Origin of the sequence: Sphingomonas sp. PP-CC-1A-547 (assembly GCF_003610375.1) — a bacterium.
GTDB lineage: Bacteria > Pseudomonadota > Alphaproteobacteria > Sphingomonadales > Sphingomonadaceae > Sphingomonas.
Window position 1 is genome coordinate 439,018 of the sequence record NZ_RAPZ01000010.1, and the last position, 56,335, is coordinate 495,352.

The 56,335-nt window shown below is 64.6% G+C and carries 55 protein-coding genes and 2 tRNA genes (2 of these 57 running past the window's edge); 36 read left to right on the top strand and 21 right to left on the bottom strand.

Translation table 11 applies throughout. The features are described from left to right. The 3 genes from C8J39_RS02775 to C8J39_RS02785 all read right to left on the bottom strand — a co-directional run. Positions 1–1,348 carry the 5' portion of a M3 family metallopeptidase gene (locus C8J39_RS02775; protein WP_120299201.1) on the bottom strand. It extends 785 nt beyond the left edge of the window, so only the first 1,348 of its 2,133 coding nucleotides appear in the window; its start codon is at positions 1,346–1,348; the stop codon falls past the left edge of the window. A 103-nt stretch (positions 1,349–1,451) separates the two neighbouring features. Continuing rightward, on the bottom strand, positions 1,452–1,634 hold the full coding sequence (locus C8J39_RS02780) for a hypothetical protein (RefSeq protein ID WP_310793798.1): 183 nt from the start codon (positions 1,632–1,634) through the stop codon (positions 1,452–1,454). Positions 1,635–1,687: 53 nt separating this feature from the next. Then, positions 1,688–2,404, bottom strand: coding sequence for a Crp/Fnr family transcriptional regulator (locus C8J39_RS02785; RefSeq protein WP_120299691.1), 717 nt, complete (start codon positions 2,402–2,404; stop codon positions 1,688–1,690). Positions 2,405–2,535: 131 nt separating this feature from the next. On the opposite strand from C8J39_RS02785, the gene gntA reads away from it, so the two are divergent. After that, positions 2,536–3,222: a guanitoxin biosynthesis heme-dependent pre-guanitoxin N-hydroxylase GntA gene (gene gntA, locus C8J39_RS02790; protein ID WP_056051135.1), complete on the top strand. Its 687-nt coding sequence runs from the start codon at positions 2,536–2,538 to the stop codon at positions 3,220–3,222. Then, the gene (locus C8J39_RS02795) at positions 3,215–3,802 is read left to right on the top strand and encodes a DUF1989 domain-containing protein (protein ID WP_056051138.1); all 588 of its coding nucleotides are present in this window, start codon (positions 3,215–3,217) and stop codon (positions 3,800–3,802) included. Before gntA ends, C8J39_RS02795 begins: the two co-directional genes overlap by 8 nt. Before the next feature lie 4 nt (positions 3,803–3,806). Here the strand turns inward: C8J39_RS02795 and C8J39_RS02800 are convergent, their stop codons facing one another. From C8J39_RS02800 to C8J39_RS02810, 3 genes are all read right to left on the bottom strand, one after another. Continuing rightward, the gene (locus tag C8J39_RS02800; RefSeq protein ID WP_120299202.1) at positions 3,807–4,478 is read right to left on the bottom strand and encodes a cell wall hydrolase; all 672 of its coding nucleotides are present in this window, start codon (positions 4,476–4,478) and stop codon (positions 3,807–3,809) included. An 87-nt stretch (positions 4,479–4,565) separates the two neighbouring features. Further along, positions 4,566–4,650, bottom strand: a tRNA-Leu gene (locus C8J39_RS02805). Between the two features lie 57 nt (positions 4,651–4,707). Beyond that, a complete protein-coding gene (locus C8J39_RS02810; protein WP_120299203.1) occupies positions 4,708–6,216 on the bottom strand; it encodes a YifB family Mg chelatase-like AAA ATPase in 1,509 nt (502 codons plus the stop codon). A gap of 130 nt (positions 6,217–6,346) precedes the next feature. Here C8J39_RS02810 and C8J39_RS02815 point away from each other — a divergent pair, with 130 nt between their 5' ends. The 10 genes from C8J39_RS02815 (at position 6,347) to dapE (ending at position 14,699) form a co-directional block, all read left to right on the top strand. Beyond that, positions 6,347–6,649 carry a hypothetical protein gene (locus C8J39_RS02815; protein WP_243649698.1) on the top strand — a complete coding sequence of 101 codons (303 nt, stop codon included), beginning with the start codon at positions 6,347–6,349 and terminating at the stop codon, positions 6,647–6,649. 87 nt (positions 6,650–6,736) lie between these two features. After that, positions 6,737–6,871 carry a 50S ribosomal protein L34 gene (gene rpmH, locus C8J39_RS02820; RefSeq protein WP_031393806.1) on the top strand — a complete coding sequence of 45 codons (135 nt, stop codon included), beginning with the start codon at positions 6,737–6,739 and terminating at the stop codon, positions 6,869–6,871. Between the two features lie 56 nt (positions 6,872–6,927). Continuing rightward, complete coding sequence (rnpA, locus tag C8J39_RS02825) at positions 6,928–7,284, top strand: ribonuclease P protein component (RefSeq protein ID WP_243649699.1); 357 nt, start codon at positions 6,928–6,930, stop codon at positions 7,282–7,284. 204 nt (positions 7,285–7,488) lie between these two features. Further along, positions 7,489–7,734, top strand: coding sequence for a membrane protein insertion efficiency factor YidD (gene yidD, locus C8J39_RS02830; RefSeq protein WP_056062193.1), 246 nt, complete (start codon positions 7,489–7,491; stop codon positions 7,732–7,734). Further along, positions 7,731–9,440, top strand: coding sequence for a membrane protein insertase YidC (gene yidC, locus C8J39_RS02835; protein WP_120299205.1), 1,710 nt, complete (start codon positions 7,731–7,733; stop codon positions 9,438–9,440). Before yidD ends, yidC begins: the two co-directional genes overlap by 4 nt. A 59-nt stretch (positions 9,441–9,499) precedes the next feature. Then, positions 9,500–10,117, top strand: coding sequence for a ribosome biogenesis GTP-binding protein YihA/YsxC (gene yihA / locus C8J39_RS02840; RefSeq protein WP_056487036.1), 618 nt, complete (start codon positions 9,500–9,502; stop codon positions 10,115–10,117). A gap of 188 nt (positions 10,118–10,305) precedes the next feature. Further along, the gene (locus C8J39_RS02845; RefSeq protein ID WP_120299206.1) at positions 10,306–11,736 is read left to right on the top strand and encodes a S41 family peptidase; all 1,431 of its coding nucleotides are present in this window, start codon (positions 10,306–10,308) and stop codon (positions 11,734–11,736) included. 263 nt (positions 11,737–11,999) lie between these two features. Beyond that, entirely contained in the window at positions 12,000–12,905 is a 906-nt protein-coding gene (locus C8J39_RS02850) for a phosphatase PAP2 family protein (protein WP_243649700.1), read from the top strand. A gap of 10 nt (positions 12,906–12,915) precedes the next feature. Continuing rightward, on the top strand, positions 12,916–13,587 hold the full coding sequence (locus C8J39_RS02855) for a glutathione S-transferase (RefSeq protein WP_120299208.1): 672 nt from the start codon (positions 12,916–12,918) through the stop codon (positions 13,585–13,587). Continuing rightward, on the top strand, positions 13,584–14,699 hold the full coding sequence (dapE, locus tag C8J39_RS02860; protein WP_120299209.1) for a succinyl-diaminopimelate desuccinylase: 1,116 nt from the start codon (positions 13,584–13,586) through the stop codon (positions 14,697–14,699). The genes C8J39_RS02855 and dapE overlap by 4 nt, the downstream gene beginning before the upstream one ends. Before the next feature lie 219 nt (positions 14,700–14,918). Here dapE and C8J39_RS02865 read toward each other — a convergent pair whose 3' ends face one another. Genes C8J39_RS02865 through C8J39_RS02875 form a run of 3 tightly spaced genes read right to left on the bottom strand, consistent with a single transcriptional unit; the run spans position 14,919 to position 17,537 of the window. Then, a complete protein-coding gene (locus C8J39_RS02865) occupies positions 14,919–15,545 on the bottom strand; it encodes a Smr/MutS family protein (protein ID WP_056062181.1) in 627 nt (208 codons plus the stop codon). Then, positions 15,520–16,881, bottom strand: coding sequence for a murein transglycosylase A (locus C8J39_RS02870; protein WP_243649701.1), 1,362 nt, complete (start codon positions 16,879–16,881; stop codon positions 15,520–15,522). The genes C8J39_RS02865 and C8J39_RS02870 overlap by 26 nt, the downstream gene beginning before the upstream one ends. Before the next feature lie 11 nt (positions 16,882–16,892). Continuing rightward, positions 16,893–17,537, bottom strand: a complete 645-nt coding sequence (locus C8J39_RS02875) for a Tim44/TimA family putative adaptor protein (protein ID WP_132833291.1) — start codon at positions 17,535–17,537, stop codon at positions 16,893–16,895. A gap of 168 nt (positions 17,538–17,705) precedes the next feature. Between C8J39_RS02875 and secB the strand changes: the two genes are divergently transcribed. Genes secB through trpS form a run of 3 tightly spaced genes read left to right on the top strand, consistent with a single transcriptional unit; the run spans position 17,706 to position 20,827 of the window. Next, on the top strand, positions 17,706–18,218 hold the full coding sequence (secB, locus tag C8J39_RS02880; RefSeq protein WP_056062172.1) for a protein-export chaperone SecB: 513 nt from the start codon (positions 17,706–17,708) through the stop codon (positions 18,216–18,218). 26 nt (positions 18,219–18,244) lie between these two features. Then, positions 18,245–19,810, top strand: coding sequence for a murein biosynthesis integral membrane protein MurJ (murJ, locus tag C8J39_RS02885; protein ID WP_056062171.1), 1,566 nt, complete (start codon positions 18,245–18,247; stop codon positions 19,808–19,810). 9 nt (positions 19,811–19,819) lie between these two features. Further along, positions 19,820–20,827 carry a tryptophan--tRNA ligase gene (gene trpS, locus C8J39_RS02890; protein ID WP_120299210.1) on the top strand — a complete coding sequence of 336 codons (1,008 nt, stop codon included), beginning with the start codon at positions 19,820–19,822 and terminating at the stop codon, positions 20,825–20,827. A 205-nt stretch (positions 20,828–21,032) separates the two neighbouring features. On the opposite strand, the gene dnaA is transcribed toward trpS, so the two are convergent. The 3 genes from dnaA to mutM all read right to left on the bottom strand — a co-directional run bounded on the left by dnaA (position 21,033) and on the right by mutM (position 24,158). Further along, positions 21,033–22,526: a chromosomal replication initiator protein DnaA gene (gene dnaA, locus C8J39_RS02895; protein WP_259457491.1), complete on the bottom strand. Its 1,494-nt coding sequence runs from the start codon at positions 22,524–22,526 to the stop codon at positions 21,033–21,035. 458 nt (positions 22,527–22,984) lie between these two features. Continuing rightward, a complete protein-coding gene (gene rpsT, locus C8J39_RS02900; protein WP_031394736.1) occupies positions 22,985–23,248 on the bottom strand; it encodes a 30S ribosomal protein S20 in 264 nt (87 codons plus the stop codon). Between the two features lie 94 nt (positions 23,249–23,342). After that, entirely contained in the window at positions 23,343–24,158 is an 816-nt protein-coding gene (mutM, locus tag C8J39_RS02905; RefSeq protein ID WP_120299211.1) for a bifunctional DNA-formamidopyrimidine glycosylase/DNA-(apurinic or apyrimidinic site) lyase, read from the bottom strand. A gap of 56 nt (positions 24,159–24,214) precedes the next feature. On the opposite strand from mutM, the gene C8J39_RS02910 reads away from it, so the two are divergent. The 8 genes from C8J39_RS02910 to C8J39_RS02945 all read left to right on the top strand — a co-directional run bounded on the left by C8J39_RS02910 (position 24,215) and on the right by C8J39_RS02945 (position 32,039). Then, positions 24,215–24,979, top strand: coding sequence for a class I SAM-dependent methyltransferase (locus C8J39_RS02910; RefSeq protein WP_056051226.1), 765 nt, complete (start codon positions 24,215–24,217; stop codon positions 24,977–24,979). 7 nt (positions 24,980–24,986) lie between these two features. Continuing rightward, positions 24,987–26,519: a 2-polyprenylphenol 6-hydroxylase gene (gene ubiB / locus C8J39_RS02915; RefSeq protein ID WP_120299212.1), complete on the top strand. Its 1,533-nt coding sequence runs from the start codon at positions 24,987–24,989 to the stop codon at positions 26,517–26,519. Between the two features lie 4 nt (positions 26,520–26,523). Beyond that, positions 26,524–27,666 (top strand): hypothetical protein, encoded by a 1,143-nt coding sequence (locus C8J39_RS02920; RefSeq protein WP_120299213.1) that lies wholly within the window; start codon positions 26,524–26,526, stop codon positions 27,664–27,666. A 9-nt stretch (positions 27,667–27,675) separates the two neighbouring features. Then, complete coding sequence (gene coaBC / locus C8J39_RS02925; RefSeq protein ID WP_120299214.1) at positions 27,676–28,863, top strand: bifunctional phosphopantothenoylcysteine decarboxylase/phosphopantothenate--cysteine ligase CoaBC; 1,188 nt, start codon at positions 27,676–27,678, stop codon at positions 28,861–28,863. Further along, positions 28,860–29,297, top strand: coding sequence for a dUTP diphosphatase (gene dut, locus C8J39_RS02930; protein ID WP_120299215.1), 438 nt, complete (start codon positions 28,860–28,862; stop codon positions 29,295–29,297). Before coaBC ends, dut begins: the two co-directional genes overlap by 4 nt. Continuing rightward, positions 29,294–29,719 carry a hypothetical protein gene (locus C8J39_RS02935; protein WP_120299216.1) on the top strand — a complete coding sequence of 142 codons (426 nt, stop codon included), beginning with the start codon at positions 29,294–29,296 and terminating at the stop codon, positions 29,717–29,719. Before dut ends, C8J39_RS02935 begins: the two co-directional genes overlap by 4 nt. Next, positions 29,716–30,489, top strand: coding sequence for a molybdopterin-synthase adenylyltransferase MoeB (locus C8J39_RS02940; RefSeq protein ID WP_120299217.1), 774 nt, complete (start codon positions 29,716–29,718; stop codon positions 30,487–30,489). Before C8J39_RS02935 ends, C8J39_RS02940 begins: the two co-directional genes overlap by 4 nt. A 257-nt stretch (positions 30,490–30,746) precedes the next feature. After that, complete coding sequence (locus C8J39_RS02945) at positions 30,747–32,039, top strand: exopolysaccharide biosynthesis polyprenyl glycosylphosphotransferase (RefSeq protein WP_243649702.1); 1,293 nt, start codon at positions 30,747–30,749, stop codon at positions 32,037–32,039. 24 nt (positions 32,040–32,063) lie between these two features. On the opposite strand, the gene galU is transcribed toward C8J39_RS02945, so the two are convergent. Then, positions 32,064–32,936, bottom strand: a complete 873-nt coding sequence (galU, locus tag C8J39_RS02950; protein WP_120299219.1) for a UTP--glucose-1-phosphate uridylyltransferase GalU — start codon at positions 32,934–32,936, stop codon at positions 32,064–32,066. Between the two features lie 109 nt (positions 32,937–33,045). On the opposite strand from galU, the gene wecB reads away from it, so the two are divergent. Beyond that, complete coding sequence (gene wecB / locus C8J39_RS02955; RefSeq protein WP_120299220.1) at positions 33,046–34,170, top strand: non-hydrolyzing UDP-N-acetylglucosamine 2-epimerase; 1,125 nt, start codon at positions 33,046–33,048, stop codon at positions 34,168–34,170. Continuing rightward, on the top strand, positions 34,154–35,473 hold the full coding sequence (wecC, locus tag C8J39_RS02960) for a UDP-N-acetyl-D-mannosamine dehydrogenase (protein ID WP_120299221.1): 1,320 nt from the start codon (positions 34,154–34,156) through the stop codon (positions 35,471–35,473). The genes wecB and wecC overlap by 17 nt, the downstream gene beginning before the upstream one ends. Here wecC and C8J39_RS02965 read toward each other — a convergent pair. Continuing rightward, a complete protein-coding gene (locus tag C8J39_RS02965; protein ID WP_243649703.1) occupies positions 35,430–36,449 on the bottom strand; it encodes a M48 family metallopeptidase in 1,020 nt (339 codons plus the stop codon). The two genes, wecC and C8J39_RS02965, sit on opposite strands and share 44 nt — an antisense overlap. 205 nt (positions 36,450–36,654) lie before the next feature. Between C8J39_RS02965 and C8J39_RS02970 the strand changes: the two genes are divergently transcribed. Both C8J39_RS02970 and C8J39_RS02975 read left to right on the top strand, forming a co-directional pair. Next, complete coding sequence (locus C8J39_RS02970; protein WP_120299222.1) at positions 36,655–37,449, top strand: metallophosphoesterase family protein; 795 nt, start codon at positions 36,655–36,657, stop codon at positions 37,447–37,449. A 199-nt stretch (positions 37,450–37,648) separates the two neighbouring features. Then, on the top strand, positions 37,649–37,882 hold the full coding sequence (locus C8J39_RS02975; protein WP_176501462.1) for a hypothetical protein: 234 nt from the start codon (positions 37,649–37,651) through the stop codon (positions 37,880–37,882). 607 nt (positions 37,883–38,489) lie between these two features. Here C8J39_RS02975 and C8J39_RS02980 read toward each other — a convergent pair. After that, positions 38,490–39,086, bottom strand: a complete 597-nt coding sequence (locus tag C8J39_RS02980) for an FKBP-type peptidyl-prolyl cis-trans isomerase (protein WP_056062122.1) — start codon at positions 39,084–39,086, stop codon at positions 38,490–38,492. A gap of 127 nt (positions 39,087–39,213) precedes the next feature. Then, the gene (rpsU, locus tag C8J39_RS02985; RefSeq protein ID WP_055878578.1) at positions 39,214–39,420 is read right to left on the bottom strand and encodes a 30S ribosomal protein S21; all 207 of its coding nucleotides are present in this window, start codon (positions 39,418–39,420) and stop codon (positions 39,214–39,216) included. Positions 39,421–39,597: 177 nt separating this feature from the next. Here rpsU and cysS point away from each other — a divergent pair, with 177 nt between their 5' ends. Then, positions 39,598–41,028 carry a cysteine--tRNA ligase gene (cysS, locus tag C8J39_RS02990; RefSeq protein ID WP_120299223.1) on the top strand — a complete coding sequence of 477 codons (1,431 nt, stop codon included), beginning with the start codon at positions 39,598–39,600 and terminating at the stop codon, positions 41,026–41,028. 349 nt (positions 41,029–41,377) lie between these two features. Further along, entirely contained in the window at positions 41,378–42,316 is a 939-nt protein-coding gene (locus tag C8J39_RS02995) for a D-2-hydroxyacid dehydrogenase (RefSeq protein WP_120299224.1), read from the top strand. Here the strand turns inward: C8J39_RS02995 and C8J39_RS18620 are convergent. After that, positions 42,310–42,474, bottom strand: coding sequence for a hypothetical protein (locus C8J39_RS18620; protein WP_165895094.1), 165 nt, complete (start codon positions 42,472–42,474; stop codon positions 42,310–42,312). The genes C8J39_RS02995 and C8J39_RS18620 overlap by 7 nt on opposite strands. A gap of 204 nt (positions 42,475–42,678) precedes the next feature. On the opposite strand from C8J39_RS18620, the gene C8J39_RS03000 reads away from it, so the two are divergent. From C8J39_RS03000 to C8J39_RS03010, 3 genes are all read left to right on the top strand, one after another. Continuing rightward, complete coding sequence (locus C8J39_RS03000) at positions 42,679–44,052, top strand: class II 3-deoxy-7-phosphoheptulonate synthase (protein WP_056486578.1); 1,374 nt, start codon at positions 42,679–42,681, stop codon at positions 44,050–44,052. An 84-nt stretch (positions 44,053–44,136) separates the two neighbouring features. Then, a tRNA-Glu gene (locus tag C8J39_RS03005) sits at positions 44,137–44,211 on the top strand. A 12-nt stretch (positions 44,212–44,223) separates the two neighbouring features. Further along, positions 44,224–44,481, top strand: coding sequence for a hypothetical protein (locus C8J39_RS03010; RefSeq protein ID WP_132833293.1), 258 nt, complete (start codon positions 44,224–44,226; stop codon positions 44,479–44,481). 108 nt (positions 44,482–44,589) lie between these two features. On the opposite strand, the gene yghU is transcribed toward C8J39_RS03010, so the two are convergent. Together yghU and C8J39_RS03020 are read right to left on the bottom strand one after the other, a co-directional pair. Beyond that, entirely contained in the window at positions 44,590–45,483 is an 894-nt protein-coding gene (gene yghU / locus C8J39_RS03015; protein WP_120299226.1) for a glutathione-dependent disulfide-bond oxidoreductase, read from the bottom strand. 244 nt (positions 45,484–45,727) lie between these two features. After that, the gene (locus C8J39_RS03020) at positions 45,728–49,033 is read right to left on the bottom strand and encodes a TonB-dependent receptor (RefSeq protein WP_165895108.1); all 3,306 of its coding nucleotides are present in this window, start codon (positions 49,031–49,033) and stop codon (positions 45,728–45,730) included. 228 nt (positions 49,034–49,261) lie between these two features. Here C8J39_RS03020 and C8J39_RS03025 point away from each other — a divergent pair, with 228 nt between their 5' ends. From C8J39_RS03025 to C8J39_RS03040, 4 genes are read left to right on the top strand one after another with little or no spacing between them, the layout of a single operon-like run. After that, on the top strand, positions 49,262–50,764 hold the full coding sequence (locus C8J39_RS03025; protein ID WP_120299228.1) for a tryptophan halogenase family protein: 1,503 nt from the start codon (positions 49,262–49,264) through the stop codon (positions 50,762–50,764). After that, on the top strand, positions 50,761–52,161 hold the full coding sequence (locus tag C8J39_RS03030) for a tryptophan 7-halogenase (protein ID WP_120299229.1): 1,401 nt from the start codon (positions 50,761–50,763) through the stop codon (positions 52,159–52,161). Before C8J39_RS03025 ends, C8J39_RS03030 begins: the two co-directional genes overlap by 4 nt. Further along, positions 52,158–53,675 carry a tryptophan halogenase family protein gene (locus C8J39_RS03035; RefSeq protein ID WP_120299230.1) on the top strand — a complete coding sequence of 506 codons (1,518 nt, stop codon included), beginning with the start codon at positions 52,158–52,160 and terminating at the stop codon, positions 53,673–53,675. The genes C8J39_RS03030 and C8J39_RS03035 overlap by 4 nt, the downstream gene beginning before the upstream one ends. Then, entirely contained in the window at positions 53,672–55,159 is a 1,488-nt protein-coding gene (locus C8J39_RS03040) for a tryptophan halogenase family protein (protein ID WP_120299231.1), read from the top strand. Before C8J39_RS03035 ends, C8J39_RS03040 begins: the two co-directional genes overlap by 4 nt. A gap of 10 nt (positions 55,160–55,169) precedes the next feature. On the opposite strand, the gene C8J39_RS18625 is transcribed toward C8J39_RS03040, so the two are convergent. After that, positions 55,170–55,340 carry a hypothetical protein gene (locus tag C8J39_RS18625; RefSeq protein WP_165895109.1) on the bottom strand — a complete coding sequence of 57 codons (171 nt, stop codon included), beginning with the start codon at positions 55,338–55,340 and terminating at the stop codon, positions 55,170–55,172. Positions 55,341–55,353: 13 nt separating this feature from the next. Next, positions 55,354–56,335 carry the 3' portion of a cupin-like domain-containing protein gene (locus C8J39_RS03045; protein WP_120299232.1) on the bottom strand. The gene runs 59 nt beyond the window's last position, so 982 of the gene's 1,041 nt are visible here — the last part of the coding sequence; the start codon falls outside the window, past its right edge; it ends in the stop codon at positions 55,354–55,356.

A 56,335-nucleotide genomic window follows, 5' to 3' on the forward strand; every position in this document is an offset into this window, starting at 1 on the left:
ACGCACCCGATCGCTTGCCGGTCCGCGCGAAATCGTCGCGGTAGAACAGCCCGACGTCCTTGCCGTTCTTATCGGTCACGCTCCACACGCGCATGTTCGGCTCGAACACGGGAACGGTGCCGGTGATCTCCTTGAAGTTCAGCCCGTACAGCCGGTTGGCGGCGTACAGTGAACCCTGGATGATGTTGCCGAGCTCGAAATACGGCTTCAACTGCGCCTGATCGAGATCGTACCGCGCCTTGCGGACCTTCTCCTGGTAGAAGCGGTAATCCCACGGCTCGATCGTCAGCGACGTGCCGGGGACCTTCTGCATGTCCGCGACTTCCTCGGCCACGCGTGCCTTGGCAGCGGGCCAGACGCGCATCATCAGGTCCATCGCCGCGGCGGGAGTCTTCGCCATCGTGTCCTGCATCCGCCAGTCGGCATGCGTCGCGAACCCGAGCAGATGCGCGCGGTCGGCGCGGAGCTTGACGATCTGCGCGATGGTCGCGTTCGTGTCGTTCGCATCGCCGTTGTCGCCGCGGTTGACGAACGCGCGCCACACCTTTTCGCGCAGCGCTCGGTCGGTGGCGTAGGTCAGCACGGGATCGACCGCCGACCGCGTGTTGACGATCGCGAAGCCCGGCAGCTTCCGCTCGGTCGCCGCGGCCTTGGCCACCGCCTTCACGCTATCGGGCAAGCCGGCGAGTTGCGCCTCGTCGGTAACCGAGATCGCCTTGCTCTCATCCGCGAGCAGCTTCTCGCCGAACGTCGAGAACGCGGTCGCGAGTTGCTGATTATACTGCGAAAGCTGCGTCTTCTGCGCGTCGGTCAGCTTCGCGCCCTGCCGCACATAGCTGTCGTAGATCCGCGTCACGAGCCGGATCTGCTGCGCATTCAAGCCGCTCGAATTGCGGCCTGCGTAGATCGCCTGGATGCGCGCGAACAGCGGCTTGTCGAACGTGATCGCATCCGACGCCGCAGAGAATTTCGGCGACCATTCGCGGTCGAGCTTCTGATACGCCGGCGTGTTCATGTTGCCGGTCATCACGCCGAACAGCGTCATCACCTGACCATAGCGCTTGCCGGCCAACTGCATCGGCACGATCGTGTTGGCGAAAGTCGGCTTGGCAGGATTGTCGGCGATCGTGCGGTAGTCCGCGGCGCGCTCGGCCAGCGTCGTCTCGAACGCCTGCGGGAAAAGCTCGGGGCGAACCTTGTCCCACGGCGGCACTCCGCCCAGCGGACCGGTCCAGTCGGCTAGCAAGGGGTTCGCGGCGGGTGTCGTGGACGTCGCACCCGTCTGCGCGACGATCGACGTAGACGCCATCAACGCAACGGCGCTGGCGGCGAGGTATAGAAACTGCACATGGATCTCCCGGTCAATGTACCGGGTAGCATAGTGATAAAGTTACGTAGCGGAAGGCGTACGCATTGATCAGCGCGTAGCGCCGGTCTTATGCGCCGTAAGATCAGTCGCCGGATCGCTCATCGCGAGGCTGGCTCGCAGCGACTTCCGCGGCCGCAATAAGCCTGCGCCCCGTCTCAGCGGCGGCCTGCGGTGTGAAGGTGATCGCCAAGCCATCGAGGCCGTCCAGCGTCACCAGCCCATTCTCGGCGGCGGCGATGCCTGCAATAGTTTCCGGCGTCATCATAGTCTCACTCCCCCGACCGTTGATCCTGCCAGGGGTTACGCGCCGGCTACCCGTCACTCACCCCTGGAACCGTAGAGATATTGTGGTTCAAATTCAGCAACGGCTGCAAGTGCCTTAGGATCCACGATATTTACCTCGCCTGCCTTGAACGTCAGCAGGTTTTTCTCGCGAAGCGCTCTCAACACGCGGTTCACATGAACGCCGGTCAACCCGGTCGCCTCTGCCAGATCTGGCTGCGTCATCGGCAGCATATAGCGTCCCTCCGCCGCCATCCCGATCATCTCCAGCCGTGCGTTCAGTTCGCAGAACAGATGCGCGATCCGCCCTTCCGCGCCGAGCCGTCCCAGTCGAAAGATCCACTCGCGGTGCATCGCCGCATCGAGCAGCGTGCTGAACCACAGTTTCTGCGTCAGGTGCGGATACCGCTCGGTGATCGACTGCAACGTACGGTGTTCGAAGCAGGCGATCTTCACGGGCCCCAGCGTCGCGATGTCGTGATCGAGCCGCTTCATCGGAAACGCGTGGAGGTCGACGAAATCACCGGGCACGTGCACCGCGACCAGCTGCCGCTGCCCCTCGCGGTCGTCCATGTAGCGACACACGAACCCCTCGATCAGCAGCGTGCTCGTCTCGATGAGGTCGCCCGCCCGGACGATCTGCTTGCGCCCGGGCACCTGCCGCACGGATTCGATGCCGTCCTCCAGCACCTGCTTTTCTTCGTTGCTCAACTCATGGCGACCACGGCCCATGAGGAATTTTTCCGAGATCATCGACACCCCTTCATCAACCGGCCTCGTACCGCCCTTGGCGATAGAAGAACAGATCGGGATTCGTACTGATCAATATCAAAGGTTATGTCGGGCGCGAAACATTGCCGCGGTTCGCGGGTTCCTCCCCGACCATGTACCAGCCAATTTTTCAGAACGACCACCCGCTCGCGCGCAAGTTCATCGAGACTGTGCAGGCGCCGCAATTCCCCTGCGTCGGCGCAAAATCGGCGCTCGCCAAGGGGCAGATGGACATTCTCGTCGCCCGCGACGTGCGATCCGCTTGGGATGACATGAGAATTTCTCCGGCGCTTGGCGAGACCGTCCGCAAATACCGCGAGGATCGCGCGATCTTCCGGACGCTTATCATATTGTTCGAAGCGCCTGCTTTGCTGTCTGAAGAAGAGTTCGAAGCCCATCTTTGGGCCCGGGCTCAGTCACTTAGCGACAAGGACGAGTGGCTCGGCTACCGTCCCGACCCGTCGGTTAGCAGTGATCCGGACGATCCGCATTTCTCGCTGAGCTTTGCTGGCGAGGCGTTTTTCGTCGTTGGCCTGCATCCGAACGCCAGCCGTCCGGCACGCAAGTTCGAATCGCCGGCAATGGTGTTCAACCTGCACGACCAGTTCGAGGTGCTGCGCGACCAGCAGCGCTACGACAAGTTGCGCTCGTCGATCCTCGCGCGCGACCTCGAATATGCCGGCTCGATGAACCCGATGCTGGCGCGCCACGGCGAATCGAGCGAAGCGCGACAATATAGCGGACGCGTCGTCGACGAATCCTGGAAATGTCCTTTCAAACGAGGCGAAGCACGTGGCTGACATCAAGACGATCCCGCCGCGTTCGGGGGCCGGGTTCACGCTCGACAAGGGGCAGACGCTCACCGTGATCGATCCGGAGGGCCGCCAGGTATCGGATCTGCTCGCCTACAATCGCGCCGACGTGCGTGAGGCGATCTCGTCGGGGCGGACGCTCGATTATGCGAGCCGGCTGTACCTGACGACCGGCGACCTGCTCTATTCGAACCGCAGCAACGTGATGCTGGAGATCGTTTCGGACGATGTCGGCCGGCATGATTTCCTGCTGACGCCGTGTTCGAAGGAAACCTTCGCGATCATCTACGGCGATACCGATCCGCATCGCGGCTGCTTCGGCAATCTTGCTGAGGCGCTCGCGCCTTGGGACATCGAGCCGGACCAGATCCCGGTCGCGTTCAACTGCTTCATGAACGTGCCGATCAATGGCGAGACGGGCACGTTCACGGTCGAACCGCCGCTGAGCAAGGCGGGCGACACGATCGTCTTCCGCGCTGCGATGGACCTCGTGATCGGCATGACTGCGTGTTCGGCGCTGCAATCCAACGGCGGCAGCTTCAAGCCGATCCAGTACAGGATCGACTAAGCGCTCAACGGCGCTGATAGAAGATGTGCGACTCGACGGTCGCCACCTTGACGAGCGAACTGCGCCAGTACGGCACTAGCCAGTCGGTATGGTAATGCGTCGCGCGGCCGACAGGTGCGTAGACGTAGCCGTTCATCGCCCGCCGTGCCGCGTGTCGCGCCTGTTCCCAGCCGTCATGCTCGGGCCGCCGTGTCTGCGAGCCGTCGCAGGTGAACGAGAACTGGCATCCCGTCTTGCGATTCGCGCCTTGGTAGACGACCCCACAGACCGTCTTGGGGAAGCCACGCGCGCCGACCCGGTTGAGCACGACCTGGATGACCGCGCGCTGGGCGTCGCGATCGGTACCGGCTTCATAGAGCGCGACCGTGGCGAGGCATTCGGTCGCCTGGAGGTGCGCCGCAGGACCGCCGCGAAACCGGAACGGCTCCGCGCGCTTGCGTTTGTCGGCAACGATCGGGACCAGCGCATTGGACGCCCGCGCCTGGGCCATCGTCAGCCGGGGCTTGCGGTGATCCGTGGTGGTTTCGGTCGGCCAAGGCAGATCGGTCAGCGACCCGAATATCGCCGCGAACGCGACCACGGCGCCGAGCAGGAGAAGCCAATGCTCGGACGATGGCCTCAGCCCGGATCGATTGCGCCGCCGCGATGAGACATATCGGGCCGGTCGCTTCGCCATCCCGCGTCCTTACCGGCGAAATTTTCGCAAGGAAACGATCACTATGTTGCTCTCCCCGAAGGTCGACGCGCGATCGGTGAGAAGAGATGGTGCCCCTGGCCGGAATCGAACCAGCATGCCTTGCGGCAACCGATTTTGAGTCGGTCGCGTCTACCAATTTCGCCACAGGGGCAGCGGCGGGTTGGCTAGACGAAGCTTTCGTCCGCCGCAAGCAGGTTTAGTTGTGCCTTTAATTGCGGGGCGGCTGGCGGCGGTAGCTTAGCGCTTCGGCAATGTGGATACGGCCGACCGTCTCGCTGCCCGCCAGATCGGCGATGGTGCGAGCGACGCGGAGGATGCGGGTGTAGCCGCGCGCGGTCAAACGCATCGCTTCGGCGGCCTGAGCGAGGAGTTTGCGACCGGCTTCGTCGGGCGTGGCGACGGCGTCGAGCAACGCGCCATCCGCCTCCGCGTTCGTGCGTACCGGGTGGTCGCGGTATCGCTCGGTCTGGATCGCCCGGGCGGCGGAAACGCGGGCGGAAACCTCTGCCGAGCCTTCGGTCGGCGGCGGCAGAATCAGGTCGGCGGCGCTGACCGCCTGGACGTCGAGGTGCAGGTCGATTCGGTCGAGTAGCGGACCCGACACCTTCGCCTGATAGTCTGCCGCGCATTTCGGGGCTCTCGCGCAGGCGAGGCTTGCGTCGCCGAGGTGGCCGCACCGACACGGGTTCATCGCGGCGATCAACTGTACGCGCGCAGGAAAGGTGACGTGCGCGTTGGCACGGGCGACGCTGACCGTGCCCGTCTCAAGCGGTTGGCGCAGCGAATCGAGGACGGCGCGCTGGAACTCCGGGAGTTCGTCGAGGAAGAGTACGCCGAGATGTGCGAGGCTGACCTCCCCCGGCTTCACCTTCAGCCCGCCCCCGGTGAGTGCCGCCATAGACGCAGAATGGTGTGGAGCACGAAACGGACGCGTGCGGGTCATGCGCCCACCGGAGAGCGTGCCGGCCACCGATTGGACCATCGACACCTCGAGCGCTTCGGCGGGGTCGAGCGGTGGCAGGATACCGGGGAGGCAGGAGGCCATCAGCGACTTGCCGGAACCCGGCGGGCCTACCATCAGCAAGTTATGCGATCCGGCAGCGGCGATCTCCAGCGCGCGCTTGGCGGTCTCCTGCCCCTTAACCTGCCGCAGGTCCGGACCGTGGTCGGCGTGTTCGGCTATGCCGGGCTTGGGTGGGCTGAGCAGGCCGTGGCCCTTGAAGTGGTTGAGCAGCGACAAAAGATCAGGCGCGGCGATGACTTCGATCTCGCCAGCCCATGCTGCTTCCGAGCCTTGCGCCGCCGGGCAGACGAGCCCCTTCCCCACTTCCGACGCATGCAGCGCCGCCAGCAGCACGCCCGGCGAGGCGGTGATCCGCGCGTCGAGCCCGAGCTCGCCAACGATCACGTAATCGGCCAGCGCTTCGGCATCGACCACGCCCATCGCTGCCAGCAACGCCAGCGCGATAGGAAGATCGAAATGCGATCCTTCTTTCGGCAGATCGGCGGGCGACAGGTTCACCGCGATGCGCTTCGGCGGCAGCGACAGCCCCATCCCGGCGATCGCTCCACGCACGCGTTCGCGACTTTCGCCGACCGCCTTGTCCGCGAGGCCCACGACGTTGAACGCGGGAAGTCCTGGAATCAGTTGGACTTGCACCTCGACCGCTCGCGCTTCGAGTCCCAGATACGCCACCGTCGCTACGATCGCCGCCATGTCCGCTCCCCCGCGACACGACGTCACGCCTTATTCATACCCGATTTGCCATGTCTGCAAGGATGGGCGGCACGGAACTCTCCGATCACGCCGTCTTGCGAACCTAATACACCGGACCCACATGCCTTCCGTGAAAGCAGTCCGCTCCCCCGTCCTTCGCTTCGGCCAGTTGGTGCTCGGGATAGTGTTGATCCTGAGTGCGCCCTTGCTCGCGCCACTGCCGGGGCCTGCGGGGATATTCCTGTTCGCGGGCGGGATGGTCCTCATCCTGCGCAACTCGCGCTGGGCGCGGCTCAAATGGGCGCGGCTGAAGCGCCGGTGGCCACGAACCGGGCATTTCGTCGATCGGATGATGCGACGCCAGAGCGCGATGCGGCGGCACGAGCGCGCCAAGGCTGCCAAAAACACGACCGTTACGACGGGTGCGAATTGACTTACCGCCGCCCTTTCCTTAAGCGCCCAGCCATCAAGGCCGTCCCCGTGGCGGCCGTTTTCTATTTGATGACCTAGGGAATGACCAATGAAGCGGACCTTTCAGCCGAGCAACCTGGTACGCGCACGCCGTCATGGCTTCCGCGCACGGATGGCGACGGTCGGCGGCCGGGCAGTGATCCACGCACGCCGCGCTCGCGGTCGCAAGAAGCTGTCGGCCTAACTATCCTCGACAAACGCCGCGATTTTCTCGCGGCGAATGCGGGGAAGCGCGCACCGATGCCAGGATTCGTCCTGCTCATGCGCCCCCGCGATGATGGTGACGAGACGATGCGAATCGGCTTCACCGTCACCAAGAAGATCGGCAACGCCGTCGTCCGGAACCGCATGAAACGGCGGTTGCGGGCGTTGGCGCGTGAGCTGTTGGCGGAGCGCGGCGTTGCTGGGGCCGATCATGTGTTGATCGGGCGTAACGGCGGCGTCGAGCGGGATTACGCTTTGTTGCGGACCGAGCTCGGCAAGGCGTTGCGCAAGGTTACGCCTCAATTGCCTGCTACCTCGGTAGCGAACACCACCAGTGCTGCGAACCCCTCCACCCCGGCGAAGGCCGGGGCCCAGGTGGGAAAGCGGCCGTGATGCAGCACCGCCCTTCGTCAGCTACGTTCCCCAACTGGGCCCCGGCCTTCGCCGGGGTGGTAGCAAGCGTGGGACAACGCGGTTGCGAGTTCCAACTTACCGTTATCCCCCGCTCCTTGTTCTCCCGCGAATGCGAGAGCCCAGTCTGGGTCCCCGCCTTCGCGGGGAAACAATCTTGCGGCGTGAGCGAGCGTCGGTTTTGACATGCTAGCCCGCCTCCTCATCCTCCTCGCCCGCGGTTGGCAACTCGGGCCCTCGCTCGTCTTGCCGTCGAGTTGCCGCTACGATCCTTCGTGTTCCGCCTATGCAATCGAGGCCGTTGGGCGCTATGGCGCGCTCAAGGGGGGCTGGTTGGCGGCGAAGCGTATCGCGCGGTGCCATCCGTGGGGCGGGTACGGCCCCGATCCGGTCCCAGATATCGACAAGAAACTGAAAGACGCCGCCCTGTGAAAGACGACAAGCAGAATTTCGTGCTGTTCGCGGTGATCGCGGCGCTGATCCTGTTCGGATGGCCGCTGATCCAGGGCAAGTTCTTCCCGACCGCGAATCCGCCGGTCACGCGGATCGAGGGCGGCAAGACCAAGGCCGTCGCGAACCCAGCGGCCGATCCGGCCGCGGACGGTGCCGCCGCGATCGGCGATCGCAACGCCGTGATCGCCAGCACCCCGCGCATCCGTATCGAGACGCCACGCGTGTCCGGCTCGATCAACCTGAAGGGCGCGCGGATCGATGATCTCGTGCTCAAGGGCTATGACGAGACGGTCGCGAAGAACTCGCCGCCGATCCGCCTGCTCTCGCCCGCCGGCGCACCCGACGCGTATTTCGCAAGCTTCGGCTGGCGTGCACAGGGCCTCGCCCCGCCTGCCGCCGACGCGGTATGGACGCCCTCGGGCGCGACCACGCTGACGCCGACCACGCCGGTCACGCTCGACGCGACCAACGCCACCGGGCAACGGTTTCGCATCCAGATCGCCGTCGACCAGGATTACATGTTCACGGTCCGCCAGACCGTCCTCAACGCCGGCACCGCGCCCGTCCCCGTCGCCACTTATGGTCTCGTCAACCGGGTCGGCATCTCGAAGGATCCGTCGTCGATGACGATCCATGTCGGGCCGATGTCGGTCGACAATGGCGGCGCGCATTACCGTCCGAACTACAAGGACATCGACGAGGCCGCGCAGAAGTTCACGACGACCGGCGGCTGGCTCGGCTTCACCGATAAATACTGGCTGACCGCGATCATCCCGGACCAGGGTCAGGCGTTCGACGGCCAGTTCCGCGCCGGCGCCAACAAGGCGTACCAGGCCGACTACGCGCTCCAGCCCAAGCAGGTCGCACCGGGCCAGTCGATCACGCAAGTCTCGCGCTTCTTCGCTGGCGCGAAGGAAGTCCGCCTGCTCGATCGCTACACCGACCAGGCCGGCGGCGTCGCCAAGCTCGATTATGCGATCGACTGGGGCTGGTTCCGGATCGTCGAGAAGCCGATCTTCTATTATCTCGACTGGCTGTTCCGCATGGTTGGCAACTTCGGCGTCGCGATCATCCTGCTGACCGTGACGATCCGCGGCCTGCTGTTCCCGATTGCTCAGCGCCAGTTCAAGTCGATGGCCGCGATGCGCGCGGTCCAGCCGAAGATGAAGCTGCTGCAGGAGAAGTATAAGGACGACAAGGTCCGCATGCAGCAGGAAGTGATGGCGCTCTACAAGGCGGAGAAGGTCAATCCGCTCGCGGGCTGCGCGCCGACCTTGCTCCAGATCCCGATTATGTACGCGCTATACAAGGTGTTGATGCTGACGATCGAGATGCGTCACCAGCCGTTCGTCGCGTGGATCAAGGATCTGTCCGCGCCCGATCCGCTGACGCCGCTCAACCTGTTCGGCCTGCTGTCGTTCACGCCGCCGCACATGATCGCGATCGGCGTCGTGCCGATCATCCTGGGCATCAGCATGTACTTCCAGTTCAAGCTGAACCCGACGCCGATGGACGACACGCAGAAGCAGGTCTTCAAGCTGCTGCCATGGGTGCTGATGTTCGTGATGGCGCCGTTCGCGGTCGGCCTTCAGGTGTACTGGATCACGTCGAACTGCCTGACGATCATCCAGCAGAAGCTGTTGTACGCCCGCCATCCGGGCCTGAAAGTGCCGGTGACCAAGTGAACGACGTTCCCAACTTAGGCCCCGACCTCGAGCAGACGGACGCGCCGTTCACGCCGGAGATGCTGGAGCATGCGCGAAAGCTTTTCGCGGGGCATGTCGGCTTCCTGAAGTCGGCGCCCACGCTCGAATTCCTGCCCGACGCGTCGGTGCCGGAAGTGGCGTTCGCCGGTCGCTCGAACGTCGGCAAGTCGTCGCTGTTGAACGCACTCACGGGGCGCAACTCGATGGCGCGCACGTCGAACACGCCGGGCCGTACGCAGGAGCTGAACTTCTTCGACGTCGGCGCCCCGCTCGCGTTTCGCCTCGTCGACATGCCCGGCTACGGGTTCGCCAAGGCGCCCAAGGACGTCGTCAAGAAATGGCGCTTCCTGATCAACGACTTCCTGCGCGGGCGTGACGTTCTCAAGCGCGCGCTCGTGCTGATCGACTCGCGCCACGGCATCAAGGACGTCGACCGCGAGATCCTCGAGATGCTCGACAAGGCCGCGGTCAGCTACCGCATGGTCCTGACCAAGGCGGACAAGATCAAGGCGTCCGAACTCGTCGAGGTCACCGAACGCACGGCCGCGGAGGCCCGCAAGCGGCCGGCTGCACATCCCGACATCCTCGTCACGTCGAGCGAATACGGCATGGGCATTCCCGAACTCCGCGCGGCGGTGGTCGAAGCGGTCAGCTAGCGGTCTGAGCCTGCAAACTCGCGCCTTTCCTACCCCGTCATAATGACGCTGGCAGGTATACTGTCAGCCGCCCCGCCAAAATCCGCCGACATCGGATCAATCTTCGATTTCCCGCTGGCATCGCCCGACTAATTCCGTAACCTTCAAGAAACGGGGGAGATGACGCGGTGCGGGCACGGTTCGGGACAATGCTGGCGATAGCTGCGATGCTGTCGGGCTGCGGAGGTAGCGACGGCAACACGAACTCGGCCGGTGGTGGTGCCGGGGGCACCATTGGCGTTACGCCGACACCCACGCCGACCGCAACCGCGGGCTGCTCGTTGCGCGAGCGCCAGGATTGGGCTGCCGCGCAGCTTCGCGAATGGTATCTGTTCCCCGATACGCTGCCTGCGACCTTGAGCCCTGCGGGGTACACGACAGTCGGCGACTATATCAACGCGCTGACCGCGACCGCTCGAGCGCAGCGCAAGGATCGGTTCTTCACCTACCTGACGTCGATCAACGAAGAGAACGCCTATTACGCCTCGGGATCGAGCGCTGGTTTCGGCATTCGGTTCGCGCTCGACCAGACCGGCCAGCGCCTGTTCGCAGCCGAGTCGTTCGAAGGCGCGCCCGCTCTCGCCGCGGGGATCGACCGCGGTGCCGAGATCCTCGCGATCGGTACGACATCGAGCAACCTGCGGACCGTCAGCGCCATCATCAGTGCCGAGGGCACGGCCGGGCTGACTACCGCATTCGGTCCCGACGCGACCGGTACGGCGCGCGTTTTTCGTGTCTCGGACGCTGCCGGTACGCGGGACGTGACCGTCGCCAAGGCCGACTTCTCGCTGCTGCCGGTCTCGTCGCGGTACGGCGCGAAGATCATCGACGATGGCGGCCAGCGCGTCGGTTACATCAACCTGCGCACGTTCATCTCCACCGCCGAACCCGCGCTAAAAACAGCGTTCGCGAATTTCCGTGCGCAGGGCGTTACGAAGGTCATCATCGACCTGCGCTACAATGGCGGTGGCCTCGTCGTGACGTCGGAGTATCTCGGCGACCTCCTTGGTGGGGGGCGATCAACGTCCGAGGTGTTCGACTATACGACGTTCCGCACGGAGAAGGCCTCGAACAACGAGACTCGCTTCTTCGCACCGCAACCCGAGTCTATCGCGCCGACGCGGATCGCATTCATCGGCAGCGGCGGTACCGCATCGGCGAGCGAACTTTTGATCAATGCGTTCACGCCGTATCTGCACGGCAATTCCGCGCTGATCGGGACGAACACCTACGGCAAGCCCGTCGGCCAGATCGCCCTCGACAAGCCCGCCTGCGACGATCGTCTGCGTGTCATCGCGTTCGCGACGCAGAATGCGGCGCGCAACGGCAATTACTTCGATGGTTTGGCGTCGACCGTCGAGGCGACCTGTCGCGCGGCGGATGATATCAGCTTCCCGCTCGGCGACGCACGCGAGGCGTCCACCCGTCGCGCGCTCGACTTCCTGGCGGGCCGCAGCTGCTCGGCGATCACCAGCGATGTCAGCGCGCAGTCGGCACGGACTACGGCGAGCACCCGCCAGGACTTGCTGATTCCCGCAGCGCCGACCACTGCGCAACGGATGGTTCCTGGCTCGTTCTAAAGCCGGCGACCGAGACCGTGAAACCGCAGCTATAGCGGGCGTCGTCCTACGGCAGGGCGACACTCGTCGTTCGTTACCGTTCAGCCAAGCGAAAGCCGATCCAGCCGACGAGGGTCACTTGTTCCCCCGTATGTGATACGCGTTCGCCGACCATGAATGACGTTTCGATTGCAACTACCCCGCGGCTGCCCGCTGACATCCACCGCGGGGAGCTGCCCGCACACGATAGCGTGCCCGATTATGGATGGTGGATCGGAGGTGGGATGATCCTCAGCCTAGCGATGTTGACCGTGATGATGCACGTCGCCGGCCTATCGATCGATCCGTACGACGCCGACAACATGCCATTCTACGTAAGCGGCGTCGTCCTGCTGGCGTTGCGCTTCGGCCTTCGCGACCGCCCCTGGCGTCATGCGCGCGCGGTCGCTGACTGCGCAGAATATTACGGCGTCTTCACCATGCTGGCACTGATGGGCGCGGTGGCGAGCTATCCGGTCGCGGCGCTGACGCATGGGTTTCACGATGCAGCACTCCAACGGATCGACGCCCTGCTGCATTTCGACTGGCTCGCCTGGTATCGACTTGTCGCCGCAACGCCGATCCTGCAAACGCTTGGTCTGGCTGCGTATCGCAGCATCTACCTGACGCCCGCGATCCTGTTCGCTACCTTCGCGTTGACCGGCGACCGGGTGGCGGCGCACCGTTTCCTCGCGACATTCTGGCTTACTGCAGTCGGCACGTTGATTCTCTACGCCTTCATGCCGGCGATCGGTCCGTTCTCGTATCTGTGGCATCAACCAATCGCTTATATGCCCGAGAGCGAGCAATGGCAGCATGGGCTGATACCTGCACTCCGCGATTACAGCGTGCGGGTGGTCGACCTCGGCCATCTGCGCGGCATCGTATCGGCACCGAGCTTCCATGCCGCCGCCGCAACGCTCTACATCAATGCGGCGTGGCGCATGCCGCGGCTGCGCTGGCCGGTGCTCGCCCTTAATGCGGCAATGCTGTTGGCGACACCCGTCGAGGGCACGCATTACCTGATCGACATCCTGCTCGGCACGATCGTCGCGTTGGCTGCGATCGCGACGCTGCACCGTCTCATGCCGCGTAGCATCGCGCGCCAGCCCGTTGCCAACCACGTTGCCGCGGCCCGCCTGCCCCGCTAGTCCAACGCTCATGAAACTGATCATCGGCAACAAGGCCTATTCGTCCTGGTCGCTTCGCGGCTGGCTCGCCTGCAAACAATCCGGGCTTCCGTTCGAGGAGGTGGTCGTGCCGATGTACGACTCGGACTGGGAAAAGCGCCGTTCGGGTGACGAGTTCGCGCCGTCGTCGGGCAAGGTGCCGATCCTGTGGGACGGCGACGCGGTGGTATGGGACAGTCTGGCGATCGTCGACTATCTCGCCGACAAGGTCGGGCGCGAACGCTTCTGGCCCAAGGATAATGCCGCACGCGCGATGGCGCGGTCGATGGCAGCCGAGATGCATTCGAGCTTTGCCGCGCTGCGTCGCAAGCACAGCATGAACGTGCGCCAAGTGTTTCCGGCAAGCACGCCGGACGACGACGTGCTTCTCGAGCTGCAGCGGGTCATGGAGATCTGGGCACAGGCTCGTGCACGATTCGGTGGCGGCGGCGATTTTCTGTTCGGCCAGTTCGGTGCGGCGGACATCATGTTTGCGCCGTTGGTGACGAGGATCGTCACGTACCAGCTGCCGATCGCGCGGTTTGCGGCCGGGTATATGCAGGCGATGTTCGAGCATCCGTTCATGCAGGACTGGATCGCGGCGGCGCAGGAAGAGGAATGGGTCCTCGAACAATTCGAGCAGCCGGTGCCCGCGACCGCATGATCGACCCGGTCGCGCTAACCCAGGCGTTGCTCCGCGCGGATAGCGTCACGCCTGCGCGGGGCGCGGTGTTCGATGTGCTGGAGACGGCGCTGGTCCCACTGGGATTTGCGGTCGATCGGTTCACGGTCGGCGAAGCGCCCGACGGCCCGGTCGAGAATCTGCTGGCCGTGCGCGGCGATGGACCGCGGCATCTGGCGTTTGCCGGCCACGTGGACGTCGTCCCCCCTGGCGGAGGTTGGACCGGGTCGCCCTGGTCCGGCGAGATTCGCGACGGACTGCTCTACGGACGCGGCGCGGTCGACATGAAGGGTGCAGTCGCAGCCTTCGTGGCCGCCGCGAGCCGGAGCGATGCCGGAACGCTCTCGCTCATCATCACTGGTGATGAAGAGGGACCCGCGACGTACGGCACCGTCGCGCTGATGGAGCGGATGGCGTCGCGGGGCGTCGTGCCCGACCTGTGTCTGGTGGGTGAACCGACCTCGACCGCGCGGCTGGGCGACATGGTGAAGATCGGGCGGCGCGGTTCGGTCAATATCTGGATCGAGGTGCCGGGGCGTCAGGGACATGTCGCCTACCCCCATCTCGCCGACAATCCGATCCCCCGGTTGATCGCCATCCTTGCGGAGATCGAAGGCGTGGTGTTGGACGAGGGCACCGACTGGTTCCAGCCGTCCAACATAGAGGTTACCGACATCACCGTCGGCAACCCGGCGCACAACGTCATTCCCGCCAAGGCTTCCGCGCGGTTGAGCATCCGGTTCAACGATCGCCACCGCGGGGCGGACCTGATCGAGCATATCCGCGCGATCGCCGAGCGTCATGCGCCCGGCGTGGTGGTGACGGGCAAGGTGTCGGGCGAAGCGTTTCTTACCGAGCCGGGTGCGTTCTCGACGCTGTTGTCGGACGCCATCGTGGGCGCGACCGGGGTCACCCCGGAACTGTCGACCACCGGGGGCACGTCTGACGCGCGCTTCCTGTCGAAGCTTTGCCCGGTGGTGGAATTCGGGTTGATCAATGCGACGATGCACAAGGTCGATGAGGCCGTCGCGGTCGAGGACTTGCGGACGCTGACGGATATCTATGCGAATGTGATCTCGCGGGCGCTCGACTAGCGCCCCTCACTGGAAGGGAGTAGTTGGGGCGGGTGGGCCCGCTTGAGCCGCACGGTACGCAATCGTGGAAGCCTACCCACCCCCTGCCCCTCCCTTTCAGGGAGGGGGGAAGTAGATGTGCTGCGATGTGCTCAAACTCACCGGCCTTGCGATCAGCCTACAATTACCAAACTGAGGTAACAATCGTTAGGGCCGGACCTCACGAATCCAAACCCAGAGCTAGTCCCGTCCGCGCCTTAGGACGATGTAGAGCGCGCCCTGCCCGCCGTGTCGCGGATGCGCGCCACGTACCGCAGCGATCGAGTCGGCATGTCGCGAGCCGGCCAGCCAGTCGGCGACTGCGGACCGGATGGCGCCTCTCGCGTGCGGGCGTTCGCTTTCGGGGCGGGGCGGCTTGCCCGTCACCAGCAGCAATACGCGGTCGCCGCGCGCGATCGCCCGGCCCAGGCCAACGTCGAGCAGCGCATGGGCAGACGCCAGCGTGTGGCCGTGCAGGTCGATCGAGCTGTCGGGACTCACCACACCCCGCGTGAGCCTCTTGTCCCAGCCGCCATCCAGCGTGTTGGCCGTGATCGGTTTGGCTACAGGCCGGGCGACCACGGGCTTGGCCCCCGCCCGCGCCGCGTACGGCGTGACCACAGTACGGACGAGCGGCTTTACCCGCCCCATCGGCGCAGGCGGTGCGGGCACGATCTTGCCGTTGGGACCGATGATCGGCTTGGGTGGAGGCGGCAGCGGCGGCGCGCGCTCCGGGATCCGCACGGCGACCGCACGCATCGGACGCACGCTCGCCATCACGCGCGCCCAGAGCTGCGCCTCATCAGGGTTGAGCGGACGGCCCGCCATATCGCGCCCCATTCGCTTGGCCGTTCAGGCGCGCCACGGTGCCGATCGGCAGAAGCAGGTACGCGGTGCCGCGTCCGGCCATGCCGCCGGCGGTCGCTTCGGCGGCCGCGCCAGCACCCCAGAACGTGTCGAAACGATTGCTGCCCTTGATCGCGCCGCCGGTATCCTGCGCAATCCACAAGCCGCTCGCGTCCTGCCGGTCGAGCGACAGGAACACCGGCGCGCCGAGCGGCACGAACTTGACGTCGGCGGCCGCACTCACCTGACCGGTGACCGGCAAGCCGAGTGCCCCCAGAGGTGCGCCCTCGAGTTCGCGGAAGAACACGAAGCTCTTGTTCTCGCGCATGATCGCCTGCCCCTCGGCCGGATGCGCGTGGAGCCATGCGACGATGCCCTGCATCGAGGTCTGGCCCGCCTGGAGCAACCCGCGCGACTTCATCAGCGCGCCGATACCGGTATAGTCGCGACCGTTCTGCGTCGCATAGCCGATCCGGAGTATCTCGCCGTCAGGCAACCGCAGCCGTCCCGAACCCTGGATCTGTAGGAAGAACAGCTCGACCGGATCGCGCGCCCAGGCGAGGATCGGCGCACGCCCGGAGATCGCGCCCTGCTCGATCGCAGTACGGTCGTAATAGGGCACAAGGTTACTGCGATCGACGCGACCGCGAATCTTCTTGCCCTTGAGACTGGTCGAGAATGTGCCGAGATCGACGTCGATAAGGTCGTTCGGACGTGCATAGATAGGCGCATAGCCGTCACGCCGCTCCAGCGAGCCAGCGATCTCGGGCTCGTAATATCCCGTCGCGAACGCCTTGCCGTCGCCGATCTGCGCGGCCTCGAACCATTGCGCGAAGAACGTCCGAGCATTGCGGCGATCGGTCGATGCCGCTGCGGTACAGGCCGGCTGCCAATCCGCGCCGCGCGTCAGCCCGGACGTGTCGTTACGACGCACCAGCGACGGACAACTCGTGACGAACGCCGCGAACGCCGCTTGCGCCTGCGCATCGTCGATCGGAAGGCTCGCAATCGGTGGACCGGCGATCACGCCCGCAGCGGCGGCATTCACAGGTTCGACCGCCGGGACGACCGGCGATGCGAGCATTGGTACCGCACCGACAATCCGGGCGGGCGACTGAATCCCGCGAATGTTAGGGGATGCACCGGTATCGCGCGACGGATGCACGCGAACGGGTTCGTTTGATCGATCATCCGACCGCTCGTCTGTCCTGTCCACCGGTGGCGGACCCGATCGTGGCGGTTCGACACCACCGACACACGCGCTCAACAGCGTCGCCATCAGCATCGGCAGTCCGAGACCGCCGAGCCTTCCCCCCATGCCCCGACCCATCAGGCTTCGTCGGTGTCCGCAAGCTTCCAGTTCGGATCGCTGCTCTTGAGCGTCCGAGCGAACGTCCAGACGTCGTGCGTCTCAACCGCGTCGGTCAACGACCCAGCGAGGACATTGCCCTCCGCATCCCGCGTGACGGCCGCGATGTCCGCGTCGAACCGGACTGTGATACGCGCCTCGCGTCCCGTAAGAGTTGCATCCGCGATCAGCGCGCGCTCGATCGACACGAGACGGTTGTCGAGCACTTCCCCAGCCTCGCGCCGCGCTTCGATCGCCTCGACGAACGCCGCGCGGACATCGTCGACGGCGAGATCGGCCAGCGCGTCCTCGTCACCCTTCCAGAAGGCTTCGAGCACCATGCGGTACGCGGCCTGCGCACCTTCTAGAAAGCGCGCGACATCGAAACCGGGCTCGCCGGCGACGATCGCCCGCAGACCAGGCTCCGCCTTGGGCTCCAAGTTGCGATTGGCGACTTCGCGCGCATCGGGAACCGCCTCGACGGTTCGCGGCACGGCGGCGAGCGCAGGACGGTCCTCGGCCGCACGCGGCAGGGGCTGCTCATGCCCCGTCCGCTTGCCGAGCACGCTGTAGAGTCGCATCGCCAAGAAGCCTGCAACCATCGCGAGAAGAACTACGTAAAACAACCGTGCCTCCGATCTTCGCTTCAACATAGGGCAAACCCGCAGCTATTCAAACCCGCGCCCGTTGAAACGCCCCTTCGGCACTGCTACTCGCACCACCTCGATCGAACAGAACGCGCAAGCGGTCCGCTTCGGTCCCAATTTTCCGCTTATTCTCTAAGGACACGACGAATGGATGATCAGGACAACGGCTTCACCATGCCCGACCAGGCTCTCGCCAACGGTGAAGACACGGTCCCCGCAGCCGGGCTGATCTCGCAATACGTCAAGGACTTGTCGTTCGAGAACCCGAACGCACCGGCCGTTTACCAGAACCAGACCCCGCCGGCGATCGACGTGCAGTTCAACATCGGCGCAGCGCAGGTCGGCGACGAAGTGCATGAGGTCGTGCTGAAGATCGACGTCCGCGCCGAGAGCGAGGGGCAAGTCGCGTTCATCGTCGATCTTTCGTACGCGGGCCTGTTCGGGCTGCGCAACATCCCCGCCGAGCATGTCCAGCCGTTCCTGCTGGGCGAAGCCCCGCGTCTGCTGTTCCCGTTCGCTCGCCGCGTGCTGTCGGATGCCGTGCGTGACGGTGGCTTCCCGCCGCTGCTGCTCGAGCCGATCGATTTCTCGCAGCTGTACCTGCAGCAGTCCGAACAGCAGGGTATCCAGCCTAACGTCGGCGATTTCGGCCAAGCCTGAACGATACGGGGGCGGAGCGCGCTTAGATGAACCTCACCAAGGCGCTGGGATCGGTCGGCGGGCTGACGCTTGCCAGCCGGGTCCTGGGGCTCGTGCGCGACTCGCTGTTCGCGCGGTTCGTCGGCGCCGGCTTCGCGTCGGACGCGTTCCTGATCGCGTTCCGCCTCCCGAACATGTTCCGCGCGCTCTTTGCAGAGGGCGCGTTCTCCGCCGCGTTCATCCCGATGTTCAATCGGAAGGTCGGCGACAAGGATGGCCGCGGCCTGCCCGACGGGATCGCGTTCGCCGAGGACGCACTGTCGGTGCTGTTGCCGACGCTGATCCTGATGACCGCGATCTTCGAACTCGCGGCGTGGCCGATGACGTGGCTGCTGACCTTCGGGTTCAACGGCGCGAGTGCGGAGCGGTTCGACTATGTCGTCCACCTCTCGCGGATCACCCTGCCCTATCTGCTGCTGATCAGCCTCGTGTCGCTGCTTGGCGGCATCCTCAATTCGCTGCACAAGTTCTGGATCAATGCCGCGGCACCGATCCTGCTGAACGCGACGCTGATCGCGGCGTTGCTGCTGTTCCACGAGCATCAGCCGCTGCTGACCGCGCGCAACCAGGCTATTGCGGTGACGGTGTCGGGGGCTCTGCAGCTTCTGTGGCTGATCTGGGCGTGTCGTGCGTCCGGAGTAAAGCTCCGTCTGAAGCGCCCGCAACTCAATCCCGACGTGAAGAAGCTCATGTCGCTGATCTGGCCCGCGGCGGCCGGGGCTGGCGCCGTGCAGATCAACCTCGTCGTCTCGACTGCACTCGCCGCCGCTTTGCTGCCGGCTGGGTCGGTCTCGTACATCTATTTCGCCGATCGCCTGAACCAGCTTCCGCTCGGGTTGATCGGGATCGGGCTTGGCACGGTGTTGCTTCCAACGATCTCGCGCCAGCTTGGCCGTGGCGAGGATGCGGAGGCGATGGCAACGCAGAACCGCGGCATGGAGCTCGCGCTGTTCCTCACCCTCCCCGCAACCGTCGCGCTGATCGTGTGCGGCGTGCCAATCGTCGGTGCACTGTTCCAGCACGGCAAGTTCGCGCTAGAGGACAGCGTGCTGACCGCGCAGGCGCTCGCCGCCTTCTCGATAGGCCTGCCCTCGTACATTCTCGTGAAGGTGCTGACGCCGGGCTATTACGCGCGCTCCGATACACGCACGCCGGTGCGCTATGCGACGATGTCGATGGTCGTGAACCTCGTCCTCAATCTCGCCTTTATCAAACCGCTGGGACACATGGGCCCGCCGCTTGCCACCGCGATCGCCAGCACGGTCAACGTCGCGATGCTGTACCGGACGCTCGTCCGCCGCGGGCATTTCACGCCGGATGCCCGGCTCCGTCGCCGGACGTGGCGGCTGCTCGTCGCGGCGCTCATCATGGGCGTTGTGATGTATTTCCTGAATAGCCTGTTCCAGCCGTTCGTGACGGGCACCAGCGTCGAGCGCTGGGGGGCGATGCTGGTGCTGGTCGCGACCGGCGGCGTCGTCTATGCGATCGCGACATTGCTCACCGGCGCGTTCCGGTTGGGCGACATCTCCACGCTTTTGCGTCGTTCCAAGTAAGGTTTTTCCATGCGCGTCGTCTCCGGCATCAAGCCCACCGGTAATCTCCATCTCGGCAATTACCTGGGGGCGGTGAAGCAGTGGGTGACGCTGCAGGGCGACGTCGCGGCGCAGGGCGGCGAGTCGATGTTCTTCATCGCCGATCTCCACGCACCGACCGAATGGATCGCGCCGTCGGAGTTGTCGTCGCACACGATCGAGGTTGCAGCGACGATGATCGCGGCGGGGATCGATCCGGCGAAGTCGATCCTGTTCAATCAGGCTCGGGTGCCGGCGCATAGCGAGATGGCGTGGCTGCTCAACACCGTCGCGCGCGTCGGCTGGCTGAACCGGATGACGCAGTTCAAGGACAAGGCGGGCAAGAACCGCGAGGGCGCGAGCGTCGGGCTGTACGATTACCCCGTGCTGATGGCGGCGGACGTGCTGCTCTACAACGCGACGCACGTGCCGGTCGGCGAGGACCAGAAGCAGCATCTCGAACTCGCGCGCGACATCGCCACCAAGTTCAACGGCGACTACGGTGTCGACCTGTTCACGCTCCCCGCCCCGCTGATCAGCAAGGCCGCGCCGCGGATCATGTCCTTGCGCGATGCGTCGGCCAAGATGTCGAAGTCGAACCCGTCCGAGCAGTCGGTGGTCAAGCTGATCGACAGCGACGACACCATCGCCGACAAGTTCCGCAAGGCGAAGACCGATCCCGACGTGCTGCCCGCGACCGTCGAGGAGTTGGGTGATCGGGCTGAGGCGCGTAACCTGCTGACGATCTACGCGGCGCTGGCGGATAGCGACGTCCCAACGGTGCTCGGCGAGTTCGGCGGGAAAGGCTTCGGCGCGTTCAAGCCTGCGCTGGCGGATCTGGCGGTGGCGAAGCTTGGCCCGATCCGTGACGAGATGGTGCGGTTGCTCGATGACCGCAGCGCGGTGACGGCAGTATTGCAGGCGGGCGCGGAGAAAGCGCGCGCGCTGGCTGCACCGGTGCTCAAGCAGACGCAGGACGCGATGGGGTTGCAGGTCTAACCCCTATTCCGTCATCCTGACGAAAGTCAGGATCCAGAGTTACGGGCGCCGCATTTTGTGGCTCTGGATCCTGACTTTCGTCAGGATGACGGGGAGTTCCGGGCGATGCGGCTACGTGTCGGAATACCGCATGCAGCGTGTTCCCCCGCGAAGGCGGGGGTCCAGACTGGGCTCCCGCCTTCGCGGGAGAACACGGAAGGAAAGACTAGCCTTCCAACTCCCGCATCAGCACGCGGACCGCGGCATCGATGTCGCGGTCGGAGTCGCGCAGTTCTTCGATCTTCCGCACCGCATGGATCACCGTCGAGTGATCGCGCCCGCCGAACTTGCGCCCGATTTCCGGCAGTGACCGCGTCGTCAGACGCTTCGCCAGATACATCGCGATCTGCCGCGGCCGCGCGACAGCCCGAGCGCGCCGCGCCGAAATCAAATCAAGCGGCTTCAGTTCGAAATGTGCGGAGACGAGCTTCTGGATCTCGTCGATCGTCACGCGCTTCTGCGCGCCACGGAGCACTTCGCCCAACGTCGCGATTGCGAAATCGAGGTCGATCGTATCGCCGGTCAGCTGCGCATACGCCACGACTCGGTTGAGCGCGCCCTCAAGCTCGCGAATGTTCGCGTGGATGCGGCTGGCGAGCAGATCGAGCACGTCGGTCGGCACGCGCATGTCGGGCAGGTCGACCAGCTTCCGATCGAGGATCGTCCGCCGCAGCACCAGGTCGGGCGCCTTGATGTCCGCCACGAGACCGACCGACATCCTGCTGACGATCCGCGCCTCGACGCCTTCCAATGCCTGCGGGCAGCGATCCGCGGAGATCACCAGCCGCTTGCCGGCCGCCATGATCTCGTTGACCGTGTGGAAGAATTCTTCCTGCGTCGCGTCCTTGCCGGCGATGAACTGGAGGTCGTCGATCAGCAGCAGGTCGGCACCGCGCAGGCGTTGCTTGAACGCATGCGTATCGCGCGCGCGCATCGACGCGACGAAATCGTACATGAACCGCTCGGCGGACATGCACAACACGATCGCGTGTGGGTTATGCTCGAGGAACGCGTGGCCGATCGCGTGCATGAGGTGGGTCTTGCCCTGCCCCGTGCCGCTGTGGAGGAACAACGGGCTGAACCGGACCGGGCCTGGCTCGGCGAGCACCTTGGCGGCGTTGAACGCCACCTTGTTGGACGGATCGACGACGAATCGCGCGAAGGTGTAGCGCGGATCGAGCGGCGGCCGTTCAGCGGGCACGCCGACCGGGGCCAACGTCACGACGGGCGCCGGCGCTGGCTTCAGCGACGGATCGACCCCGAACTTCATCGTTGCCTGCACAGGCTCGGCGACCGACTTAGAGGTCGGCTTGGTTTCGACCGGTAGCGGATCGGCAACGGGCTTCGCGGGAATGGCGTCGGCCACCGGTTCGATCGCCAGCACGACGGCTGCGCGACCCGGTGCCCGGGTCTCGATCTGGACAGTACGGACGTTGGGGAGGATCTGCTTGAATTCGAGCACTAGCCGGTCGGCGTAGTGATTGCGGACCCAGTTGGTCATGAACGCCGACGGCAGCGCGAGCCGGATCGTGTCGCGGTCCTCGCCGGGGATCAGCTCGATCGGCTTCAGCCACTGTTCGAACAGCCGCACGCCGGCCGACTCGCGCAAGGATGCACGAACGCGGGCCCAGGCCTTTTCGGCCTCGCTGGCATGCGTCACAGATCCTTGCCACTTCGTCACGCGCACACTTCTCCGACCCCGCGAAATTGCTCGCGCGGGTGATATAGTCCCGACAGAAAATGGTCCCCCTGACGACCCCAAGGGTCATCCGGCATCTTCGCCCTGTTTGTTGATGCAGCGGTGGAAGCCACCGTCGCTGTGAGCCCCGTTATGAAGCGATCGACGATCCTAGCAAGGCCCCGAGGCGTCACATTTTCGAAATAAAGCGGGTTGACTTGACCAAGCCGCGGAAATGCGTCGATATTTTTATAAGTTGCTGTGTTTACGCATTTTTTGCGAATTTGGTCTTGCCATGACGCAAACGCGCATCACTCGAATCGTGGAGAATCCTTGGGTTAGGCGGCGTCTTCGATGGTTCCGTTCGCAGACGCAAAAAACCCGCCGGGAAGGTCCCGGCGGGTGATCTACTCGACAATGCCAGTGTCCTGGACGCTCGCTTATGCGAGTCCGGTCACGGCCTTGGTCAGACGCGCGAACTTGCGGCTCGCGGTGTTCTTGTGCAGCACGCCCTTGGCGACGCCACGCTGCAGCTCAGGCTGTGCGGCCGCGAGTGCGGTGGTCGCTGCGCCCTTGTCGCCCGAAGCCAATGCAGCCTCGACCTTCTTGATGAAGGTACGGATACGGCCGACGCGGTTGCCGTTCACTTCCGCGCGACGGTCGTTGCGACGGATACGCTTTTTCGCCTGCGGCGTGTTCGCCATGAAGCCCTCTGGATGTTCGAATGAATAAAAAGGGGCGCCGGATTGCTCCTACGCCCTCTCGAAGCCGCGGCCCTACCCACTTTGTCCTAGATCGTCAACCGCGTTGGCACTTCGCACACCAGAACGTCGAGCGCCCGCCTTCGGTGCGGCGCTTGACGGTGGAGCCACATTCGCACGCTTCGCCTTCGCGCCCATAGACGCGCCATTGCTTGGAGAAATAGCCGAGTTCGCCATCGGGCCGGACGTAATCCCGGAGCGAAGACCCGCCCGCCAGGATCGCGGCGGTCAGCACCGTCCGAATCGCCTCCACGAGTCGCTCGAGTCGAAACAGCGAGATCCGCCCCGCCGCGCGTGATGGCGCGATCTTCGCCATGTGCAGTGCCTCGCACACATAGATGTTGCCGAGCCCCGCGACGATTCGCTGGTCGAGCAGCATTGCCTTGATCGACGCCCCCCGCCCTTCAAGCGTCTCCAGCAGATACGCGGCGTTTAGGTCGGGCCCGAGCGGCTCCGGCCCCATGCTGAGGAACGGCGGGTAATTGGCGATGTCCTCGGTCGCCCAAAGATCGAGAAAGCCAAATCGCCGCGGATCGTTGAGCGCAACGGTCCGCCCCGCCGCGGTGCCGATCAGCAGGTGATCGTGCGCGAGGAGTTCGCTTGGATCGACTCGCCAGCGCCCCGACATGCCGAGATGGAAGACGAGCGTATCGCCACGATCGGTATCGATCAGGCCGTATTTGGCGCGGCGGCCCAAGTGCGTAACGGTCGCTCCGGTCATCCGCTGGCGCAGGTCGACCGGGATCGCTTTGCGCAGGTCGGCACGACGCGGCTCGACCGAGGTCAGGCGCTGGCCCTTCAGCACGGGCTCCAGCCCGCGCACGGTGGTTTCGACTTCTGGTAATTCTGGCACGGTTTGCAGCTAGGTTGCGTTTGCTCGCGCCACAAGGCGCGGCTAGAGCGCAGGATATGAACGACTTGATCGCGCCCGCGCCCGCACTCACGCCCGATACCGTCTCCTTCGGCTACGAAGACATCCCCGCCACCGAGAAGACCGCCCGCGTCGGCGGCGTCTTCTCGAACGTCGCAGGCAAATACGACCTGATGAACGATGCGATGTCGGGCGGCATGCACCGGCTGTGGAAGGACCGCTTCGTCCGCCGCGTAAAGCCGCGCGAAGGCGAGCAGATCCTCGACATGGCCGGTGGCACGGGCGACATCGCGTTCCGCATGGAGCCGTCGGGCGCGTCGATCACGGTCGCCGACATCAATCCGCAGATGCTCGAAGTCGGCATGCAGCGCGCCCAGAAGCGCGGGATCGACGGCCTCGTCTGGACCGAAGCCAACGCGGAAACGCTGACCTTCCCTGACAAGTTCTTCGACGCCTACACGATCGCGTTCGGCATCCGGAACGTGACGGACATCCCCAAGGCCTTGCGTGAAGCCCACCGCGTCCTGCGCCGCGGCGGACGCTTTTACTGCCTCGAATTCTCGACCACCGTGTGGCCTGGATTCGCCGAGGTATACGACGCCTATTCGCACAAGATGGTCCCGAAGCTTGGTCAGCTTCTGGCGCAGGATGCGGACAGCTATCGCTACCTGATCGAATCGATCCGCCGCTTCCCGGACATGCCCAAGTTCAAGGGCATGATCGCGGATGCCGGCTTCGTGCAGACCAAGGTCGAGCCGTTGCTGGGCGGGCTCGTTGCGATCCACAGCGGCTGGAAGATTTGATCCAACTGTGACGGCTTCAACCACGCACGTCTGGCGCCTCCTCAAATGGGGTCGCATTCTCGCCCGTCACGGCGCGCTGCGCGGGATCGAGCGTGATCCCAACACGCCGGCACCCGTTCGTCGCCTCGCGCGGATCGCGCGGTTCGGCGCGCGAGTGCCCCCGGTGCCGCGCTATGCGGATGCGTTTCAGGCGATCGGACCCGCGGCGATCAAGCTCGGACAGACGCTCGCCACGCGGCCGGATCTCGTCGGTGAGGATGCCGCGCAAGACTTGCTGCGGCTTCAGGATCAGCTCTCCCCCGTCCCCTACGAGACGATCGAGGCGGCGATGCTTGCAAGCTTCGGCAAGCCGCTGGAGACGTTATTCTCGCGGATCGAGCCAATTCCGGTGGGTGCTGCGTCGATCGCGCAGGTCCACCGCGCGGTCACCACCGATGGCCGTCAGGTCGCGGTGAAAGTCCTTCGCCCCGGCGTCGAGGACGATTTCGCACGCGCGATCGACACGTACAGCTGGGCCGCAGCGCAACTCGAGGCGCTCAGCCCAGAGGCGATGCGCCTGCGCCCGCGCCTGACGATCGAGACGTTCAAGCGCTGGACCCTGCGTGAACTCAATTTCCGCCGTGAAGCCGCCTCCGCATCCGAACTCGCGGAAGGCATGACCGCCGAGCCCGATTTTGTCATCCCTGCGATCGACTGGGCGCGCTCGACCGCGAAGGTCATGACGATCGAGTGGATCGACGGCATCAAGCTGTCCGATCGCCCCGCGCTCGTCGCCGCCGGCTACGACCTGCCCGCGCTTGCGCAGACACTCGTGCGCGCGTTCCTGCGCCAGGCGATCGCCGATGGGTTCTTCCATGCCGACATGCATCAGGGAAACCTGTTCGCGCTGCCCGGCAACCGCATCGCCGCGATCGACTTCGGCATCATGGGCCGGATCGACCGCCGCGCGCGCGTCTGGCTTGCCGAGATCCTCTACGGCCTAATCACCGGCAATTATAAGCGCGTCGCCGAGATCCATTTCGAGGCTGGCTACGTCCCCGCGCATCACGACGTCGCCGAATTCGCTACCGCATTGCGTGCGGTCGGCGAGCCGATGCGCGGACTGCCGGTCAAGGACATGTCGATCGGCATGATGCTCGACAGCCTGTTCTCGATCACGCGCGATTTCGACATGGTGACGCAGCCGCATTTGCTGCTGCTCCAGAAGACGATGGTGATGGTCGAGGGGGTCGCGACCAGCCTCAACCCCGACATCAACCTGTGGGAAGCCGCTGAGCCGTTCGTCCGCGACTGGATCCGCGGCGAGCTCGGGCCAGAGGCAATGATCGCCGACCGCCTGATCGAGGATTTCCGCACCCTCACGCGACTCCCAGAACTGGTCCGCCGGATCGAGGCGCATTACCCCGCCCCCGGTGGCGCGCCGCCGACGATGCCGTTGCGCGAGATCGAGGTCATCCGGATCGGTGGCGGCTGGCGTTACGGTCTGGTCGCGGCGCTCGCGGCCGCCGCCGGGGTCGTGACGACGCTGTTGTTTGGTTGAGGGCATGAAGACGCGTCGCGGCGCTCCGTTATGGACGACCCGCGCGACCCGGTTCGCGGGCATGCCGTCGGCGCAGGCGCGGATCGGGCTCGTGCTGTTCCTGGTATTCCTCGCGGCCTGCCTTAGCGCGGTCGTCTCGCCTGGCCCGCGGCCTAGCGTCGAAGTGGGCGCCTCAACCTCCATCGCATCCGACGCCCCGCCACCCGGACGGACGGACCTGCTGCTGTACGATACAATCGTCGCTGGCGTGCGTGGCGGTTCGCCCTATTACGCCGTCGCCGTCGAAACGCAGCGCATGGGGCATTATCCGCTGAAGCCGTTTTTCGCGGTGCGGCTGCCGACCTTGGCGGTCGTTCAAGCAGCGTTGCCCTCGATACTGGTGAACCTGTTGCTGTTGGCGTTGTGCGTCGGAACGATCCTCGCCTGGGTCGCGCGGCTTCGTCCGGAAATGACCGGCCTGGTGCCGCTCGGTGTGGCTGGCTTGCTGGTCGTCGCCGGATTTTCGGTGAACCTCGATCCCAGCTTCGTGGTGTTTCACGAGGTCTGGGCGGGGCCGTTGATCGCGCTATCGCTGGCGTTGCGCCGTCCAGGCCACTGGCTATCTGCGGTCGCTTTCGGGCTGTCGGCAATGCTGATCCGCGAGACGGCATTGCTGTACGTCGCGATCATGGCGGTGTTTGCGTGGCTCGAGGGCGAGCGCCGCGAGATGCTGGGGTGGCTCGGGGCGATCGGGGTCTTCGCCGTGGTGCTTGGCGCCCATGCGCACGCGGTGTCGCTGGTCAGCGGTCCGCTCGACCGGGTGTCGCAGGGGTGGAGCGGGCTCGAGGGGTTCGGCTTCTACGTCAGGCTTGCGACGATCTCGTCGGGGCTCGACATCCTGCCGCAGTGGCTCGCCTCGCTCGTTCTTGGCACCGCGCTGTTCGGCTGGCTCGCATGGCGCGATGCGGTCGCGACGCGCGCGCTGGTCGTGTTCGCCGCCTATGCCGCGCTGATCTCGCTATTCGCGCGGAGCGACAATTTCTACTGGGCGCTGATGACCACGCCGGTGCTGCTGGTCGGGCTGGTGTTCGCGGTCGACGGCCTGCGCGACATGATCGCCGCCGCGCGCGATACGCGGCGCATTACGGTGACGCGCATTATTCGCTAGAGCTGCGGCATGAAACGCATCCTACTGATCGTCGGCGGCGGGATCGCCGCCTACAAGGCCGCCGAACTGATCCGCCTGTTGAAGACGCACGGGTACGCGGTGCGGTGCGTGATGACCAAGGCGGCGCATCATTTCGTCACCCCGATGACGCTCGCCGCGCTCAGCGAGGACAAGGTCTACACGACGCTCTGGGACCTCAAGGACGAGGCCGAGATGGGCCATATCCAGCTCAGCCGCGAGGCCGACCTGATCGTCGTCGCGCCGGCCACCGCCGACCTGATGGCGCGGATGACGGCAGGTCTCGCGAACGACCTCGCGACGACGCTGCTGCTGGCGACCGATAAGCCGGTTCTCGTCGCGCCTGCGATGAACGTTCGCATGTGGGGCCATGCCGCGACCGTCCGCAACGTGGCGCAGCTTCGTGCCGACGGCGTGACGGTGATGACGCCGGACGAGGGGATCATGGCGTGCGGTGAATATGGCCCCGGCCGCCTGCCCGAGCCGCCAGCGATCGTTGCCGCGATCGAAGCGATGCTTACCCCTTCCCCGCCGAAGCGTCTGGCAGGACGCCATATCCTCGTCACCGCCGGACCGACGCACGAGCCAATCGACCCGGTCCGCTACATCGCCAACCGCTCGTCGGGCAAACAGGGCTTCGCGATCGCCGCGGCACTGGCACGGCTCGGCGCGCCCGTGACGCTGGTCGCTGGCCCTGTGACGCTGCCGACTCCGCATGGCGTCGACCGGATCGATGTCGAGACGGCGCGGGAGATGGCCGACGCAGTCGACCGCGCGCTGCCGGCCGACGCCGCCGTCATGGTCGCCGCCGTCGCGGACTGGCACGTCGAACCCTCGCAGCAGAAGATCAAGAAAGGCGACACTACGCCTACGCTGATGCTTGCGGAGAACCCCGATATTCTGGCGACCCTGGCGCGCAGCCCGCATCGGCCTCGCCTGCTGATCGGGTTCGCCGCCGAGACCGAGCGGGTCATCGAGCACGCCACCGCCAAGCGCATTCGCAAGACCGCCGACTGGATCGTCGCTAACGACGTCTCGGGCGACGTGATGGGCGGCGCGGACAACAGCGTTCACCTCGTCACCGAAGCCGGCGTCGAGAGCTGGGAGCGCCTGCCCAAGGACGCGGTCGCCGCACGACTGGCGGACCGTATCGCCGATGCGCTAGAAGCCGCATCATGATCCGTATCGAACTGAAGCGCCTGCCGCACGGCGAGGGCCTGCCGTTGCCTGCGTATGCGACCGAGGGTGCCGCCGGGATGGACGTCGTTGCCGCCGAAGCGCTGACGCTCGCCCCCGGCGCACGCGCCGCCGTCGCGACCGGCTTCGCGATCGCCATTCCCGCTGGCCATGAGGTCCAGGTTCGCCCTCGCTCCGGTCTCGCGCTGAAGCACGGCGTCACCTGCCTCAACACGCCGGGCACAATCGACAGCGACTATCGCGGCGAAGTTAAGGTGATCCTTGCCAACCTCGGCCGGGAACCGTTCGCGATCGCGCGTGGTGACCGGATCGCGCAACTCGTCCCCGCAGTCGTCCTGCGCGCGTCGCTCGACGAAGTCGCGGTGCTCGACGACACCTCCCGCGGCGCAGGCGGCTTCGGATCGACCGGCCGATGATCGCCGCCCTCCTTCTACTGCTTCAGACCGCGGCAGCGCCGGTCCTGGCTCCTGCCGCACCGGCCGCCCCAATGGCCAGCGCGATGCCGCCTCAGGATTGGAGCACGCTTCCGATCCTACGCATCCGGGGGCAGGCGACGACGCTCGCCAACACTTCCGCCTATGTGCACGGCGAAGTCGTCGCCGGTCGCTGCGCGCGTGTCGTGCGCACGTCTCAGGGTTGGGCCCTAACCGTCGACCTTGCCGTGCTCGTTGCCCCCGACGGCAGGGTCCGCCGTGTGACGCCGCGCGCGATCGACTGTCCGACGGTCGAGCAATATGCCGCCGGCGTGATCCTGGGCGCGCGCGACTCGATCGACGTTGCGGGTGAGGACGCGGACACCTGGTACCGCACCAGCCTCACGTTTACCTGGGGCGCATGACTCTCTCAGACGACGAACTCGCCCGGTATGCACGACATATCGTCCTCAAGGAATTCGGCGGCACAGGACAGGCGCGGTTGAAGGCAGCGACCGTCGCGATCGTCGGCGCAGGCGGGATCGGCTCGCCCGCGATCCAGTATCTGGGTGCAGCCGGCGTCGGCCGGCTGATCCTGATCGACGACGACACCGTCGAACCGTCCAATCTTCAGCGCCAGACGATCTTCACGACCGCGGACACCGGTATCGCCAAGGTCGACGCCGCTGCGGCCGCCGTCAAACGGATCAACCCGCATGTCGCCGTCGAGACCCACCGTGCGCGCATCGACGTTTCGAACGTGGCGGACCTGCTCGGGCGCGCCGATGTCGTGCTCGACGGCTGCGACAATTTCGCGACGCGCTTCTGTGTCGCCGATGCCGCGCATGCCATGAGGATTCCGCTCGTCTCGGCCGCAGTAGGCCAGTTCGAGGGACAGCTCGCCACCTATCGCGGCTGGGAAGCGGATAAGCCGTGCTACCGTTGCTTCGTCGGCGAAGACCCTGAGCGCGCAGAGACCAGTTGCGCGGAGGACGGCGTTCTTGGCCCCGTCACCGGCGTGATCGGCAGCCTGGCTGCGCTTGAGGTACTACGGACGATCGCGCCGTTCGGCGACGATCCGGCCGGCAAATTGCTGCTGATCGACCTGCTTGCACTGCGTTTTCGCACAATCCGCCTACCCAAGGATCCAGGGTGTACGACTTGCACCAAAAAGCGGGACTTCGCGGTGAGTTAACCGCAAGCTTTTATTTCCTCGCCCGCAAAATTGGAAAAATAACAACTAAACTTTCGCGATCGACGAACAGTAGTTCTTTTGCATTGCGGCATTTCGCGGTATCGCTTTGCGCAGGGGGGACTGCGCGTGCGTCCGACAAGTTCATGAATGTAGAGAGCGGCGTTTTGAGCCGCGCTATGGCGCCGTCGCGCGGGAAAAAACCTGCGCGGACTTGGCGCCCAAGCGCGTCCTCGCTGCGCGTTCGGCTGATCCTCGGCATGCTGACGGTAGATACCACGTGCATTATTGCCAGTTACCTCGCAGCGGCCGGTTTGCGCGGCGTATTCGCGAACGACACCGCCTGGATCGTAATCCTTGCGATGCTGATCCCGGTCTTCATTATTACGACGCTGAATAACGACAGCTACGCAGCCGCAAATTTGCGCGATCCCTTTCGATCAGTAGCGCGTGGACTACAGGCCTATGCGCTCGCAATCAGCGCAGTCGTGTTCATCGCTTTCTGCCTAAAGGCGAGCGATACGTTCCCACGTCTTGTCGTTGCAATGGGTTCGGCATTTGCCATTGTTTCCTTGGCATTAGGACGGTTTCTGTTCGTCCGGCACATGCCTGCGATCATCGGCGGAAACCCCTTCAGTATCGTCCTTCTGTACGATTCCGGTCAGCCGATCCCACGCGGCGACTTCTCGGTCGTCATCGCCGCGGACTCGTATTTCGACCCCGATCATCATGATCCCGTGATGTACGACCGTCTTGCGCAATCGTTATCGGGGGCGGACCGCGTCATCGTCGCATGCAGCCCCGAGCGCCGCCTCACTTGGGCGCAGGCGCTGAAGGGCGCTAACATCCAGAGCGAGATCTTCATGCCCGAGCTGAACGCGCTCGCGCCGCTCGGCATCAGCGCGCACGGCGATACCCCAACGGTCATTATCGCCAACGGTCCGTTGGTCCTGTTCGACCGCTTCGTAAAACGCAGCTTCGACGTGATGCTGGCAAGCTGTGCGCTGGTGACACTGATGCCGATCTGGATTCTGATCGCACTGTCGGTGAAGATCGATTCACGCGGACCGATCTTCTTCAGCCAGATCCGGATCGGTCGCAGCAACCAGATGTTCCGCCTGATGAAGTTCCGCAGCATGCGCGTCGACCACAGCGACGGCGCAGGTGCACGCTCGACGTCACGCGACGACGACCGGATCACGCGCGTGGGCAAGTTCATCCGCAGCACCAGCATCGACGAACTGCCGCAGCTGCTGAACGTCCTGAAGGGCGACATGAGCATCGTCGGCCCGCGTCCGCACGCACTCGGCTCGCGCGCCGCGGACAAATTATTCTGGGAAGTCGACCAGCGATACTGGCATCGCCATGCGGCCAAGCCCGGCCTAACCGGCCTCGCGCAGGTTCGCGGCTATCGTGGCGCGACGCTGTACGAGGACGATTTGCGCAACCGGCTCCAGGCCGATCTCGAGTATCTCGAGCATTGGTCGATCTGGCGCGATATCAAGATCATCGTCCTGACCTTCCGCGTCCTGCTGCACCGGAACGCCTTCTGACGTTCCGGTGAGCGGGCTGATCGTTCAGCCTGCCAGCAGACCCTTGGCGAACTCACGAACCACCGGTCCGATGTCGTCGCGCGCCAATGCGATCGCCAGGTTGGCCTGGATGTAGCCAGCCTTGTCGCCGCAGTCATAACGCTGGCCATCGAAGGTGAAGCCGTGGAACGGCTGGTTGCCGATCAACTGCGCCATAGCATCGGTCAGCTGGATTTCGCCGCCGGCACCCTTTTCCTGCGTCTCCAGGACCCGCATCACCTCTGGCTGGAGGATGTAGCGTCCGGGGATCATCAAATTCGACGGTGCCGTGCCACGCTTGGGTTTTTCGACGAGTGCGGTCACTTCGGTCAGACGACCGTCGATCGCGCCTGGCGAGATGATGCCGTATTTGTCGGTTTCCGAATCAGGCACTTCGAGCGCGCCGATCACATTGCCGCCGACCTGGTTATAGGCTTCGACCATCTGCTTCATGAAGCCGGGCTTGCCGACCATCAGCTCATCGGGGAGCAGGACCGCGAACGGTTCGTCGCCGACGATCTCTCGCGCGCACCAGACGGCATGGCCTAGGCCGAGCGGTTCCTGCTGGCGGACATAAACCGGCGAGCCGGGCTTCATCCGAATATTGCTGATCGCGTCCAGCGACTTGCCGCGCGACCGCATCGTATCCTCGAGCTCGTACGAGATATCGAAATGATCCTCGAGCGCGCCCTTGCCGCGCCCGGTCACGAAGATGATCTGCTCGATCCCGGCCTCGAGTGCTTCCTCGACGGCGTACTGGATTAGCGGTTTGTCGACGACGGTGAGCATTTCCTTCGGCATGGCCTTGGTGGCCGGAAGGAAGCGCGTACCCAATCCGGCGACCGGAAACACGGCCTTGCGCAGCGGCTTTATGGTCATTCGATGCTCCCTTTGATCTCGCGGGATCGTCTACCGGTCGGTACGCCTGCGCGCAAATCATCGCAGTGAATTAGCGCGTCGTTAAAGACGTTGGTCTAGGGACTGCATCATGCCCAAAGTTCTCGTCATCTTCGGCACGCGACCCGAAGCGATCAAACTCTTCCCGGTGATCCGGGCTCTGACTGCGATCCCCGGCCTGACCGTCCGCACCTGCGTCACCGCACAGCACCGCGGGCTGCTCGATCAGGTGCTCGCAATCGCCGACCTCGCGCCGGATATCGATCTCGACCTGATGGAGCCGGGACAAACGCTCGATCGCCTCACTGCAAGGCTGCTGGTCGGGCTCGGCGACGTGATGGATGCGGAGCAGCCCGACCTCGTCATCGTGCAGGGCGATACCGCCACCGCGATGACGGGGGCGCTTGCCGCCTATTACCGCAAGGTCCCGGTCGCTCATGTCGAGGCAGGGCTGCGGTCGGGCGACATCTACCATCCCTGGCCCGAGGAGGTGAACCGCCGCATCGTCGCGCCGATCGCCACGCTGCATTTCGCGCCGACCGAGACCGCCGCGGAGGCGTTGCGGCGCGAGACGATCGCCGAGGACACGATCCACGTCACCGGCAACACCGTGATCGACGCTCTGCACTGGACCGCGGACCGCGTCGCGGCGGACCCGTCGCTGGCGGCCGGACTCGACGCGATCGCCACGCGCTTTGCCGGCAAGCGGATCATCCTCGTCACGACACATCGCCGCGAGAATTTCGGTGACGGCATGGCCGCGATCGCACGCGCGATCGGGCGTATTGCGGAGCGGGACGACGTCGCGGTGCTGTTCCCGGTCCACCCGAACCCGAACGTCGTATCGGTGATGGACGACATCCTCGGTACCCGCGCCAACGTCGCACGGATCGAGCCGCTCGATTATCTGCACTTCGTCCGCGCGCTCGGCATGGCGGACATCGTCCTGACCGATTCGGGCGGCGTGCAGGAGGAGGCACCTGCGCTCGGCAAGCCGGTCCTGGTAATGCGCGAGACCACCGAGCGTCCGGAGGGCGTCGCGGCCGGCACCGCCAGGCTGATCGGCACAGAAGAGGACCGCATCGTTTCCGAAATCTTCACCCTGCTCGACGACACGTCGCGCTACTCCGCGATGGCCCGCGCCCATAACCCGTTCGGGGATGGCCATGCCGCCGCCAAAATCGCAAAGGTCGTTGCGCATGCTGTCGGACTCTAACCTTAACGTCGTCGTCCTCGGGCTCGGCTATATCGGCCTTCCTACCGCAGCGATCATCGCCCGGACGGGCGCGCAGGTGCTCGGCGTCGACGTGACCGAATCGGTCGTGGAGACGGTCAATTCCGGCCGCGTGCATATCGAGGAGGTCGATCTGGACGGCCTCGTCTCGGGTGTCGTCGCGCGTGGCACGTTGCGCGCCTCGACCGCGATCGAGCCGGCCGACGTGTTCGTGATCGCAGTGCCGACCCCGTTCGACGCCGATCACGCACCCAACATCCGCTATGTCCTCGAAGCCGCGACGACCATCGCGAGCGTGCTAAAGGCCGGCGACACGATCATCCTCGAATCGACCTCGCCCGTCGGTACCACCGAGAAGGTTCGCGACCTGCTCGCGAGCCTGCGCCCCGACCTGCGCGTACCGGGCAAGACCGGCGACCAGGCGGATATCGCGATCGCCTATTGCCCGGAGCGCGTTTTGCCTGGCCGCATCCTGGTCGAGTTGATCGACAACGACCGGGTCATCGGGGGGATCACACCGCGGTGTGCGCGTAAGGCCCTCACTTTCTACCGTCGCTTCGTCCGCGGCGCCTGCGTCACAACGACCGCGCGCGCGGCGGAGATGACGAAGCTTACCGAGAACGCGTTTCGCGACGTCAACATCGCGTTCGCCAACGAGTTGTCATTGATCGCCGACACGATGGGCGTCGACGTCTGGGAGGTGATCCGCCTCGCCAACCGCCACCCGCGCGTCAACATCCTGCAGCCCGGCCCCGGCGTCGGCGGGCATTGCATCGCGGTCGACCCGTGGTTCCTGGTCCACGCGGCCCCCGACCAGACGCCGCTGATCCGCACCGCGCGCGAGGTCAACGACGGCAAGACCGACCACGTCATCGCGCAGGTCGCGGCGCTGGTTGAGGCATCACCCGACGCAATTGTCGCGTGCCTCGGCCTAGCGTTCAAGGCGAACATCGACGACTTCCGCGAGAGCCCTGCCCTCAAGGTCGCCGAAGCCGTGGCGCGCCGGTTCGGCGACCGGGTGCGGATCGTCGAGCCCTACGCGCAGACGTTGCCGGCCGTGCTGGCAGACACCGGTGCGACGCTGATCGACGTCGATACCGCGATCGAGACGTGTTCGATCATGATCGTGCTGGTCGACCACGACGTGTTCAAGTCGATCCCGCTCGAAGAGCGCATCGACAAGGCGGTGCTAGACACGCGCGGCATCTGGCCGGATCAGCCGCGTGCGGCGCTGCCTGCGGTCAGCGCAACGGCACGTTTCGAGTCGCAACGACTGGCGGGATGATCGGCCGCGTCGGGGGCGCCGCGATGTCGCGCGCGGCGGCTTCCAGCGCTTCGGCGCGCGCCTTCGACGAGGCGTGCGTGCGGCTGCGGAACAGCCCGCCGTCAATCGCGCCGCCCTTGCTCCGCCAGAATTTCGGGGCCGACATCGGGTCGTAACCGGCGTTCGCAAGCAGGTAGATGCCGAGCAGATCCGCCTGATCCTCGGTCTCGCGGATCAGGCGGCCGTTGCGACCGAGTTCCGCCAGCAGGCCCCGATTGATCTTCGCCGCATCGAGCCGCGCACGGTGACGCAGGATGTTGTGCGAGAGTTCATGCGCGACGACGACGGCGATCTCCTCGTCGGTATAGCCTTCGAAGAACCGCTCACCGAGTTGCACGATCGCCCCGTCCGCGCTCGCATCCAGGCCACTGCCCAGCAGAATCTCGAACCGCGACCGGCATCCGGTGACCGGAGTGATCGAGATCGGCAAGCGTTTGCCGTCGCGCAGCACCGTCACTCGCAACGGCTTTCCGACCGGCGCCTCGGTGATGACCGCTTCCGCGGCATCGCGTGCCGCCGCGCTTTCGGGCGCATCGGCGGACGGCAGGTCGGGTTGTGGTCGATCGTCGATCGCTATTATCGAGTCGTTGGGACGAACCCCCGCGCGGTCGGCTGGACCGCCGGCGACGACCGCCTCGACACCGATCGTGGATTCGAACCCGAAGGTGGCCGCAGCGGCCTTGCGCGCACCGGGGCCATATTGCGTCAGCGCATGGATCGGCATGCCGATCTGCGGCTGGAGGCGGTCGCACAATGCGGCGTTCGCGGTGGTCAGCCGATACGCGATCGTCGCCAGCCGGAGATCGGCAGCGCGCAACGTGTCGAAGAACGCAGCCGAGGGCGCCGTATCGGCCACGGGCATCGGTTCGGCAGGCAAAGCTGTTGGCGCCGCGGCCGTGAGCATCAGGAACGGCGCGAGGCGGGAGATCATCGACATGGCGTTCCCATAGCCGTCCTGCGCCCCTGCGTCATGCTGCACGACCGCAAGCCCCGCGCGCCCTGTCGCGGCAATGCGTCACACCCCGTCGCGGCGATGCGTTGCGACGCCTGCCAGAACATCCTATGCGATCGCATGCGCCCGCGCGATCGAGTGACGCGTTCGATCAGGTCCCGTACATCTTCCTCCCCACATCGATTGCAGCATGATTTCAAAGCTTTTCAAGTCCCGTAGCGTTGCCAAGCCGACTCAACCGCAGGTTCCTCCCGGTCGCCGCGTTTATGCCGTTGGCGACATTCACGGCCGCGCCGACCTGCTCGACGAACTGATCGGGTTGATCGAGGCGGATGAACGCGAACGCGGTGCAGCGGAAACGACCTTGATATTCCTCGGCGACATCGTCGACCGGGGCCCCGCCTCGGCGGCAGTGATCGATCGGTTGCGCGCGCTGGCGCATGCCCGCCCCGACCGCCCCGACGTCCGCTTCCTGCTCGGCAATCACGAGGAGATCTTCCTCGGTGCGCTCGACGGCGAACCCAAGGCACTCCGCTTGTTCTGCCGCATCGGCGGGCGCGAGACCGTGCTGAGCTACGGCATGGAGGCCGCGGAATATGAGCGGCTCGACTATGAAGAGTTGGTGCAACGCCTCGAAACGCTCGTCCCGGACGAACACCGCGAGTTCTTGCGCAAGTTCGAGGACATGATCGTGATCGGCGATTACGCGTTCGTTCATGCAGGCGTGCGCCCCGATACGCCGCTCGACCTTCAGCGCACTTCGGACCTGCGATGGATTCGCGACCCCTTCCTCGATCATCGCTCGACGTTGGAAAAGACGATCGTCCACGGCCACACCATGACCGACGAAATCGAACGGCGCGGGCACCGAATCGGAATCGACACCGGCGCCTACGCATCGGGCCGTCTGACTGCGCTGGGCATGGAAGGTGCAGAAACTTGGACGCTTCAGACCGGCACCGCGATCGGACCGAAGACGAACTGACGCGTCTCACCGCGAATATCATGCGGTTTGCACGCGAACGCTTTCTTCGTGGCGCGCCTCCGCTATAGAGAAACAGCGGAAGTGTGTGTTGCACCGCCGCAACAGTGCGATCCTCTTCGCGTTGTTACAAAGGGCCTTAGTTGCGTTGGGTAAGGTTATATGCCATTGCCTGCCGCGACGAGCACAAAGGGAGTTCATCATGCGTCTTGGGAAGTATCTCCTGACCGCAGCAGCAGCCACGATGGCAGTTGCTCCGGCCATGGCAGCACCGGCAAATCTGTCGGTTGCACATTCGGTCCGTTCGGGTTCGGTTTCGGCTGACAAGAACGAGCTCGCTGGCGGCGGCATCATCGTTGCGGTTCTCGCAGCAGCTGCAGTTATCGCCGGTATCGTTATCGTTGCAGACAACGACGACGATTCGGACAGCAACTAAGTCTTACGACTTTAGTTCGAGAAATAGCGGTCTTCGGGCCGCTATTTTTTTGTCTGCCGTTCTGAGGACAGGCGGGCCAGCGCGTGCCGAAGCACAATGTGCTGCCGTGTTACGCTTAGAACTCAGCTCCCGATCTGCTCCATACCGTCGATGGCCAAAGGCGTTCGGTAGGCTCCGGCTGCGCTATTCCGTGCAACGCGGACTAGAACCCACGCTTTCTCAGAATGGGTGAGCATGAGATGGCATCAGCCTCAGTGCCGAGCGCCGAAACAACACCTGCAATAGCGTATCGCCGCGCTGGTTAACCGAAGGACCGCCGAACTAACCGACCTTGCAGCACGCGATTGCCGGGCAGGTTAGCCCGATTCCCTCTGCGCCACCCTCCCCTGCGGAAGCCTCTCACCCCTAGGGCGGCCGATCCTCTACGGAATCAGGCCAGCCATCTTATCGGCAGACGGCTTGCCCGGCTGGCCGACCGAGCAAGTTTACGCATAATTAGCGAGACGCATCGACTGAACGCAAAACGCGCCTCGCAATGAAGCGAGACGCGTTGCAAATCCAATATTTTGGCGCGGTACGGGTTCAGACCCATACCCCCCACCATCACTTACTGCGATGGCGGCGTCTGCGCGCCACCGGGCATACCGCCCGGCGCACCGCCTGGCATACCACCAGGAGCGCCGCGACCCATCTGCGCCTGCGCCTGCATCTGCTGGACCACGCTCTGCGGCAGGAAGTCGAGCAGTTCGACGTCGAACACCAGCGTCGAATTCGCCGGGATCGGACCGTTAGCCTTGTCGCCATAGCCAAGCGCCGGCTTCATCCAGAAGCGGTACTTCGACCCCTTCGGCATCAGCTTTAGCGCCTCGGAGAAACCGGGGACCACGCCGGTGACGGGCATCGGCGTCGGCTGCTGCGACTTGTCGAAGGTCGTGCCGTTGAGCAGCTTGCCCTCGTAATTCACCAGCGCGACATCGGCGTCGGTCGGCTTGGCCGCACCGGGCTTGCCGGGCGCGATCACCTTATACTGCAGGCCGGATGCGGTAACGACCACGCCCCGCGCGCGCGCATTGCGGGCCAGGGGATCATCACCCTGACGCGCCAACGCAACCGCGGCGATCAGCGCAAGCGCGATACCGACCCAGAGATAGACGAGGTAGCTGCGCTTGGTTGGCTGCAGCGGCACTGCGGTGACGGTCGACATCGGTTCAGGCCCCGGTCATCTGGTCACGCCGGAGCGCCGCGCGTGCCGTTGGAAAGCAATTGGGGTGCCGATCACGACACCCCGAACTATCGACCCACCCGCTCGCCGGGTACGGCCGACAAAAATCTTAGCGTGCGCCGTCGCGCTCTGCGCGCTTGCGGTCGAGCTTGCGCGAGCGACGGATCGCTGCTGCACGCTCACGTGCGCGCTTCTCGGACGGCTTCTCGTAATGCCGGCGCAGCTTCATCTCGCGATACACGCCCTCGCGCTGCAGCTTCTTCTTAAGCGCGCGAAGGGCCTGGTCGACGTTGTTGTCGCGTACGATGATCTGCATAAACCCGATAAGCTCCGGACGAATAGATTTTTGCCGTCGCGAACAGGTCCGCGCCGCATGAACTGGTGCCCCTATCAGCGGAGCGCCGTCGTTTCAAGCCAAACCACGTATTCCGGCGGGTCTGCCCGGCATGTCAGCGCCTTTGCGGGAGGGCCCATGCAGCGCTAAGAGCAGGCCATGACCCGTATCCCCCTGACACTGTATAACAGCCTCTCGCGCCAGCTCGAGACCTTTCAGCCGATCGATCCGACCGATGTCGGGCTCTACACCTGCGGGCCGACCGTCTATAATTACCAGCATATCGGCAACATGCGCGCTTTCCTGTTCGCGGATACGCTAGGTCGCGTGCTGCGGTGGAAGGGCTGGCCGACGACCCACATCATCAACATCACCGATGTCGGCCACCTGACCTCCGACGCCGATGTCGGTGACGACAAGATGGAGAAGGCCGCCGCCGCACAAGGACGCTCGATCTGGGAGATCGCGGCCTATTATACCGACGTGTTCAAACGCGACGTCGCGCGCCTCAACATCGTGCCGCCGGCCCGCTGGGCGGTCGCGACGGATCACATCGCCGAGATGATCGCGTTCGCCGAGCAGATCGCGCCGAAGCATTGCTACACACTCGACAGCGGGCTGTATTTCGACGTGACGACCGTCCCGGACTATGGTCGCCTCGCACGGGCTGCGACCGATGATGTCGAAAGTCGGATCGAGCCGGTCGCCGGCAAGCGCAACCCACAGGACTTCGCGATCTGGCGTACGTCCACGCCCGGCGAGAACCGCCAGATGGAATGGGATTCGCCTTGGGGTCGCGGGGCGCCAGGTTGGCATCTCGAATGCTCGGTGATGAGCAAGCATTACCTCGGCGCGCATTTCGACATCCACACCGGCGGGATCGACCACCGCGAGATCCACCATCCCAACGAGATCGCGCAAAACCAGGCGCACTGCGATTGCGCGGATACCGGCGCAAGCGTCTGGATGCACAACAACTTCCTCGTCGAGCGCGCGGGCAAGATGTCGAAGTCGACCGGCCAGTTCACGACGATGCAGACGATCGTCGACCGCGGCTTCCACCCCCTCGCCTACCGGTTGATGTGCCTCCAGGCGCATTATCGGAGCGAGCTGGAATTCTCTTGGGAGAATCTGGCCGCGGCGGCGATCCGCCTGAAGCGCATGGTGCAAGCGGTCGAGACGTTGCGCGCTCGCGAGCCCGGCGGCCCATCGGGTAGCGCGCATGCCTATGCCGACCGACTGGAGGAGGCGGTCTCGGACGATCTCGCCACGCCGCGCGCGCTGCCGATTCTCGACGAACTGCTCGCGGACAAACGGGTCGCGCCTGCGGACCGTGTCGCTGCGCTGGACGATTTCGACGCGGTACTCGGGCTGGACCTGGCGACGATCAGCCGCGAGGACCTGCGGATCCGGCCGATCACGGCGACGATCGACGAGGATGCGATCACCGCACGGCTGGCGGATCGCCGCGATGCGCGCGCTGCGAAGGACTTCGGGCGATCGGATGCGATCCGCGACGAACTCGCCGCCGCGGGTGTCGAGGTGATGGATGGCGATTCGCTAGGTTGGGACTGGAAGATCGCGCTCTAACCACGTTTCTTGAAGCGCCCGCTTCACCGTGCGCCAGAGCAACTCCGCATTGCTTCTTCATCCAAAGCTTGTTCGACGGCTATTGCCCCGAAGAAAGGATGCGGCCGCGTTCGAACGACAGTCTGTCCGTTCTTGTTCTCCCGCGAAGGCGGGAGCCCAGCCTGGGTCCCCGCCTTCGCGGGGAAACACGCTACTTGGTCTCCAGAGGATAAGGGCGGACTGGTTCTGGGGCTCGCCGCTTAACAGATCGCAGGTGTTCGAGTGAGCGGCACCGTGAATGCCGGAACAGGTCCGGTATGACGAAAGCGGGTTGACTTGACATGCCTCGCGGTACGCCGATGTTCTCCGGATGAAAGCCGTTCTCCCAGCCGCCGCTCGCCCGCTCCTCGAACCGCATTTGCCTGGGGACCTAGACGTCGCCTGGTTCGCCAAGCCGGACGAAGCCAACGCGATGATCGCAGATGCGGATATCGCCTGGGTGGACATGCAGCCGACCGAACTCGTCGCCGACGCGATCCGCCATGCCGGGCCAAACCTCAAATGGGTCTCGACGATCTATGCCGGGCTCGACGCGTTCCCGCTCGACACTCTGCAGGAGAACGCCGTTACTTTGACCAATGGTGCCGGCATCAACGCCGTCGCGGTCGCTGAATATGCGGTGATGGCGGTGCTCGTCGCCGCCAAGCGCTTCGATACCGTCGTCCGCGCGCAGGACCGTCATGAGTGGTTGAAGGACGCGCCCGGCAAGATCGAACTCGCCGGAACCAAGGCACTTGTCATTGGCTATGGCACGATCGGCAAGATGATCGGCGACCGATTGACCGCGTTCGGGGTCGAGGTCACCGGCGTAACGCGTACCGGCCGCGATGGCACAGTCACGCCCGACGCTTGGCGGGATCGGCTCGATGCGTTCGACTGGGTAATCCTCGCCGCGCCCTCGACCAACGCGACGCACGCGATGATCGGTCGCGAAGAGTTACACCGGATGAGGCCGTCCGCCTGGCTGATCAACATCGCGCGCGGCGACATGATCGACGACGATGCGCTGATCGCGGCACTGACCGACGGGACGATTGCCGGGGCCGTGCTCGATCCGACCAGCCCGGAGCCCCTGCCCGCGGATCATCCGCTTTGGTCGACGCCTAACGCGATCGTCACGATGCACCTGTCGGGCCGTAGCCAGACGACGATGTTCGCTCGCGGGGCGACACTATTCCTCGACAACCTCGCGGCGTTCCTTGCCGACTGCCCGATGAAAAACGTCGCCGATCTCGACGCGGGTTACTGACCGGTCTGCGTCGTGGCTGAGCGGGAGCTACGATTGTAGCTTTTGATTCCACGGCGACGAAGTTTGTCGGCACGGCGGCGACGCGAGTACATGATCAGGATCGGTACGCCGACCAAGATGCCCCCGCCGATAATCGAAAGCGCGATGATGATACGCATTGGCATGTCCATGTGGGGACCATGCCGATTGGACAGCGAAGACGCCATATATTTTTTAATCCACGATGAATGGATTTAGCGCTCACATCCGGTCGAACCGACCTGCGCAGCATTTCGCCGCTGCCGGCCAAGCTTTACTTCGTTGCGCAAAAAGGCGTTTTCGCGCATTGCCATCGTCACAATTCACCAATCGGACGACATGATATGGCCGCGAACTGGGCCCCCGACAGCTGGACGCGTCACGAAGCACGGCAGCTCCCCACCTATCCCGACGCCGCAGCGCTGACCGCCGCGACCGATCAGCTGGCCACGTTCCCGCCGCTCGTCTTCGCCGGTGAAGCCCGTAACCTGACCGCGTCGCTCGCTGAAGTCGCCGCCGGCAAGGCGTTCCTGCTGCAGGGCGGCGACTGCGCCGAGTCCTTTGCCGAGCATAGCGCGAACAACATCCGCGACACGTTTCGCGTCATCCTGCAGATGGCGGTCGTGCTCACCTTCGCGTCGAAGCTCCCGGTCGTGAAGCTCGGTCGCATGGCGGGGCAGTTCGCCAAGCCGCGCTCGACCGATACCGAGACGATCGGCGGCGTCGAGCTGCCGTCGTACCGCGGCGACAACGTCAACGACATCGCGTTTACCGCCGAATCGCGCGCGCCCGATCCCCAGCGGATGATCCGCGCCTATTCGCAGTCGGCCGCCACGCTCAACCTGCTCCGTGCGTTCGCGCAAGGTGGTTATGCGAACCTCCATCAGGTCCATCGCTGGACGCACGACTTCATGGGCCGCAGCCCCTGGTCGAAAAAATACGCCGAGACCGCGGACCGGATCGGCGAAGCGCTCGAGTTCATGGCGGCCTGCGGAATCGATCCCGAGACCGTGCCGCAGCTTGCGCAGACGCATTTCTACACCAGTCACGAGGCACTGCTGCTCCAGTACGAGCAGGCGCTGACCCGGCAGGATTCGCTGACCGGCGACTGGTACGACACCAGCGCGCATTTCCTGTGGATCGGCGATCGCACGCGCTTCGAGGGCTCGAGCCATGTCGAGTACCTCCGCGGCATCGGTAACCCGATCGGTATCAAGTGCGGCCCGAGCCTCGAGCCCGACGCGCTGCTGCGGATGCTCGACACGCTCAACCCCGGGCGCGTACCCGGCCGGATGACGCTGATCACGCGCTATGGCTATGACAAGATCGAGGCGAACCTGCCCCGACTGGTCCGTGCCGTCACGCGTGAGGGCCACCCGGTGGTGTGGAGCTGCGACCCGATGCACGGCAACGTCGTCAAGGCCGCCAACGGCTACAAGACGCGGCCGTTCGATCGCATTCTCGCCGAAGTCCGCGGCTTCTTCGCGGTCCACCGCGCGGAAGGCACGCACGCCGGCGGTATCCACGCCGAGATGACCGGTCAGAACGTGACCGAGTGCACCGGCGGCGCGGTCGACGTGACCGAGCAGTCGCTGGCGGATCGCTATCACACCCACTGCGATCCGCGCCTCAACGCCAGCCAAAGTCTGGAGCTTGCCTTTCTACTGGCGGAGATGCTCAACGAGGAAATGGCCGAGCGCAAGAAGGTCGCCGCCTGAGAAAAATGCTGCGGGCGTTCAAGAATGTTCGGCAACTGTCTTGACGCCCGCCACCCCATTCCGTAGACGCCCGCTTCTGCTAACGGCCCCTTCGTCTAGCGGTTAGGACGACGCCCTCTCACGGCGTAAGCACGAGTTCGATTCTCGTAGGGGTCACCAGCTACTGCTTCCTTGGCGGAAGCGTACAGCCAACCTCGCAATCCGCGCGCAGCAGGGTTTTTTCCTTTGCCGTCGATTGTTGCCGACGCGTATTTCAAAACGAAACGCTTTCGTGTCGAGTGGGAAACCGATCGATCGATGGCCCGCGTCTCAACGCTGCAACAGTCCAGACCGGTCGCCTGCGCCATCATCGAACGCTTCACCGCCGCGGTGATCAAGCGCAAAGTCGGACCCGCGCGGCTCGTCATTCAAGGCATGGCAGACGGCTAAGCAACGCTGAACCGGATCGATGCCGCGGCAGGCATCGATCCGAGTCGCTCTGATTGCGTCGCGAAGGCGATGACCGGGTAACGACCGCTCAGCGCCTTGAGTGAAACGTCACCTCGCCGCGCTATCCGTCGCTGCGGCGTCAATCTTGTCCTGCGTCCGCGTATCGAAATCGCCAGCGTCGTGGCGCTCGGGGAGCTGACTAGAAGGATCACCCATCACGCGGTTGACCATCCGCCCTCGCGCCACTGCGGGCCGCGCGGCGATCAGGTCGGTCCAGCGCAGGACGTTCTTGTAGTCGTTTACCTGAAGGAACTCCGCGGCCTCGTAGACCAGTCCCTTCACCAGAGCACCGTACCAAGGCCACACCGCCATGTCGGCGATCGAATACTCGTCGCCGCCGACATACTCGCTTTCGCCCAGGCGTCGGTCGAGAACGTCGAGTTGCCGCTTCACCTCCATCGCGAAGCGGTCGATCGCATATTCAATCTTAACCGGCGCATACGCGTAGAAATGCCCGAACCCGCCGCCAAGCATCGGCCCCGCCCCCATCTGCCAGAACAGCCACGAGAGCACCTCGGCACGCTTGGCGCCATCGGTGGGCAGGAACGCACCGAACTTATCGGCGAGATAGACCAGGATCGAGCCAGACTCGAAGACCCGGATCGGGCTTTCACCACTGCGATCGACCAGCGCCGGAATCTTCGAATTCGGGTTGGCCTCGACGAAGCCGCTGCCGAACTGGTCGCCGTCCATGATCTTGATCAGCCAGGCGTCATATTCGGCACCCGTGTGACCAGCAGCGAGAAGCTCCTCGAGCATCACCGTCACCTTCACCCCGTTGGGCGTCGCCAGCGAATAGAGCTGCAGCGGATGCTTGCCCACCGGCAGATCCTTGTCATGCGTAGCGCCGGCGATCGGGCGGTTGATGCTGGCGAACCGGCCTCCGCTCTCCTTGTTCCAAGTCCAGATTTTCGGCGGCGTGTAATTGGCGGTCTCGGTCATTAGGATTCTCCGCGTGGGGTTATTCCTTGTCGGCGCCGTGAGCCGTTGCGGAATGTGACGCAAGCGCGGAGTACATTTGGTGAGCTGGTTTGCACGTGATCCGACGTGCGCCGCAGTGCCGCAGTGCCGCAGTGCCGCCACCACATCGCCATGGCGCCGCTGACGCAACAAGGGGCGCCCCGTACGACCGGGACGCCCCAAGAGATTAAATCAAGCCAACCAGACCAGCCGGCCGGTTATCGCCTTACTTGATCGCGACGCGGATCGAGAAGGTGAAGCGGCGATCGTTGATGAACCAGTTGCGTGGCCGGGTCAGCAGGTCGTCGTTGATGACGTACGACGTCCGCGTCACCGAGTTCGTCAGGTTCACGCCCTGGAAGCCCATCCGCACCGCCGGCGTGATCGCATAGAAGACCGACGCATCGAGCTGCCCGTACGACTCTGCATAGACCGGCGCGAACGGCGTGATCACATCGCGGATCGTCAACAGGTTCCGTGACCGCCAGTTATACGCGGCGCGCAGTTCCAGGCCATTGCGCTGATAGAACGGCCCGATATTGAACTGGTACTTCGACAACCCCTGCAACGGCAGCTTCCCGGTATCGACGGAGGAGATGATCCCCGCCGTTACGTTCGGATCGTTCGGGTCCAGCTGTTGCTGCGACACACCCGTCGAATGCACATAGGTGAAGTTCGCCGAGAGCCCGAGCCCGCCTAGCACCGACGGCAGGAAACCATAGGTCTGCTGGTACCCGACCTCGAACCCGCGAACCTTGCCCGTATCCGCCGAGTTCAGCGGCGTCGTGACGATGGCATCGAACGTCGAGCCATTGTTGGTGAACGACAGGCGCTGCGTCCCGACCGACTGTACGCCGTACAGGTTCTTCGCGAACGCCGAGAAGGTCAGCTGACCTACGCTCGAGAAATACCATTCCGCGGTCAGATCGTAATTGTCGGCGCGGACCGGCTTGAGGTTCGGGTTGCCGACGTCGAAGATCGCCACCGGTCCGCCGTTGAACAGGATCGTCTGGTCGCTGGTCGTCAGCCCGATATTGTAGAACGACCGGGTCTGCCCGAAATCGGGCGGTGCGACGCTTTTGTTGAACGCCGCGCGGAACTGCAGGCCACCCCCTACCGCCAGCTTCACGTTGAAGCTCGGCAGGAAGTAGTCGTAGGTCAGCTTGGTGTTGTTCGGCACAAGATTGCCGTTCTGGAACGCCACTGCCGCTGCGCGGGTCGCGTCCGGCAACGCACAGAACCGCGAGATTGCAGTGCCGTTGGCGGGTGGAACGCAACTGAACGACTGGTTCGGGAACGAGAAGAAGCCCGACGAGATACGCCGTGTCTTGGTGTAGCGCACGCCGACATTGCCGCTCAGATTCCACCCGTTCGACAAATCGTTGCCGAAGCGGACTGCGAGATAGGCGGCGTTGTTACGCTCGCTGACCGGATTGACCTCGCCCGGACGGAACGGCGTCCCAGCAATCACGCCCGAACGCTGCGCCAGCGGCACCCAGCCATCCGCGCCCGAATTGGTCGATGTGAAATTACGCCATTCGTGCGCGATCTGGCTGATCTGCTGGACCGCGGCACCATAATCCTGAAGCTGGCTGCCCGGATAGAATACACGGCCACCGTTGGACGCGTCATTGGCCTGCCCACGGAAGAAATTGTCGTAGGTGAAGGCCTGTTGCGGCCCCGGCGCGCCCGCGTCGCGGGTCGTCGGATTGCCATCGATCGGGCGGTCGAACCATACCGGTCCGCCGGTCGACCCCGGTGCGGTCATGCTGCCATCGCCGCCGCCCCAGATCTCGCTCAACACGCCCCAGTTATACGCGGTCGACCGCGCTTCGTTCTGGCGATCGGAGAAGCGATAGCCGGCGCGGATCGACGTCAGCCAGCTTTCCTCCGGGAACGAATAGTCCAGATCGATACGCGCGGCGTCTTCGTTGCCCTTGCTGTCCTCGATATGGTCCATCGCCGACCGGTAGAAGCTGTTATACGGGTCCGCGTAGCTCGGATGCGCCGCATTCTGGTAGTTGTTGGCGCCATTGGTAACGGGAATGAAGTTCACATAGGCCGGGTCGCTGCCGTTCAATCGGATGTCGGCATTCTGGTAGGTCGTCCCCCAGACGGTGAGATCGGTAACGTTTACCTTCGACCAGACGTGCTGGTAATCGACGGTCACGCCCAGACGCGTCATCGGCTGCCACTTGAAGTTGAAGCTGGCATCGTTGGTGATGTAACGTGCCGTGTTGCCGCGCGCGATGTTGTTGCTCTGCAAGCCATTGGTCGGCGTACGCATGTCGCTACCCTGATCGGCGCGATAGCCGTTCGGACCGGTGATGAGACCGCTGGTGAACGCATTGTCGTCGTCATACGCGAAGCTCGTGCCGGGGAATGGCTGGGAGTCCCCCGCGGTCAAAACGTTGTCGGTAGCGACTTCGATCGAGTTCTCGGTCCAGGCCTCGCGCGAATCCGCGCGCAAGAACTGCGCGGTCGCGGTCATCTTCTCGTCGTTGCTCCGCCACTGACCAGCCGCCGAGTACCCGTAGCGCGTACGGTTGAATTCCTGGCTGCGGATCGCCGCACCGCGCGGCACGTACACGGTCGTCCCGACGTTCGGAAGGTTGTTGGCGCCGAGCGGCTGTAGCAGGTCGCCCCCGCTCGTGAGTACCCGTTCGCCCCAGTTCGAGATCTGGACACTGTCCGCGCGTGAGCGAACCTGCGAGCGCACGAAGCTGCCGAGCAGGCCGAACTGGCCGATGCCGGTGTGCCAGCGATCGCTGGCGAGGACCGAAACGGTCGGCGACGACTTCCTGACGAAATCTCCGTAGTTGTTCTCCAGCGTGCCGCCCAGCGAAAGCCCGGTGGAATCGAACGGCAGGCGAGTCCGCAAATTGACCGTACCGGCAATGCCCCCTTCGATCATGTCGGCCGACGGGCTCTTGAACACATCGACGCCGCCCAGCAATTCCGACGGGACGTCGGCGAACGACAGGCCACGACCGTTGTTCGCACTGAACGAATCGCGGCCGTTGATCTCGGAGCGCGTGTAGGTGAGACCGCGAACGACGACACCCGACCCTTCCGTCGAGAAGTGGTCCGGATCGACGCCAGCGGAGAAGTGGCTGATCGACACGCCCGGAACGCGCTGCAATGCTTCGGTGACCGAACGGTCCGGCAATGCACCGATATCCTCAGCCGAAATCGAGTCTACGACGACTTCGGAATTCTTCTTGATCGCCTGCGCGCTTTGCAGGCTGCGACGAATGCCGGTGACCACGATGTCCTGGTTGGCCGCCTCACTCTGCGGTGTCGCGGTCGATTGCTCGGCCTGAGTCGGCCTAGCACCGCCCGAAGGAACCTGCGCGTTTGCGGAAGGCTGCGCCTGCCCCGAAACGGACGTATCCGCACTGGCCGCCGCCGCCCGATCTGAAGGTGCGGTACGGTCAAGCGCCGCCGCCGTCGGCGTGCTCTGCGCGGGAACCGGCTCAGCTTGCTGGGCCTGCAACGCTTGCGGTGCGGCGGCCAAGCAGAGCGCGATCAACGATGCCCCGCCTTTCAACGCACCAACACGACGAGACGCAACTAGGATATTCGCAGTGGTCATGACGTTTGGCATCCCCTTTACAGATAGCGCTATCATTTGTTGGCGCGCTTTATCTGCTGTGCGAGGTAGCGTCACACGAATGTAACAGCTACATAAAAGGTTAAGAACGTTCGGAAATGAGCGCGTAGTTGCTAAGATACAACACAGAGAGGATGACGATTGGCCATGAGCGCCCGCATACAAGTCGTGATCATTGGTGGCGGTACCGCTGGTTGGATGACTGCCGCAACACTGGCGATGAGTTTCGCCGGGCGACTTGCCGACGTGACCCTGGTCGAGTCGGAAGACATCGGAACGGTCGGCGTCGGCGAAGCGACGGTTCCGCACATCCGATTCTTCAATCAAAGATTGGGTATCGACGAAGCCGACTTCATTCGTCGTACAAATGCGACATTCAAGCTTGGGATCGAATTTCGCGATTGGGGCCGTATCGGCGACAGCTACATCCATCCCTTTGGGGATTTCGGGCACGACATCGATGGCTTGCCTTTCCACCAGTATTGGGCCCACGCGACGCGTGGTGGCGCTGACGGCTTACCGACGCTGGAAAACTGCTCGTTGCCGATCGTCGCCGCGCGCGACAATCGTTTTACGCCGCCGCTCGAGGATCCGCGCTCGATCGGATCGACCTATTCCTACGCCTATCAGTTCGATGCGACGCTCTACGCTGCCTATCTGCGCGACTATTCCGAAGCGCGCGGCGTCGTCCGGATCGAAGGACGCGTCGATGCGGTCGAGCAAAGCGCGGGCGGTATAGCCGCGGTTCGCCTCGCCGATGGCCGACGAATCGCGGGTGACCTGTTCATCGACTGTTCGGGCTTTCGCGCACTCCTGATCGATGGCGCACTAAAAGTCGGACATGAGGATTGGTCGCACTGGCTGCCGTGCGATGCCGCTTGGGCGGTCCCGACCGCCAATGCCGGTGCGTTGACGCCGTACACGCGGGCGACTGCGCGCGAAGCCGGATGGCAATGGCGCATTCCGCTCCAGCATCGCACGGGGAACGGTCACGTCTTCTCTACACGGTTCACCGATCCGGAAACCGCACGTTCAGTGCTGATGGATAGCCTTGAGGGTGAGGCGCTTGCCGAACCGCGCATGCTGCGCTTTCGGACGGGCCGGCGGCACCGCCAATGGGTCGGGAATTGCGTCGCGATCGGCCTGTCCGCCGGGTTTCTCGAGCCGCTGGAATCGACCAGCATCCACCTGATCCAGCTCGCGATCGGCAAGCTCATCGAACTGTTTCCATCCGGTGGCGTGTTCGACCCAGCGGATGAGGCGGAATTCAACCGCGCGATGGCGCTCGAATATGACCGGGTCCGTGATTTTCTGGTGCTGCACTACTGCGCCACGGACCGCGACGACACGCCGTTCTGGCGCTACATGCGAACCATGACCCTGCCCTCGTCGCTGACCGAGAAGATCGCCGAATTCCGCGAGCGGGGCATCGTCGCATCGTATCGGGAGGGCATGTTCCTGCCGGCCAGCTGGCTTGCCGTCTATTACGGCCAGCGCATCATGCCGGGCCGCGTGAATCCGCTGATAGCCGATATTCCAATGGCGACGTCGCGGGATCACGTCGCAAGGGTTGCCGCGGCTTGCGCAAGCGCAGCCAAGGCGATGCCCTTACACGAAGACTATATAGCACGGGTCAAGGCCGCGGCATGAGCCAGACCGTTGCAATCCTTGGCGCGAACCTGTGCGGCTGGATGACCGCCGCCGCGCTTGCCCGTCGCCTGCCTCGTGACGCCTATCGTGTCGTCGTGATCGACGATGGCACGACTGGCGACGGACTGGGGGATTTTGCACCGGTGATCGCGGTGCCGCCGGCGCTTGGCGGGTTCCACGCGGACCTCGGTATCGAACCGACGGCGCTTGTCCGCGCAACCGGCGGAGGCCATGCGCTCGGGGTCGCGTTCGGTGGCTGGCGCAAGGACGGTGCCGCGGCATTCCTGTCGTACGGCGAAACGGGCGCGCCGCTTCAGGGTATCGCGTTCCACCAGCTTGGCGGGCGGCTGCGCAAGGACGGGATCCATGTCCGTCTGGCCGACTATGCCCCATCTGCCGTTGCCGCACAGTCCGGCCGGTTCGCTCTCGAAGCCCCGATCGCGCATGCGCTACATCTGCCGGTCGAACGCTACACCGCGGTGATGCGCGCGGCCGCGATGAACTTCGGTGCGTCGTGCGCGAACGCACCGTTTGCCGACGCACAGATCGACGCGAACGGCATCGTCGAGACGCTGGAATTGACCGACAGTACCTCTATCGCACCGCTGCTCGTGCTGGACTGTTCCGGTAGCAGCGCGCGCATCGCGAGCCGGACTGCGCCGGCATTCGAGGATTGGTCGGCTTGGCTGCCGTGTAACCGAACGCATACGCAAACGCTGTCGGCAACGGGCGCCCCGCCACCCTATACGCAAGTCGATGCACAGGGTTCGGGCTGGACCGCAACCTGGCCTCTCGGTGGCGCAGACGTGCGTTTGACGTGCGCCGCCGGTGGCGAGGGAACGCCGTTCCGTGCCGGTCGCCGCGTCGAGGCCTGGCGGGGCAATTGCATCGCACTCGGCGCCGCCGCAGGGCTTATCGAGCCACTGCACCCAACCGCGCTGACGGTGCTGCTGCGGTCGCTTGCGCAGCTCATCCAGCTTTGGCCCGCTGAACGCCGCGCACCCGTCGAAGCCAAGGCGTTCAATCGATTTACGGCAAACGCCATGACGGGCGCCCGCAACTTCGTCATCGCACAGAAGGCCGCAGGCCGCGGTTCAAACGCGATCGGGGACGAGCCCGGCGGCACGATGCTTCCCGATGCGGTCGAGGCGAAACGCACCCTGTTTGCCGCACGCGGACGTCTGCCGATGTTCGACGACGAACCGTTCGAAGAGGAGGACTGGGCCGCGATGTTCGACGCGATGGGTCTTATGCCACGGCGTTACGATGCGCTCGCCGATGCACTGCCCTTGGCAACGATTCAGCAGCATTTCGCCGATCATCGCGCGCGGATCATCGCGCAGGTCCGTGCGCTTCCGCCTTACGCGCACGCCATGGCCGAACTGGCTGCCGCATGACGCTGGGTTCGCCTGTCCGTCGCATCGTCATCGTCGGCGGCGGCACCGCGGGCTGGATGGCGGCCGCCGCGCTGGCACGACTGATCCCGACGGGCGCCAGCGTGACCCTGATCGAGTCCGATACGATCGGCACCGTCGGTGTCGGCGAAGCGACGATCCCACCGATCCGGGCCTTCAACGCGATGCTCGGGATCGACGAAGCGGCGTTTCTTGCGGCGACGGCAGGCAGCTTCAAGCTCGGCATCGAGTTCGTCGACTGGGGTGCGATCGGCGAACGCTATCTCCACCCGTTTGGCGGGTTCGGCTTCGATATCGAGGGGGTACGCTTCCACCAACATTGGCGACGCCGCCGAGCCGCAGGTGTGGTCGAGGACATCGACGCCTACTCGCTGTGTGCAGTCGCCGCGCGGGCCGGGCGGTTCGCGCCCCCCTCGCCCGACCCGGCATCCATATTGTCGCAGATGGCGCATGCCTATCATTTCGACGCCGGCCTTTACGCCCAATTCCTCCGAGGTCGTGCGGAACGCGACGGCGTCATAAGGATCGAGGGCGAGATCGGCGATGTCGCGCTTGACGGCGATACCGGGCACGTCCGTCATGTCACGCTCGCCGGCGACCGCCGGATCGAAGGCGACCTGTTCCTCGACTGCTCGGGCTTCCGCGGTTTGCTGATCGAGCAGGCACTCGGTGCCGGTTACGAGGAATGGACGCAATGGTTGCCCTGCGACCGCGCCATTGCGATGCCGACCGCCAATACCGGCACCGCGATCACGCCGTACACCCGCTCCACCGCGCAAGCGAGCGGCTGGCAATGGCGCATTCCGCTGCAACACCGCACCGGCAACGGCTATGTCTACAGCAGCGCACATTGCTCGGACGACGAGGCCGCCGCGACCTTGCTCGACGGTGTCGAAGGGCCGCCGCTTGCCGACCCTCGCGTTCTGCGTTTCACAGCCGGGCGACGCCGAAAACAATGGATAGGCAACGTCGTCGCGCTTGGCCTTGCCTCCGGCTTCACCGAGCCGCTCGAATCCACCAGTATCCACATGGTGCAGACCGGCATCTCGAAGCTGCTGGCGTTGTTCCCCGACCAGGGTTTCTCGCCGGTCGAGATCGATACCTATAATCGTCTCGCCGAAACGCAATTCGACCAGGTTCGCGACTTCCTAGTACTTCACTATCATGCCACCCGGCGGAAGGACTCTCCGTTCTGGCGCGATGCCGGAGCGCGGGCGATTCCCGACAGTCTGGCCGAGAGGATTGCCCTGTGGCGACGTCGCGGACGACTGTTTCGGTGGGAGGACGATCTGTTCGCCGAAGCAAGCTGGGTCGCAGTGTTGCTGGGGCAAGGCATCGTTCCCGAGGGCTGGGACCGTCTTGCCGATGCGGTCGACGCCCGCGACGTAGACGCCCGGTTTGATCGGTTGCGCGCGATGTTCGCAGACGCCGCAGCCCGGATGCCGCGCCACGAAGACTATCTCGCCCGTACCAGCCCGACGCGTGTGCGCGCATGACCGACGCTCTACGATCTGTAACGATCGTCGGTGGCGGTACCGCGGGATGGATGGCGGCGGTCGCGTTCGGACGGCTGCTCGGCCCCGCCGGCACGCGCGTGACGCTGATCGAGTCGGACGATATCGCCACGGTCGGCGTGGGCGAAGCGACGATCCCGCCGATCCGTACCTTCCACGCGATGCTCGGGATCGACGAGGACGCCTTCCTCCGCGCGACCGGCGGCAGCTATAAGCTCGGCATCCGCTTCGAAGGCTGGACGCGTCCGGGCGAGTCCTATGTCCATCCGTTCGGCCAGATCGGTACCGACATCGCCGGCGTGCCGTTCGCCGCGCAATGGCTGCGTGCGCGCCAGGCAGGCGCGGCAGAACCACTGGGCGCCTATTCGCTCGAGGCATGCGCAGCGGAGGCCGGCCGTTTCTCGCGGCCGATCGCAAATGGAAACTCACCCCTGTCGCGGATCGGCTATGCCTATCATTTCGACGCCGGGCGCTACGCCGCGTTCTTGCGCACGCAGGCTGAGGCATACGGCGTCGTCCGCCAGGAAGGGCTGGTCGAACGCGTCGAACGCGGCCCGGCGGGTATCGCGGCCGTCCATCTCGCAGACGGTAGCCGCATCGCAGGCGACCTGTTCCTCGACTGCTCCGGCTTTCGCGCCCTCTTGATCGAAGGCGCGATGGAGGCAGGATGGACGGACTGGTCCGAATGGCTCCCTTGCGACCGTGCCGTCGCAGTACCCTCGGTTGCCGACGCCGCACCGCTGCCGCTCACCCGGGCGATAGCCGAACGCGCCGGCTGGCGCTGGCGTATCCCGCTGCAGCACCGCACCGGCAACGGCCATGTCTTTTCCAGCCGCCACATAGGCGAGGACGAGGCGACCGCGACCTTGTTGGCCGGGTTGCACGGCGAGGCGCTGGCCGAACCTCGCGTGATCCGCTTCGCAACGGGCCATCGCAACCGCTTCTGGAGCGGCAACTGCATCGCTCTTGGTCTGGCGGCGGGGTTCATGGAGCCGCTTGAATCCACCAGCATTCATCTGGTGCAAAGCGGATTGCAGCATCTGCTCAGGATGTTGCCGACGGGCGCCCCTCCCGCCCCGGCAGTGGTCGAGCGCTACAACCGCATCATGACCGCGGAATATACTCGCATCCGAGACTTCCTCGTCGCACATTACCATTTGAATGCGCGCGCAGAACCGTTCTGGCGCGACCGCGCAACTGCAGCGATCCCGGAGGGGCTCGCCGAAAAGCTTGCACTGTTTCGCGCCGGCGGCCGCATCTTTCGAGAGGCCGATGAACTGTTCAACGAAACCAGCTGGCTCGCTGTGTTGACCGGACAGAACGCCCCCGTCCTGGGTCACGATCCGATCTGTGACTGCATACCGATCGAGACTGCGGCCAATCGGTTGGCTCGGATCGAACGCGTAGTCGCTACTTCACTGACGCATATGCCATCCCATGCCCATGCTCTCGCCAGGTTGGCGTGAACCGTATCGGCTAATGCCCGTGCCGTTCATTGTCGTTGCGGCTGCTGCTAAACTCGACCGACAGGGCTTGCGTTTCGACGGTCCCGAACGGGCACGCAAGACGTGCGATCGTCCCGAGCATCGTCGATGACGGCGGCATGGCGACCAACTGGAACCCGCCGCCTGCCTGGGCCGCCTTCATTGACGGCACCCGGTCAGCGTCGCTGGAGCGCTTTCAACAGATAGTTGCGGATCCGCTCGGTGCGATCTGGCGAGGCTGGGCCGAGCACGCCCCGCGCTGCCGTGGGCAGATGATCGCCAGCCGCCGCCGCATCGTCGTCGAACACGTAATGCTCGAACCAGGCTCGCCACCCCGCCTTCTCCGCCGGCGGGCGATCGCGCACCGCCATCATCGCATGAACCATCGCGTGAAACGCCGAGACCGTCGGGTCGAACGCCCACCAGTAATTGCACAACACGTTGAGCGTCCCGAACGCCTGGACGTGATGCCACCAGATCGCCGGGATGAACAACGCATCACCCGGCCCTAAATCGGCGACCAGTGCATGACGTAGCGCCTCGGCATACCGCGGAAACTGGTGCAGGTCCGGCGCCAACGGATCGACCATGCTGGACGGGGGGCCGGCCAGCGTCCGGTCGAGTGGTCCGATATACAGATTGCCGACCTGGTCCGGCGGGAACAGCGTGAAGCGGCGTCGGCCGGCAACTACGCAGGCAAGGTTCGTCGAGCCGTCATAATGTGTCGCGGTCTGCGATCCGTTGCCGATCCACAGCCTTGGCGTCGCTCCGCCCAGCGGAAGGTTGATTGGATTGGCTGCCAACCATCCCGGCAAATGCTCAGGCGCGGTTGCCGCGTTGGCATACAGGAAAGGCCGCTTTTCCTCGGGCACGCTGGACAACCGCAACAATTCGCTCAGCAAGACCGCCAACGGGGCCTTCTCGCGGTGAAAGTTGAAGCCTTCCAGATTATCGCCGCGATAGAAGAAGCGGCCACCGAATTCGGGACCGCCGATCAGCACGTCCATCGGCTTGCCACCATCCCCGAGGCCGGCCAGATACGTTGCGGTCGCCTCATCGCCACCTTCCGCCGCCCGCACGCTGGCCCAATGCGAAACCTGCCCGCGCAACACCACCGGGGTAGCGCGTCCCGCTACTTCGGTAGCGAAGGTCTGAGCG

Coding starts and splice junctions, on each gene's coding strand:
- C8J39_RS03035 (WP_120299230.1), top strand. CDS start 52,158: ATGACGCTGGGTTCGCCTGTCCGTCGCATCGTCATCGTCGGCGGCGGC.
- rnpA (WP_243649699.1), top strand. CDS start 6,928: ATGCCAGGATTCGTCCTGCTCATGCGCCCCCGCGATGATGGTGACGAG.
- C8J39_RS02810 (WP_120299203.1), bottom strand. CDS start 6,216: ATGGCGGCGATCGTAGCGACGGTGGCGTATCTGGGACTCGAAGCGCGA.
- C8J39_RS02870 (WP_243649701.1), bottom strand. CDS start 16,881: ATGGGGGGAAGGCTCGGCGGTCTCGGACTGCCGATGCTGATGGCGACG.
- cysS (WP_120299223.1), top strand. CDS start 39,598: ATGACCCGTATCCCCCTGACACTGTATAACAGCCTCTCGCGCCAGCTC.
- yidD (WP_056062193.1), top strand. CDS start 7,489: ATGCTAGCCCGCCTCCTCATCCTCCTCGCCCGCGGTTGGCAACTCGGG.
- wecC (WP_120299221.1), top strand. CDS start 34,154: ATGCTGTCGGACTCTAACCTTAACGTCGTCGTCCTCGGGCTCGGCTAT.
- C8J39_RS02975 (WP_176501462.1), top strand. CDS start 37,649: ATGCGTCTTGGGAAGTATCTCCTGACCGCAGCAGCAGCCACGATGGCA.
- C8J39_RS02800 (WP_120299202.1), bottom strand. CDS start 4,478: ATGGCGAAGCGACCGGCCCGATATGTCTCATCGCGGCGGCGCAATCGA.
- C8J39_RS02780 (WP_310793798.1), bottom strand. CDS start 1,634: ATGATGACGCCGGAAACTATTGCAGGCATCGCCGCCGCCGAGAATGGG.
- C8J39_RS02855 (WP_120299208.1), top strand. CDS start 12,916: ATGAAACTGATCATCGGCAACAAGGCCTATTCGTCCTGGTCGCTTCGC.
- C8J39_RS02920 (WP_120299213.1), top strand. CDS start 26,524: ATGAAGACGCGTCGCGGCGCTCCGTTATGGACGACCCGCGCGACCCGG.
- dapE (WP_120299209.1), top strand. CDS start 13,584: ATGATCGACCCGGTCGCGCTAACCCAGGCGTTGCTCCGCGCGGATAGC.
- trpS (WP_120299210.1), top strand. CDS start 19,820: ATGCGCGTCGTCTCCGGCATCAAGCCCACCGGTAATCTCCATCTCGGC.
- C8J39_RS02785 (WP_120299691.1), bottom strand. CDS start 2,404: ATGATCTCGGAAAAATTCCTCATGGGCCGTGGTCGCCATGAGTTGAGC.
- wecB (WP_120299220.1), top strand. CDS start 33,046: ATGCCCAAAGTTCTCGTCATCTTCGGCACGCGACCCGAAGCGATCAAA.
- rpsU (WP_055878578.1), bottom strand. CDS start 39,420: ATGCAGATCATCGTACGCGACAACAACGTCGACCAGGCCCTTCGCGCG.
- C8J39_RS03025 (WP_120299228.1), top strand. CDS start 49,262: ATGAGCGCCCGCATACAAGTCGTGATCATTGGTGGCGGTACCGCTGGT.
- C8J39_RS03030 (WP_120299229.1), top strand. CDS start 50,761: ATGAGCCAGACCGTTGCAATCCTTGGCGCGAACCTGTGCGGCTGGATG.
- C8J39_RS02865 (WP_056062181.1), bottom strand. CDS start 15,545: ATGGCGGGCCGTCCGCTCAACCCTGATGAGGCGCAGCTCTGGGCGCGC.
- C8J39_RS18625 (WP_165895109.1), bottom strand. CDS start 55,340: ATGAAGGCGGCCCAGGCAGGCGGCGGGTTCCAGTTGGTCGCCATGCCG.
- rpsT (WP_031394736.1), bottom strand. CDS start 23,248: ATGGCGAACACGCCGCAGGCGAAAAAGCGTATCCGTCGCAACGACCGT.
- gntA (WP_056051135.1), top strand. CDS start 2,536: ATGTACCAGCCAATTTTTCAGAACGACCACCCGCTCGCGCGCAAGTTC.
- coaBC (WP_120299214.1), top strand. CDS start 27,676: ATGAAACGCATCCTACTGATCGTCGGCGGCGGGATCGCCGCCTACAAG.
- C8J39_RS03040 (WP_120299231.1), top strand. CDS start 53,672: ATGACCGACGCTCTACGATCTGTAACGATCGTCGGTGGCGGTACCGCG.
- dut (WP_120299215.1), top strand. CDS start 28,860: ATGATCCGTATCGAACTGAAGCGCCTGCCGCACGGCGAGGGCCTGCCG.
- C8J39_RS02965 (WP_243649703.1), bottom strand. CDS start 36,449: ATGTCGATGATCTCCCGCCTCGCGCCGTTCCTGATGCTCACGGCCGCG.
- C8J39_RS02910 (WP_056051226.1), top strand. CDS start 24,215: ATGAACGACTTGATCGCGCCCGCGCCCGCACTCACGCCCGATACCGTC.
- C8J39_RS02935 (WP_120299216.1), top strand. CDS start 29,294: ATGATCGCCGCCCTCCTTCTACTGCTTCAGACCGCGGCAGCGCCGGTC.
- C8J39_RS03000 (WP_056486578.1), top strand. CDS start 42,679: ATGGCCGCGAACTGGGCCCCCGACAGCTGGACGCGTCACGAAGCACGG.
- C8J39_RS02940 (WP_120299217.1), top strand. CDS start 29,716: ATGACTCTCTCAGACGACGAACTCGCCCGGTATGCACGACATATCGTC.
- C8J39_RS02995 (WP_120299224.1), top strand. CDS start 41,378: ATGAAAGCCGTTCTCCCAGCCGCCGCTCGCCCGCTCCTCGAACCGCAT.
- C8J39_RS02845 (WP_120299206.1), top strand. CDS start 10,306: ATGCTGGCGATAGCTGCGATGCTGTCGGGCTGCGGAGGTAGCGACGGC.
- C8J39_RS18620 (WP_165895094.1), bottom strand. CDS start 42,474: ATGCGTATCATCATCGCGCTTTCGATTATCGGCGGGGGCATCTTGGTC.
- rpmH (WP_031393806.1), top strand. CDS start 6,737: ATGAAGCGGACCTTTCAGCCGAGCAACCTGGTACGCGCACGCCGTCAT.
- C8J39_RS02850 (WP_243649700.1), top strand. CDS start 12,000: ATGATCCTCAGCCTAGCGATGTTGACCGTGATGATGCACGTCGCCGGC.
- galU (WP_120299219.1), bottom strand. CDS start 32,936: ATGACCATAAAGCCGCTGCGCAAGGCCGTGTTTCCGGTCGCCGGATTG.
- C8J39_RS02945 (WP_243649702.1), top strand. CDS start 30,747: ATGCTGACGGTAGATACCACGTGCATTATTGCCAGTTACCTCGCAGCG.
- murJ (WP_056062171.1), top strand. CDS start 18,245: ATGAACCTCACCAAGGCGCTGGGATCGGTCGGCGGGCTGACGCTTGCC.
- yihA (WP_056487036.1), top strand. CDS start 9,500: ATGCTGGAGCATGCGCGAAAGCTTTTCGCGGGGCATGTCGGCTTCCTG.
- secB (WP_056062172.1), top strand. CDS start 17,706: ATGGATGATCAGGACAACGGCTTCACCATGCCCGACCAGGCTCTCGCC.
- yghU (WP_120299226.1), bottom strand. CDS start 45,483: ATGACCGAGACCGCCAATTACACGCCGCCGAAAATCTGGACTTGGAAC.
- C8J39_RS02980 (WP_056062122.1), bottom strand. CDS start 39,086: ATGTCGACCGTCACCGCAGTGCCGCTGCAGCCAACCAAGCGCAGCTAC.
- C8J39_RS02970 (WP_120299222.1), top strand. CDS start 36,655: ATGATTTCAAAGCTTTTCAAGTCCCGTAGCGTTGCCAAGCCGACTCAA.